This is a genomic window from Streptomyces sp. NPDC104581 (assembly GCF_055583685.1).
In genome coordinates this window covers 1-57671 of the sequence record NZ_JBVJNN010000011.1, presented here as the reverse complement: position 1 = coordinate 57671, position 57671 = coordinate 1, and the positions used below count along the sequence as shown (strand labels likewise).

The window sequence follows — 57671 nt, the reverse complement described above, 5'->3', positions numbered from 1 at the left end:
GACAACGCCGGCAGCGGTCTGCTCGCCTACACCTCGACCGTCGGCTCGCGGGTGTGGGGACCGAACACCTACCGTTACAACGTCTCGGAGAACGACGACTGGGCCAACGCCCAGGGCGGTCTGTTGGACGTGGTGCCCAACGCGCCGAAGAACGCGCTGTCGATCTACGGCAACACCTTCTTCAGCGACAACGACCAGAGCGCGAACAAGAAGGCGGGCGCCAGCGCCTGCTTCATGTTCGGCTACGCGTCCGGGACCTGGGCCGCCGGTTCGCAGATCAAGGACAACATCTGCTACATGGCCAACAAGGACAAGTACGGCAAGACCGGCCAGCTCTACTACAACCCCAACGGGCAGACCGGTATGACGCTGTCGAACAACCTGTACTACGGGACCAACACCGGCGGTTGGCGCTGGGGCGGCACGACCCACGCCGACTTCGCCGCGTGGAAGGCGGCGGGGCTGGAGTCCGGTTCGGTGTGGGGCGACCCCCTGTTCACCTCGCCGGGCGCGGGTGGCGTCTGCTCGTGGTCGCCGACCTCGGGCACCGGGCCGCAGCCGTGCCCGCAGGCCTACACCCTCAAGTCCGGTTCACCCGCGTACCGGACGGGCACGCCCGTGTCCGGCAACGGCGGAGTGGACTACTACGGGACGGCCGTCCCGGGCACCCCGAACATCGGCGCCGACGCAGGATAGCCCCCTGACCGCACCCGGTCCGCCGTCGGTCTCGGCCCGCGACGCCCATCGCGCCGCGGGCCGAGGCGGGCCGGTTCCGGCCGCCCCGGGTACCGCGACGGCTCGGTGCGCGAGACCACGCACAGCGGATTCCCCGCCGCTGTCCAGGAGTTCACCGGGACGGCGGCGCGGACTTCAGATAGTTGTAGACGGTGGCGCGGGAGACCCCCAGGACGTCGGTGAGCGCGCGAACGGCGTTCTTCACGTCGAGAAAGCCCTCGTCCCGCAGGAAGCGGACCATTCTCCGCTTCTCCGCGGGGTCCAGGGCGTGCGGCGCCCGGCCCCGCTCGGCGGCGAACTCTTCGGCCAGCGAACGGAGTTCGACGGTGGTACGGGCCCGCAGCGTCTCCGTGACGGACTGCTCCCGGTCCTCGGTGCGGATCAGGTCGCGCAGGCCCCGGGCGGCGGTGGAGAGCAGCGAGACGTCGAGGTTCAGACAGATCGCGGCGACGTAGTCGCCCGCGCTGTTCCTGATGCCGATGGACGTGCTCTTCGCCGGGCGGCCGTCGGGAAACGTGTTGGCGTAGTTCTGGATCACATTGGGATAGCCGGGGTCCCGGATGCGGGCGACGCCGAGCTCGGTGGCCGGATCACCGATGGAGCGGCCGGACTCGTTGTTCTCGATCGCGCGGATCGAGTGCTCGGGATCGCGCAGGTCGTGCAGGACGACCTCGCACAGGCCGGGGAACATGCGGCCGATCGCCGTCACGATCGTCTCGGCCTCGCGGAGCAGCAGTTCGTCCTCGGTCATGTGACGATCCTCTCCATCGCCGCGGCGGCCTTGAGGCCCGACCCGGTCAGCACGACGACCGCCGTCTCGCCGGGGCGGATCGCTCCTTGGGCGGCGAACGTGTCGATGGCGGCGGCGGCCGACGCGGCGGTCGGTTCGGCGTACAGTCCGATCCCCGCCAGACGGCGGGTCGCCGCGACGATGCCGTCCTCCGGGATCGCGACGGTGTCCCCGCCCGAGCGCCGGATGGCGTCGACGACCTCGGGCAGCCGGATCGGCGATCTGATCGCCGTGCCCTCGGCGACGGTCGGCCCGAAGTCACCCACCACGCCGCCCTGGAAGGCCGCGTGGATGGGGGCGCACCGTTCGGGCTGGGCGACCAGCAGGCGCGGGAGCCTGTCGATGTGGCCGGCGGCGAGCAGTTCGCCGAACCCGAGGTCACAGCCGAGGACGATGCTGCCCGCCCCGGCCACCGTGACGACGACGTCGGGTGCCGTGAAGCCCAGGTCCTCCCAGAGTTCGTAGGCGAGGGTCTTGGTGCCCTGGAGGAAGAAGGGGTGCCAGTTGTGGCTGGCGTAGGCGGTGGTCCGCGCCTCGCGCATCGCCCGCTCGGAGGTCGCGGTGCGGTCGCCCGGCACCAGCGTCACTTCGGCGCCGTACGCCCGCGCTTGCAGGACCTTCGCCGGGGACGTCCCCTCCGGGGCCAGGATCCGGGCACGGATACCGGCGGCGGCGCAGTAGGCAGCGACGGACGAGCCGCCGTTGCCCGAGCTGTCCTCGATCACGGACTCCACCCCGGCGCGGGCGAGCAGCGACACCATCACGCTGGTTCCGCGGTCCTTGAAGCTCCCGCTGGGGTTGAACCATTCGAGCTTGAAGCGCACGTCCAGGTCCCCCCAACGCCCCTCGATGAGCGGGGTGCAGCCCTCACCGAGCGACACCGGCCGGGTGAGGGCGCCGGGCAGTGCGGCGCGGTAGCGCCACAGCGAGCGCGTGGAGGTGTCCACGCTCTCGGGCCCGATGCCCGGCCGTGGTCCGACGGTGAGGGGCGCTCCGTCGTCGCCCTGCCAACGCCGGGCGTCGAGCGGGTAGGTACGGCCGGAGCGCGGGTCGAGACAGACATCCATGGTCACTCCCAGGGGTAGACGTTAAGTCTAGCTCTGGACGGAACGTCCATGGGGAGAGGCGGCCGGCGCCGCCTGTCTGCGACGTTCATCTACCCGTAATCGGAAGCCGCCGCGCGGCGCCGACAATGGACTCGAAGGGGGTGGCGCCCGATGAGGTGGCCGGGACCGGCTGTGTGGGTCCCGCGGCGGACCTCGGGGCGGTCGCACCGCCGTGAACTGCTGCTCTGTCCGAAAGGCAGGGATCCGGAGTCATTTGTTCCGGGTGTGATCCGCCGTGTGTGTCACGGCGTGGTGGGAAAGCGTGATGCTTGTCAATTGCATCGGGAAGGGGCCGGAATGGGTGGAAGTGCCGATGTCGTCGCGGTGTTGTGCCCGAGGGGGTGTGCGGAACGGGAGGCCCGTGCTCCGCAATGAGGCCTTGGATGAGAGCGAGTCCAGTGGTTATGGTAGGCACCGGCCGGTGGTGAGGGAGGCGGAAACTGTGACATGCTGCCCTATTCGGTAATCATTTTATCGTTTTGACCCCAGATTGCCGACAGCGAGGCAATTGAAACCGGCTGCGAACCTTGACGCCGGTTCATTTGACTAAGTGATTGTGGCTGGTGGAGCATGTTTCCTGCGACTGGATTCGCTCTTCCGGCAGCTTCTGACCAGAGTTGGCCCAGCGGGTCCTGATGTTGCAGGTTCAGAAGTGTTCGGGGGAACAGGGGGATAGGCGTGATACTCGCCGAACGAGCACGTGTGCTTTCCGAACTTCAGGAATTGCTACAGGATGCCCGAGCGGGTGACGGAAGCGTCGTATTGATCACCGGGCCCGTGGCAGTGGGGAAGACGGAATTAGCGCACTCACTCGCCCGCGGCGCGGAGAAGGAAAGTCAGCTGCTCGTGCTTCGCGCGCAGGCGTCCGCCTCCGGTAAGAACCGGAATGCGGATCTGCTGGAGCAGCTGACGGAAAGTCTTCAGTCGACGAATTACTGGGCGGACGACGAACTCCCGCTCACCCGCCGTGGAGTGGACCGCACTCCGTCTCGTGTCGCCCACGAGATAGCCCGCTGTTCGAAGACCATCCCGCTGCTCATCGTGCTGGACGATCTTCAGCACAGCGATCCGGAGTCGCTCGACGCGATCCTCCATCTCATCCGGCTGTCGCGCACGTCCCGCATCATGCTCGTGCTGGTGGTGGCCGAGGGGTCCCAGCTCCTCATTCCGCTCATTCACGCGGAGCTCCTGCGGGCGCCGCACTGCTGGCGCAAACGCCTGTCCCCGCTGTCGCCCGCGGGCGTCGCCGAGGTCGTGACCCGGGCCTTCGGTCCGGAGGTGGCCGAGCGGACGGTGGACGACTACTACCGCTACAGCGGCGGAAACCCGCTCGTACTGCGCGCGCTCATCGAGGAGCAGGGCTCGACCTCGATCCTGCGCAGGGTGGACGGGGAGCCGGTGGCGGCCGGGGCCGACCGGGAGCTGGAGGCGGGCCAGGTCTCGGCGTTGGCGGTGTTCACCTCACTGCACCGCGGCGGTGCCGAGACCATGGCGGTCGCCCGTGGCATCGCGCTTCTCGGTGTCGCCGCGTCCGTGGAGCTGCTGGCGCTCGTCCTGAAGACCGATGTCGACCACGTCGCCGGGCGCGTCATGGCGCTCGAAGAGGCGGGATTGCTACACCGGGTTCAGTTCCGTCATCCGGGAGTCGCCGAAGCGCTGCTTTCCGACCCGGAATTCACCGAGCTGCAAGTGCTGAGGTACGAAGCGGCGCGAGTGCTGGAAGCGGAAGGACACAGCCGGCAAGTTGTTGCCAGACAACTTGTTGCCTCCAGGTCCGTGAGTGAGCCCTGGACGGTCGACGTGCTGCGTGAATCCGCGGTGGAGGCCGTCAGCCAGAACGACTGGTCCTTCGCCTCCAAATGTCTGGACCTGGCTCTCCAGGGGCAGATGAGCGAAGCGGACAAGGGCCTGCTCATCACGGACCTGCTCCAGGTGCAGTGGAAGCTCAATCCGGCCCGGCTGATCAAGTACCTGCCGGAGTGCTTCCAGTTGCAGCAGACCGGGCACATTCCGGATCTGCGGGTCGTGGCCGTGCTCAAACTGTTCCTCTGGCACGGTCATGTCGACGAGGCCGCCGAAATAGTGCTCGACATAGCCAGCCGCGGTGAGGGCAGCGAAGTCCAGCAGCAGTTGTACGCCTTCCTGGAGTGGTCGCGCATGGGCCATCCGAGACTGCACAAGCGCGTACGGGAAGCCAATCGCACACTTCTTCCGGCGCTCGCCGAATCGGCCGGATTCGAGCTTCCCCGTCCGGTCACCGCCCTGCGAAAGGCGTTGTCGGACCAGAACCACGCCGAGGCCACGATCATCGCGGAGGAGATCCTCTCGGCCGAGCCGGCGGACAGCGACTCGACGACCTCGGCGCTCCAGGCCCTCCTCTACGCGGACGAACTGGCGCTGGCGGAGAGCTGGATCGAGCGGACGATGCGGGACATGGAGGCGTTCGACTCCATGGGCTCCCGGGCGATCCACTACTCGATCTGGGCGGAGACGGTGCGCAGACGGGGCGACCTCCAGGCCGCCGAGCGGAACGCGTCGACCGCGCTCAGGTACATGGCCCCGCGGGCCTGGGGGGTGGCGCTGGGCCTGCCGCTGGGAACGCTGATCTCGGCCCACGCCGCCCGGGGGAGCCTGGAGAAGGCCCAGGAGTACCTGTCCTGGGTCGTGCCCCGCGGTATGTTCCTCACTGTCTTCGGCCTCAACTACCTTGAGGGGCGCGGACGTTACTACCTGGCGGCCGGTCAGTACGCCTCCGCGCGACAGGACTTCCTGGAGTGCGGCGAGTTGATGAAGAGCTGGGACCTGGACATACCCTCGCTCGTCTCCTGGCGCATGGGCGCGGCCGAGGCGGCCCTGGCGCAGGGCGACCGGCGCGAGGCCCGGCGTCTCATGAGCAAGCAACTGAACCATCCGAGGGCGCAGTCGCCGCGGCTGCGCGGTATGGCGCTGCGGGTGTACGCCCCGCTGGTCGGACGCCACCGCAGAGTGGCGATGCTCCAGGAGGCGGTCGATCTGCTGTCCGACGGCAGCGACCGTTACCAGCACTTCCTCGCCCTCACCGATCTGAGCCGGGCGCAGCTGGGCGCCGGGGACACGGCGGCCGCGCACGTCATGAGCCGGCGGGCCTGGCGGGTCGCCGTACTCTGCGGAGCCGAACGAGTGGGCCGGACACTGCTGCCCGAGAGCGCGCGGACCGCTCCGGTGGAATCGGATGAGCCACCCGCGGACAGCCAGGACGCGGTGCAGCTCAGCGAGGCCGAACTCCGGGTCGCCAAGCTCGCCGCGGCGGGGGAGACGAACCGGGAGATCTCCGTGAAGCTGTTCATCACGGTCAGTACGGTCGAGCAGCACCTCACCCGCGTCTACCGGAAATTGCAGGTCTCCGGCCGCGCGGATCTGCGCGACTGTCTCGCCGACCGTCTGACCTGCGGCTGACACACGGCTGACGGGCCGGTGGCAGGCCGGGGGCTCCGGTGGGCGTCAGCCGGCCCGGTCAGACGTCGTAACCGAGCCCGGCCCAGAGTTCCCGTTCGCCCGGGGTCGCGGGCCGGGCCTCCAGCGTGTCCGGATGCCCCGGGGGTGGCCCGTGGCACACCTGGGGAGCCGGGCTCTCCTCCGCTCCGGTCCCGGTCGGGGCCCGGTCCGGCTCCTCGTCCGCGGTCGGCACGGCCATGCCGCCCCACGCGCCGGGGCAGAAACTGAGCCCGAAGATCGCGAACTGCTGGGCGGCCCAGCGGAGGAAGGGGAGCATGCCCATGTCTGGAGCCCTTTCGTCGGGCCCGCCGGTTCTCCTTCAGGCACTCGATCCGGTGCCATGCTCGGCCGCGGCTCTAAAGCGGGAATTAAGAGGACGCACCGGTTGCCGCCGATAGCCCCAGGTCGGCGGGCATACGCGAACTCAACCGGATTCAGGGGTAGTTCACCGCTTGCCGCCGATGTGACGCACTGGCAGACTCCTCAACAACTGTTGAGCACATGCATCCCTTAACAGGGGTTTTCTTCTTCCCGAGGAGTCCTCAGTGCCGTCCCCCACAACCACCCCCGACACCACCGCGCCGCCGCCCGCGGCGGCCCCCGGTCCGGCCGCGACCCGCCGGATGCTGCTCGGTCCCATGGTCATCGGTCTGTTCCTCGTCCTCGCTTTCGCGGGGCTGATGATCCCGGCGCTCCAGGACCCGAAACCGCACGACGTGCCCATCGGCGTCGTCGGCCCGGCCGGCACCGGCGACAAGATCGACCAGCAGCTCCAGGCGGGCAGCCCGGACGCGTTCGACGTCACCTCCTACGGGTCCGAGGGCGCCGCCCGGGACGCGCTGATGGACCACGAGATCTACGGCGCCCTGGTGTTCACCGCTCCCCAGCAGCCCCCCACACTCCTGGTCGCGGGAGCGGCCGGTGACGCGCCCGTGCGCGTCGTGACCGCCGCCTACGAGGAGCTCACCCGTCAGGCGGGCGCCCCGGGAGAGATAGAGGACGTGGCACCCCTCCCCTCATCCGACTCACGGGGCGTCAGCGGTCTGCTGCTGAGCATCGCGCTGGTGATCGGAGCCCTCCTCTTCCAGGCGGTCCTCAGTCTGATGGCCGCGCGCCTCCCGGCCCGCAAACGCTTCCTCGCCGGACTCGGCTACGCCGTGATCGCCGGAGGCGTCGGCGCGCTGCTCGCCGGGCCCGTCATCGGGGCGTTCGACGGCAGCTTCCCGCAGCTGTTCGGTGTCGCCGTGCTCCTCTCGCTGGCGGTCGTCGGTGTCGTCGCCGCCTGCCAGGGCCTGCTGGGTGTGCTCGGTGTGGCCGTGGGCGCCCTCGTGGTGCTGCCGCTCGGTGTCTCCTCCTCCGGAGGCCCGGTGGACTACCACTTCCTTCCCGACTTCTACTCGACCATCTCCCAGTACATGCCGATGGGCAGTGCCATCACCTCGCTGCGGCGCGTCTTCTACTTCGACGGCAACAACCTGATGACCCCGCTGCTGACGCTCGCCGTGTGGGCGGCCGCCGCCTGGCTGATCGCCCTGGTCGCGGAGCGCGTCCGGCCCTTCCGGCCGGCCGTGCTCGTGGTCCCGGTCTCGGAACTGCCCCCCGGCTATCTGCCGGACCGGCGTGCCGGGCGGGCGAGTTGACGACCGCTTCCCGGGGCAGGGTGCCGGAAGTACCGCCCACGCGCCGGGAGTTGATCCTCCAGGCGGCCGTCGAACTCTTCGGCCGGCGGGGCTTCCGTGGCACGACGGTCCGTGCCATCGCCGAACTGGCGGGTGTGGACCCGGCCTTGGTGATGCACCACTTCGGCAGCAAGGAGAAGATCTTCTCGGTGGTGATCCGGGAGGCGATGCGCGCCGACGCGTTCCTCCCGGAGCCGGGGGACGGCACCGACGCCGCTCCCGGGCGGAAGCTGCTGCGGGCCTTCCTCGTGCGCTGGGAGGCCGCGGCCGACAAGCCGTCACCGCTCATGGTCGTCTTCCGCTCGGCGATGGAACACCCCGAGGCGTCCCGTCTGTTCAGCGAAGTGGCCAGCGGGGAGTTCCTGCTCCCGCTGGCCACTCGGCTGCGCGCCCCCGACCCGCACCTCCAGGCCACGGTTCTCGGGGTGCTGCTGGTCGGGCTGGTGACCGGGCGCTATGTCGTACGCGTCGAACCACTGGCGAGCCTGTCACTGGACGCCGTGGTGGATCTGTTCGGACCCCATGTCGACCGGATGATCGGCGACTGGATCACTCCGGAGGCGGAGACCGCCTGACCGGGGGACGGCGCGCCGGGCCGCGTCAGGACTTGCGGCCCAGCGTGTCGTTCAGAAGCGACTCCACGACCTTCAGACGCTGCAACTTGCCGCTCGGCGTCTTCGGGAGGGAACCGCGGGGCACGATCTCCACCCGGTCGGGACGCATCCCCGTCTCCTCGGAGACGCTCCGCACGACCGCCTCACGCAGGGCGTCGGCCTCGTCGCCGGCGTGGAGCTTGGACTCGACCACGATGGTCAGCGCCTCCGTGCCCAGCGCGGGGTCCGGGCAGCCCACGGCGGCGACCGCGCCCGGGTGGGTGCCCGCGGCGTTGCTCGCGGCGGTCTCGAAGACGTACGGGTGGTAGTTGCGGCCACCGATGATCACGACGTCCTTGACCCGGCCGGTGACGTAGAGCTGGCCGTCGTCGAGGAATCCCTGGTCGCCGGTGTGCAGCCAGCCGTCGCGCAGGACCTTGTCCGTCTCGTCCTTCTGCTGGTAGTAACCCTCCATCAGGGAGGGGCTGCGCAGCAGGATGTCGCCCTGCACCCGGTCGGGCACATCCGTACGGGACTCGTCCACGACCCGGATCTCCGTCCCCAGCATGGGTGTTCCGGACGAGGTCAGCTCCTGGCGGTCGGCGTCGTCCGGACCGGCCTCCACCGCCTTGCCGGTGTCGGCCAGCACGTCCCGGCGCACCGTCGTGGTGATCATGGGCTCGCCCGGCATGCACATGGTCGCCGCCAGCACCGTCTCGGCCATGCCGTAGCACGGCATCATGGACGTCGCCCGGTAGCCGTAGGGGCTCAACCGCTCCGCGAACCGGCGCAGGGTGGCCGCGTTGACGACCTCCGCGCCGTTGCCGGCGACCCGCCACGGGCTGAGGTCCAGGCCCTCCAGCTTCGAGTCGGGGATCTTCGTGGCGCACATCTGGTACGCGAAGTTCGGCGCCGAGGTGAAGGTGCCCCGGTAGCGGTGGAGCGCCCGCAGCCACCGCTCGGGCCGCAGCGCGAACGACAGCGGGGGCATGGAGGCGACGGGCAGGCCGTGGAGCAGCGGCGCGAGGTGGCAGCCGATCAGCCCCATGTCGTGGTGCAACGGCAGCCAGGTGACGATCAGTTCGCCCGAGCGGAAGCACCGTTCGCCGATCGACGCGGCGTTGGACATGATCGCCCGGTGCGTCAGAGCCACGCCACGGCTGTTGCCGGTGGTCCCCGAGGTGAACTGGATCAGGGCCAGGTCGTCCGCGTCCGCCCGTACCGACGTCGGCACGTAACCGCCTTCGAAGGGCGGCTCGATGATCTCGACCCCCGCCTCCTGGCACGGACCCGCCACCGCGTCACGGAAGGACGGCGCGGAGATCACGGCGCGCGGCTCGGCCCTGCTGATCAGCAGACGCAACCGGTCCGACCAGCGCTGGCGCCGCATCGTGGACAGCGGGGGCTCCGACACGAAGGGGACGGCGCCCAGCAGGAAACAGCCGTGCAGGGCGGCGTACGCGTCCGCGCTGGTGTCGAGGCAGATGCCCACCCGGTCACCGGGCCGGACGCCGGCCTCGGCGAGAGTGGTCGCCGCCGCGCCGGCGCGCTCGACGAGTTCGGCGGCGGTCAGCCGCACCGTCAGGTCCTCGGACTCCTCGATGTAGCACATCGGCCGGTCGGGGCTGCGCTCGGCGAGTTCGAGCAGGGCGGCGCCGATGGTGGGGGCGGACGTCAGGGCGACGCGCTCCGCCACCGCGTCGGGCCGGTAGTCCGCCCGGTCCTCGTGCACGTCGTCGATCGCTGCGACAGATGTCATTGACTCATCCCTGTGATTGGGCCCGCTGACGTACTCCGCGCGCCGCAGGGTGACGCGGCCGTCCGGAGACAAGGAAAGAATTACTTCTCTGTGCGGGGCGCGTGAGCTCTATAACTCGCGCAACTCGCCCGCACCTGGGCGCCGCTTATCTCTGGGTGACATGCGGCAAGCCTCAACCTTGCCCAAGGGGAGTGACGCAGTCAAGGAGTTCTACAGCGTAATGCGTCAGCTTTAGGGGTGTTTAAGAAAGACGCTAGGCGCCGGCCGGAAACTATAGCCAATAGTGTCGCCGTGTGCTGGTCGACCAGCTACCTCGAAGGGTACCCATACTGTGCTCGCTCTAGTCTTTCCCGGTCAGGGTTCGCAGCGTCGAGGCATGGGTGCGCAGCTCTTCGAAGCGTTTCCCGAGCTGGTCGTGCAGGCCGACGAAATCCTCGGATATTCCATCGAGACGCTCTGCCGGGAGAATCCGGACGGAAATCTGGAGAAAACCCAGTACACCCAGCCGGCGTTGTATGTCGTCAGTGCGCTGAGTTACTTCGAGCATCTGGATTCCTCCGGCGAGAGCCCTGACTTCCTGGCCGGGCACAGCCTCGGTGAGTACAACGCGCTGCTCGCCGCCGGTGTATTCGACTTTCCCACCGGACTGCGGATCGTCCAGAAGCGCGGAGAGCTGATGTCGCGCGTACGCGACGGCGGAATGGCCGCCGTCGTGGGCCTCGACGCCGACCGCGTCGCCGAGGTGCTCGCCGGCCCCGGTCTGGAATCGCTGTCCGTCGCCAACTACAACAACCCCGCCCAGATCGTGATCGCCGGACCCCGGGACCGGATCGAGTCCGCCCGGTCGGCGTTCGAGGAGGCGGGGGCCGGGCTCTACACCGTCCTGCGGGTCGGCGGAGCCTTCCACTCTCCTCATATGGCCGGTGTCCAGGAGGAGTTCGCCCAGTTCCTGGCCGGGGTCGAACTGGCCGCCCCCACCGTGCCCGTGCTCTCCAACGTGACCGCGCGCCCGCACGGGCCCGACGTCGCCGACCTGATGGTCAGCCAGCTCACCCGGCCCGTCCGGTGGACCGACAGCGTGCGCCACCTGATCGACCTCGGTGTGGAGGACATCCGCCAGATCGGTCCGGGGCGCGCCCTCATCGGACTCGTGCAGGCCACCCAGCGGGACGCGGCCGAGCGCCGCGCACAGGAGCCGGACACCACCGGGGACCGGGCGGACTCCGCACCCGTCCCCGCGCACGGCGACACCACGGAGCGGACCGCCCCCACGCCCGCCACGGCCCCCACGCCCGCCACCGGCGCGACGGCTGCCGCCGAACCCGCCGGGGAGCGGCCCCGTGCCCTGCGGCTGCGCCGTCCCGCCCGCGGCCGCGCCCGGAGCACCGGCCACACCGAGGAACAGCTCACCGCACTGCTCCTCGCCGACCTGCGGACCATCGTCACCCGCGTGCTGGCGGCCGACCCCGGAGCGCTGCGGGCGGAGACCGAACTCAGCGCCCTGGGCTTCGACTCCATCAAGCTGATCGAGTTCGCCGACCAGCTCCGCGAGGAGTTCGGCGTCGACCTGACGCCGTCGGTGTTCTTCGAGTACTTCACCATCGGCGCGTTCACCGCGCACCTGCTCGCCGAGCACCGGGACACGGTCGTGGCCCGCTACCGGGACACCGCCGCCGACGCGGACCGGACACCCGCGGCGCCCGCCGGGAACGCCGGGCGCGCCCGGTCCGGGGCCGTACCCGCGTCCCATGACGGTGCCGGCGCGCCGCCCGCCGCCACCGGCACGGAATCCGGTGCCGACGCCGTCGCGATCGTCGGTGTGAGCGCCGTACTCCCCGGCTCCGCGAACCTCGACGAGTTCTGGCAGCACCTGGTCGACGGCACCGAACTGGTGACGGACACCCCGGCCGACCGGTGGCGGGAGTGGGCCGGACCGCACCGCGCCCCCGGGGCACGGGGCGCGCTCATCCAGGACTTCGACACCTTCGACTGCCGCTTCTTCGGGATCTCGCCCGGCGAGGCCGAACTGATGGACCCCCACCAGCGGATCTTCCTCCAGACCGTGTGGAAGGCGTTCGAGGACGCCGGACGGCGTCCCACCGAACTCGCGGGCACCCGCACCGGTCTCTTCGTGGGCCACGGCTCCATGGACTACGTGGAGGTCCTCGCCCACAGCGCGGCGGGCACCCAGTCCCACACCGCGACCGGTCTCGCGCACTCGATCCTCCCCAACCGGATCTCCCACCAGCTCGACCTGCGCGGACCCAGTGAGTCCGTCGACACCGCCTGCTCCTCCTCACTGGTCGCCCTGCACCGGGCCGTACGGAGCCTGCGCGAGGGCGAGTGCGACCTCGCCGTCGCCGGCGGCGCGAGCATCCTCATGAGCCCCACCCCCTTCGACTCCTTCCAGCAGGCGGGAATGCTCGCGCCGGACGGGCGCTGCAAGACCTTCGACCGTGCCGCGGACGGCTACGTACGCGGCGAGGGCGTCGTCGCCGTCGTACTCAAGCCGCTCGACAAGGCCCTCGCGGACGGCGACCACGTCCACGCCGTCGTGCGCGGCAGCGCCGTCAACCACGGCGGGCGCAGCGCCTCGCTTACCGCGCCCAGCCCGGACGCGCAGGCCGACCTCGTCGCCACCGCCTGGCGCCGGTCCGGGCTCGACCCGGCCACCGCCTCCTACATCGAGACCCACGGCACCGGCACCAGCCTCGGCGACCCCATCGAGATCGAGGGCCTCAAGAAGGCGTTCGCCGCGCTCTACCGGGACTGGGGCCACACCGGTCGGACCGAACCGCACATCGGCCTCGGCTCGGTCAAGACCTCCATCGGCCACCTCGAAGCGGCGGCGGGCCTCGCGGGCGTCGTCAAGATGCTGCTGGCGCTGCGCCACGAACGGCTGCCCGCGCTGCGGCACTTCGGCGAACTCAACCCCTTCATCCGCATGGAAGACAGCCCGTTCCGGATCGTCGACCGCACCGAGGCGTGGCCGCGTCCGACGGACGGTGAAGGGGCGCCGGTCCCACGCCGCTGCGGCGTCAGCTCCTTCGGCTTCGGCGGCACCAACGCACACGTGGTGCTGGAGGAGTTCATCGCCCCACCCGCCCCGGACCGTCCGGCGGACCCGGCGGCCGGACCGTATCTGGTGCCCCTCTCCGCCCGTACGCCCGGCGCCCTGCGCGAGTACGCCGACGCGGTGGTGCGCTGGCTGGACAAGCACGCGCCCGAGGCCGGGGCACCCGCCTTCGACCTCTCCGCGCTCGCCGACACCCTCCAGCTCGGCCGGGACGCCATGGACGAGCGCCTGGCCCTCGTGGTCGCCGACACCGACGACCTCTACGACGGGCTGGTCCGCTATCTGCGCGGCGAGGACGCCGGCACCGCCTGGTACGCGGGCAACGCCGCCGGCGCCGGAGCGCTCTCCGGCGTCCTGCTGAGCGACGAGGAGGGGGCCGCCTATCTCCAGGCCCTCCTGGACCGCGGGGCGACGGACAAACTGGCCCGGCTGTGGGCCGCCGGCGCGGACCTCGACTGGCGGGAGCTGCGCGGCGACCGTCCCGTCCGCCGGACACCCCTGCCGACCTACCCCTTCGAACGGCGCCGCTGCTGGCCGCAGGACCTCGCGCCCCGGCACTCCGTCCCCCCGGCCGGAACCGCCCCCGTCTCCGCCGTGGGCGCGCCCGTTCCGGCGCCCGCCGCGCCCCTCGCCCCGGCCGGGCCGGTCACGGACGAACAGGTCGGCGCCCATCTCGCCGCCGTGTTCGCCGAGACCCTGAAGTGGCGCCCGGAGGAGGTCGACCCGGCCGTCGCCTTCGACGAGCTCGGCCTCAACTCGCTGGTCATCGAGCAGCTCCGCCGCCGCCTGGTGGCCCACTACGGCCCCATCGACAGCACCACGTTCTACGTCTACAAGAACCTCGCCGACCTGACCAGGTACGTCGCGGCCAAGGCGCGCGCCGAGGGTCTGGCACCACCACCCGCCGGAAGGCAGCAGGCAACGGCGCCCGCTCCCGCCCCGGCCGTACCCCCCGCTCCCGTACCCGCCGCTCCCGTACCCGCCGTCGCGATCGCCCCCTCGGCCCGTGTCCCCGTCCCCGCCCCGGCGGGCACCGGCGGCGGTGACATCGCCATCATCGGCATGAGCGGGCGCTACCCGATGGCCCCGTCCCTGGCCGACTACTGGAAGAACCTGCTCGACGGACGCGACTGCGTCGGCGAGATCCCCCTGGACCGGCCCGGCTACCGGCGCTACGCCGAGCTCGCACGCGAGCGCTACGGCGACAAGTGGTACCGCTGGGGCGGATTCCTCGACGACGTCGACGCGTTCGATCCGCAGTTCTTCCAGATATCGCCGCGCGAGGCACGGGCACTCGACCCGCAGGAGCGGCTGTTCCTGGAGACCGCGTGGGAGACGCTGGAGGACGCCGGCTACACCAGGAAGAGCCTGGCCGACCCGACGGCGGGCGACGCGCGGGGATCCGTCGGTGTCTTCGCCGGAGTGACCTTCAACAACTACCAGATGTTCGCGGCGAACGATCTGGAGCACGGGCAGTGGCAGCCCATCAGCTCGCAGACCTTCTCCATCGCCAACCGGGTGTCCTACCTGTTCAACCTGGGCGGCCCCAGCCTGACCGTGGACACCGCCTGCTCGTCGTCGCTGTACGCCGTTCACCTGGCCGTCGCGAGCATCAGACGCGGTGAGTGCGAGACGGCGCTGGCCGGCGGCGTGAACCTCTCGCTCCACCCCAGCAAGTACATGATGCTCGCCGAGGCCGGCTTCCTGGCCGAGGACGGCCGCTGCCGGGCGTTCGGCGACGGCGGCACCGGCTACGTACCCGCCGAGGCCGTGGGCGCGGTGCTGCTCAAACCGCTGGAGCGCGCCCTGGCCGACGGAGACCAGGTGTACGCCGTCATCAAGGGCTCCGCGGTCAACAGCGACGGCCACACCTTCGGCTACAGCGTGCCCAACCCCGTCGCCCAGAGCGAGCTGATCACCGCCGCGCTGGCGGACGCCGGAGTCGCCGCGGAGACCATCAGCTACGTCGAAGCCCACGGCACCGGCACCAACCTCGGCGACCCCATCGAGATCCGCGGCCTCACCGACGCGTTCGCCGCCACCACCGACGCCCGCCAGTTCTGCGCCATCGGGTCCGTCAAGTCCGGCATCGGGCACGCCGAAGCCGCCGCCGGTATCGCCCAGGTGACCAAGGTGGCGCTCCAGATGCGGCACGGCGAACTGGCGCCCTCGCTGCTCCACTCGGCCACGACCAACAGCAACCTGGAGCTGGAGCGGACACCGTTCAGGGTCCAGCGGGAACGGACCCCCTGGGAGCGTCCCCGCACCTTGGGCCCGGCCGGGGGCGAGCTGGTCCACCCCCGCCGCGCGGGTATCAGCTCCTTCGGCGCCGGCGGCGTCAACGTCCACCTGGTGCTGGAGGAGGCACCGGCCGTCGCCACCGCGCCGGCGCCCCCGCGTGACCTCGTCTTCCCCCTGTCCGCACGCGAGCCCGAGACGCTGCGCGATCTGGCCGCGCGCATGGCCGGCCATCTGCGGGCCCTGCCCGCCGGTTCGGTCCGGGTGGCCGACATCGCCCACACACTCCAGAGCGGCCGTGAACCGATGGAGCACCGCGCGGCGTTCGTCGCCGACGACCTCCCCGGGATCCTGAACGGGCTGGACGCGATCGCGGCGGCGACCGGCGGCAGCTCCGTCAGCACCGGTCACTGCGAACCCCGTTCGACCCCGCCGTCCCTGGCCGACGGCGCGTCACCCCGCGAGGCCGCCTCCGCGTGGGTCGCGGGCGCGACCCCGGACTGGGACGCCTACCTGCGGGGACTGTCGCCCCGCCGCGTCTCCCTGCCCACCTACCCCTTCGCCCGCCGCCGGTACTGGATGGCGGAGGCCGGGCCGACCGCCCAGGCGCCCGTGACGGCGGAGCCCGTCACCACGCCCGTCGCCGTCACGGCCGGCGACACGGACCAGACCCTGCTGGAGCGGCTCGCGAGCCTCCCCGAGGGGGAGCGGAACCCGGCGCTGGCCACCTACCTCCAGACCGAACTCGGCCGCCTTCTCGAATTCCCCCCGGACTCCCCGCCGGACCGCCGCCGCGGCTTCTTCGACCTGGGCATGGACTCGGTGATGTCGGTACGCCTCGGCAACACCCTGGAGGAACTCCTCGGCATCGAGCTGTACACCAGCGTCACCTTCGACTACCCCTGCGTGGACGACCTCACCGGCTTCCTGCTGGAACAGCTCGACCTCGACGCGCCCGAGCCCGTCACGGAGAGCGCCCCGCCCACCCGCGCCGAGGCCGTGCCCGTCCAGCGCACCGTCCACTACCGGGTGGACTGGGAGCCGGCCGCCGCACCGCCCGGGAACGCCGCCCGCCTCACGGGTCCGGTACTGGTCTTCGACCCGGACGGACGGCTCTCCGAACTGGCGCGGGAGCACGCCGGTGACGACGCGCGGATCGTCACCGTACGCACCGGCGACACCTTCGACGGCGCGGCGGACTCCTACCGGATCCGGCCGGACCACGACGAGGACTACGCGGCGCTGCTCGCCGCCCTGGGCACCAACCCCACGACCGTCATTCACGCCTGGCCGGGCTCCGAGGCCGGTCTCACCTCGGCGTTCCGGCTCACCCAGGCGCTGATGCGCGGCCGTGTGTCGCGCCCGCTGCGGCTGCTGCGCGTCGAGACGTTCGACGGGGAGCACCCCGACGCGATGGCGGAGGCGTTCGGCGGATTCGCCCGTTCCGTCCGCCACGAGAACCCGAACCTCGTCTACCAGGCGCTGACCGTCGGCGTCACCGGTGACCCGGCCGCGGACATCCTGCGCGCCTGCGTCGGTGAACTCGCCGTCGACGACGCGGTGGAGGCCGAGGTACGGCACGACCGGGCCGGGCGCTGGACCCGCCGCCTGCGTGAACTGGCGCCCGTCACCGGGACGCCCAAGGTCGCCGTACGCGACGGCGGCACCTATGTGATCACCGGCGGCGGTGGCGGCCTCGGCCTCATCTTCGCCGAGCACCTGGCACAGCGGTCCCGGGTACGGCTCCTGCTCCTCGGCCGCTCCGCACTCGACGCCACCCGCCGCGAGGTGCTCGACCGGATCCGTTCACTGGGATCCGAGGTGGTCTACGAGAGCGTGGACGTCAGTGACGCCGCCGAGGTCACCCGAGTCCTGGACGAGACGCGAGGACGCTGGGGCCGGCTGCACGGCGTCATCCACTCCGCCGGAGTCCTGCGCGACGCGCTGATACTGAACAAGAGCGCCGAGGAGATCGGCACCGTCCTGTCCGCGAAGGTCGACGGGGCACGCGCCCTGGACGAGGCGACCCGCCTCGACGAACTCGACTTCTTCATGACGTTCTCCTCCCTGGCCGCACTCGCCGGCAACCCCGGCCAGGTGGACTACGCGTTCGCCAGCCGGTTCCTCAACGCCTTCAGCCGGGGCCGCGAACGGCAGCGCGCCAACGGCGAGCGCTCCGGCGCCAGCATCACCGTCGTGTGGCCCTTCTGGCGGGACGGCGGAATGCGCGTGGACGCCGAGACCGGCGGCTTCGTCCGCAGGCGGCTCGGACTGGAACACCTGCCGACGGACGCGGGTGTCGAAGCATTCGACGTCGCCCTGCGTACCGCCGAACCGGAGATCGGAGTGGTGCTCGCCGACCGCGAGAAGCTCGACCGGGTCCTGCGGATCGAACATCCCGAGGTGAGCCGCGACGACGTGGCGCGGCAGCGCACCACCGCCGTCGAACTGCTCGACACCCTGGAGGAACTCGGGCTCTGAGAGCCCCGCTGGATCGGGCCGTACCGGCGGGCGACCCCCAACGGACGCCCCCGGGAAACGTCCCGGACCCGCCGCCCGGACACGGCCGGCACCGACGAGTACGGCTCCGACCGAGGAGGACACGAGCGATGACCGACGATGTGCTGCTGAGGCGTTCGCTGAACGCCATCCGGGTCCTCCGCGAACAGATGCGGGAACTGACCTCGGCCGCCGAGGAACCGATCGCGCTGGTCGGCATGGGGTGCCGGTTCCCCGGCGGCGCCGACACCCCCGAGCGGTTCTGGGAGCTGCTGCGCGACGGCAGGGACGCCATCACCGACGTACCGCCCGAGCGCTGGTCCGCCGACCGGTTCCACTCCGACGCCCGCGACGAGCCCGGTACCGCCTACACCCGCAAGGGCGGTTTCCTCACCGGGGACGTACACGCCTTCGACGGCCCGTTCTTCGGCATCACGGACGCCGAGGCACGCGAGATGGACCCCCAGCAGCGCCTGCTCCTGGAGACGAGCTGGGAGGCGCTGGAGAGCGGCGGCCTGCTCTCCAACGCCCTCAACGGCGAACGGATCGGCGTCTTCGTCGGTGTCTCCGGCTCCGAGAGCTCCCTGCTGAACCGCCCGCTCGACGACACCGGGCCCTACACCGCGACCGGTGCCGCACCGAGCATCACCGCCGGACGCATCGCCTACGCCCTCGGGCTGCGGGGCCCCGCACTCGCCGTCGACACCGCCTGCTCCTCCTCCCTCGTGGCGATCCATCTCGCGGTCGAGAGCCTGCGCAGGGGCGAGTGCACCGCCGCCGTCGCGGGCGGTGCCAGCGCCATGATGTCGCCCGACGTCTTCGTCGCCCTCTGCCGGATGGAAGCCCTGGCCGCCGACGGCCGCTGCAAGGTGTTCGACGCCGAGGCCGACGGCTACGTCCGCTCCGAGGGCGCCGGCATGGTCGCCCTGATGCGGGCCTCCGACGCCGCCGCGGTGCGCGCCCCCGTCCTCGCCCTGATCGCGGGCTCCGCCGTCAACCACGACGGACACACCGCAGGACTCACCGTTCCCAACGGGCGCGCGCAGCGCGAACTCATCACCGCCGCCCTCACCGCCGCCCGCACCCGCCCCGACGAGGTCGACTACCTGGAGGCGCACGGCACGGGAACCCCGCTCGGCGACCCCATCGAGGTCCGCGCCGCCGCCGAGGTGTTCTGCGCCGACCGCGACCCCGCCACCCCCCTGCGCATCGGCGCCGTGAAATCCAACGTGGGCCATCTGGAGGCCGCCGCCGGAGTCGCCGGTCTCATCAAGACCGTACTGGCCCTCCGGCACGCACAGGTGCCGGGCAATCTGCATCTGAACCAGCTCAATCCGCAACTGCGCGCGGACCGGCTGCCGGTGGACTTCTGCGACTCCGCCCGCCCCTGGCCCGCCTCCGCCGACCGGCCGCGCGTCGCGGGAGTCAGCGCCTTCGGATTCAACGGCACCAATGCCCACCTGGTGGTACGGGAGGCCCCCGCCGCCCGCGCCCCGCAGACCCGCACCGAGGAGCGCCCCGCGCACCTGCTGGCGCTCTCCGCCCGCGACCCGCGCGGACTGCGGGAATCGGCGCTGCGGCTCGCCCACTGGCTCACCGAGCACCCCGAAGCCTCCCTGGCCGACGTCTGCCACACCGTCGGCGCCCGCCGCCCCGCGTTCCCGTACCGGACCGCCCTCGTCGTACGCCCGGCCGACGACCTCGCGGAACGGCTGCGCGCCGTCGCCGGCGAACCGGCGGCCCCGCCCGAGCGCACCACCGGCCCCGTCGCCTTCCTGCTCAACGCCACCGGGGACCGCGCATGGCGGTCGGCCGAGCGCCTGTACGCCTCGCACCCCGCGTTCCGTGACCACTTCGACCGGTGCGACGCGCTCCTGCGGCCCGCCGTCGGCGGTCCGCTCGCCGCCGCCCTCGCCCAGGGTCCCTCCGGCGCACCGCTGTTCAGGGACGCCGTCGCCCTCGCGTACCAGATCGCGCTCGTGCGCACGCTCGACGGCTGGCGGGTGTCGGCAGGCGCCGTCGCCGGCTCCGGCCCCGGTGAACTCGCCGCCGCCTGCCTCGCGGGAGTCTTCGACGCCGGGACGGCGGGGCGCCTGCTCGCCGCGCGGCACCAGGACTCCCCGGTACCGGCGCTCACCGAGGCACGCGGTCCCCGGCTGCGCCTGCTGCACGGGCCGGGCGCCGACGCCGTCACCGCCGAGCGGGCGGCCGATCCCCGGTTCTGGGCCCGCCCGAGCGAGGGGACGACGGCGCCCGCCCTGACGGAGGCGCTCGCCGGCCACGGGTACGGCACGCTGGTCTCCCTCGGCGACACGGCCGACGTGGCCACGCACCACGAGAACACCTCAACAGCTTTGGCCCACTGGGCGGTTCCCGGCGACGACGTGTGGGAGGAACTGCTCACCGGCGCCGCCGGCAGGTATCTGGCTGGAGCCGACGTCGACTGGTCCGATCTCGACCTCGGCCACGACCGGGCCCGGCTCACCCTGCCCACCTACCCCTTCCAGCGGCGCTCGTACGGGCCTCTGGGCACGGCCGCGCCCACCCCGGCGCCCACGCCCGCGAGCGTGCGGCCGATCGGTGAACTCGCCCTGCGTACGGTGCCCTCGCCCCTCGACCAGCACCAGTTCGACACCGTCGTCAGCCGCGCCGCGCTGCCCGAACTCGCCGACACGGCCGGCGTCCTGCACGTCGGCTACTACCAGGAGATGCTCGCCGCAGCGACCGCGGGCGACGGCGCGGGCGACGGCGCGGCCGACGGCTTCTACGTGCGGGACGTCAACTTCCACCAGGCGCTGCGGCTGTCCGGCCGTCAGGAGCGCACCGTGCAGCTCGTCGTGGAGCCCGCCGACGACAAGGGCTGGGCGGACTTCACCTTCTACAGCCGCCCCACCGCGGGCACCGAATGGGACCGCCACGTGCGCGGCAGCGTACGGCCCGGCCCCGCCGACCGCACCGAGGAGGAGTCGGCGCCCCTGACCGGGACCGAACGGGAACGCATACTCGGCCGCTGCACCGAGCGGATCGGCGGCGAGGAGTTCTACAAGCTGATGCGGGACCGGGGCGTGGCCCTCGGCCCCTCCGTCGAATGGGTCGAGGAGGCCTGGGCTGGCGACGGCGAAGTGCTCGCCAGGCTGCGGCCCGCGGGCGAGGCCGCCGTGCCCGCCGGGCGTCCCGGCCGCGCCCTGCCCGCCCACCCGGGAGTGCTCGACGCCTGCGTACAGCTCTACGCCCTGGCCGCCGGCGGCGCCCTCGCCGACGACGACCTGTTCATCACCGCCCGCCTCGGCGAGGCCGACGCCGTCGGCGCGCCGGTCACCGGACCGCTCTGGTGCCACGTACGGCTGAGGTCGGCGGTGGGGCAGCGGCTCGTCGGCGACCATCTGCTCTGCGACGACCGGGGCCGGATCGTCGCCTCGGGCCGGGACACCGAGGTCCAGGTGATCAGCCCGCGGGAGAGTCTCAGCCTGCTGGCCGTGACCGACGGCGAGCGGACCGGCGACCACTCCGGCGAGCTCCTCGCCCGCCACCGGGCCGCCGCCCCCGCCGACCGCCCCGGGGTGCTGATGGGCTTCCTCACCGAGACGGCCTCGGGACTGCTGCGGCAGCCCGCCGACGAGATCCCGGCCGGCCGGCCCCTTGCCGAGCTGGGCCTCGAATCGCTCGCCGCCATGGAGCTGCGCAAGCGGATCCGTACCGGTACGGGCGTCGACCTGCCCGTCGAACTCCTCGTCGACGGACCGTCGCTGGACGAACTCGCCCGGCACATCGCCTCGGAGATCGCGACGGACGACGAGCCGGGCGCCACCCGGTCCGCACCGCGCGACTACGACCTGGACAGCGCCCGCTGGCTCGGCACCGCCGTCCGGGAGACCTCCCGGCTCAGGCTGTTCTGCCTGCCCTACGGCGGTCGCGGCGCTTCCCTGTACCGCGACTGGCCGCGGGAGCTCGACGGCGGCGTCGAGGTCTGCCCCGTGCAGCTTCCGGGCCGTGAGGAGCGCGCGGGCGAACTGGGCATCGTCAACGCGGACGAGGCGGTCGAGAGCATCGCGCAGGTCCTCAAGCCGTATCTGGACCGGCCGTTCGCCTTCTACGGCCACAGCATGGGCGGCCTCCTGGCGTACCGCCTGGCGCACCGCCTCGGCGCCGAGCACGGCCCACTGCTGCGCCACCTGTTCGTCGGTGCGTTCAGCGCGCCCACCGGGGCCGTCAATCCGCTCGACGACCGCATCCTCGCCGTGATGCGGTCCCTCGGGTTCCCGGGCATGCCCGCGCAGCAGGACCTGCTGCGGCTGCGGCGCGAGCGGCCGGGGGAGTACGAGCGGGCCCTGCGCGAGGAGTTCGACGACCGGGTGGCCGCCAAGCTCGACGCGTCGACCAGCGGCTGCGGCTACGGGGACCTGCGGATCGTGCAGAGCTACCGGCACGATCCGGCGGAGGCTCCGCTGACGACCGGGGTGACCGCCTTCCACGGAGCCGGCGACCCGGTGGTGCCGGAGGCCGACATGAGAGCCTGGGAGGGCCTGACCGGCGGCCCCTTCGAGCTGCGGGTGGTACCGGGCGACCACTTCTTCCTGCACGCCGACCAGAGCGGCCCCCGGTTGCTGGAAGCCTTCTCCGAGACACTGCGCTGACGGCGCGTCAACCCACCGACGAGGTAAGGAAAGAACAGTCATGGCAGGAGCCACCGAGGCGACCAGCCCGTGGATCATACGGTTCCACCCGGTCCCGGAACCCCGCGTGAGGGTGGTGTGCTTCCCGCACGCCGGGGGATCGGCGTCGTACTACTTCCCGGTCTCGCGCGCGCTGTCGTCCGTGGCCGACGTACTGGTCCTCCAGTACCCCGGCCGGCAGGACCGCCGCGGCACCCCGTGCATCGACAGCATCACGGAGCTCGCCGACGCGGTCACGGCCGAGCTGCGGGGCACGATGGACATCCCGACCGCCCTCTTCGGGCACAGCATGGGCGCCACGCTGGCCTTCGAGGTCGCGCGGCGCCTGGAGCGGGCCGGTGAGAAGCCACTCGCGCTGTTCGCGTCCGGCCGCCGGGCCCCGGCGGAGGTCAAGGACGAGGGACTGCACAAGTCCACCGACGCCGAACTCATCGAGCACGTCGCCCAGTTGAGCGGAACGGACGTGGAGGTGCTGCGCGACCCGGACATCGTGCGCATGATCCTGCCCGTCATGCGCAGCGACTACCGGGCGGCCGAGACCTACCGCTACCAGCCGGGCGAGAAGCTGACCTGCCCCGTCCACGCGCTCACCGGCGACAACGACCCGCAGGTCAGCACGGTCGAGGCGGACGCCTGGACCCACTACACCGAAGGACCCTTCGAGAAGCGGGTCTTCGAGGGCGGCCACTTCTTCTTCACCACGGGTCCCGAGAAGCCCCTGGCGTACGTCGCCGAGTGCCTCGGGGCACTGACCTCCGGCACCGCCTGACCGCGGTCCACGGCACGAACGGCGGTCCCGCCGGCGCCCACCGGCGCGGACGGGACCGCCGAGTCACGGCGCGTCGACGGAGATCACCTGGGCGGGGCAGCTGCCGATCGCGGCCCGCACCGCGTCGTACTGGTCGTCGTCCGGATCGTCGCGCAGCACCACGACCACCCCGTCCCGCTCGTCCTGGTCGAAGACCTCCGGCGCGCTGAACACACACATGCCGGAGGCCACGCACCGCTCGGCCTCCACCCTCACCCGCAGTGTCATCGGTCCTCCTCCGACGGCAGGACGGCGTCCCACTCCACGGCCAGCGCGGCCGGGCCGACCACCGGTGTACCCGTCTTGAACGGGATGTCGGCGAGGTCCACCGCCAGGCGCAGCGACGGGATCCGCCGGGTCAGGGTCTCCAGCACCACGCTCATCTCCAGACGCGCGGTCTGCTGTCCGACGCACTGGTGCGGCCCGTAGCCGAACCCCAGATGCCCCTGCGCGGACCGGCCGATGTCGAGGCGCTCCGGATGCTCGAAGACCGCCGGGTCACGGTCGGCGGTCTGCACGGCGAGCACGACGTAATCGCCCTTGGCCAGCGGCTGTCCGCCGATCTCCGTGTCCTCGGTGACCTCACGGGTCAGGCCGGCGGCGCCCCCGAAGTAGCGGGCGAACTCCTCGACCGCGGCCGGCAGGAGCGACGGGTCGGCCCGCAGCCGGTCCCACTCCCGGGACGCCCCGGAGTCCCCGGCTTCCCCGGACTTTCCGGAGTCCACCAGCAGGGCCAGCAGGCCATGGGTCAGCGTCGTCGCCGTTGTGTCGAACCCGCTGATCAGCAACCCGGCGCTCATCATGACCAGTTCGGTGTCGGAGAACGGCTCCGCCGACGCGGCGCTGCGTCCGATCATCCGGCTGATCGCGTCGTCACCCGGGTTCCTCCGCCGCTCCTGGACCAGCCCGTGCACATACCGGAAGAGCGGCTCCGTGCTCGCCCTGATGCCCGTCTCGCTCGTCGCCGAGCCGAACATCGCCGCCGCCGCGTCGTGGAACAGCCCCCGGTCGGCGTACGGGACACCGAGCAGGCCGCCGATGGTGGCGGTGGTGACCGGGACCGCCAAGTCGCCGTAGAACTCCGCCGACCGGCCGGCCGCCGCCAGCGCGTCGATCCGCTCGTCGACGATCCGCCGTACGACCGGGCGCAGTTCCAGCAGCCGTCTCGGCATACCGATCTCCGGGCCCAGATGGTGCCGGAAGCGCTGGTACGCGGGCCCGTCCATCCGGGTGAACTCCCCCTCGCCCACCGGGCGGTCGGGGTTCATGTGGGCCAGGACGTGCGCCGCCTGCCCGGGGCGGCTGCTGAACCGCTCCGAGTCCCCGAGCACCTCGCGGACGTCGGCGTACCGGGTGATCAGCCAGGCGGTGATGCCCGTCGGGCACCTGACCCGGATCACCGGGTCGGTCTCGCGCAGCTTCGTCATCTCCGGCGCCGGCCCGAAGGGGCATTCGTCCAGCCGGGGCGTCGGCAGCGCCGGGAGTTCTTCGGTCGGTCGTGACATGGAGACTCTCTTTCTAGAAGCGGTCGCGCAGCTCGCGGCGGAGGATCTTGCCCGCGGCGTTGCGCGGCAGCGAGTCCACGAAGGTGTAGGCCGTGGGGATCTTGTAGGGGGCCAGCAGGTCCCGCAGGAACAGCATCAGTTCACGGGCGGTGAGCCGCTCGCCCGCCCGCACCACGACACAGGCCCGCACGGCCTCGCCGCGTACCTGGTCGGGCGTCGCGACCACCGCGGCCTCGGCGACCGCCGGGTGCTTGCTGAGCGCGTTCTCCACCTCGGCCGGGTAGACGTTCTCGCCCGCGACGAGGATGACGTCCTTGATGCGGTCGTGGAGGTAGACATAGCCGTCCTCGTCGACATGGCCGGCGTCACCGGTGTGCAGCCACCCGTCGTTCAGGGCGAGTTCCGTCTCCTCGGGCCGCTGCCAGTAACCGGTCATGACGGCCGGGGTGTCGATGCGGATCTCCCCGACCCCGCCCGGCGGCAGCGGCTCCCCGGACCGGTCGACGGCCTCCACGGCGACCCCCGGGTAGGGGCGGCCCACCGCCTTGAGCCGCGGATTTCCCGGTACGTGGTCGGCCGGGGGCAGACAGACCGCGGAGGCACAGGTCTCGGTGAGACCGTAGATCTGCGCGAACTCGCAGCCCATCACGGACAGGCACTGTTCGAGCAGCGGCTCGGGGATCGGCGCGCCCCCGTAGACGACCTTCCGCAGACCCGCGAAGTGCTCCGGTCCCACCCCCGGTTCGGAGAGCAGGATGCGCAGCATGGACGGCACCACCAGCGTGGTGGTGATCCCGCCTTCGGCGATCAGCGCGAGGGTGCGCGCGGCGTCGAACCCCTGGGCCACGACATGCGCGGCGCCCGCCCGGAAGCCCTGCATGAACCACCAGGGACCACCGATGTGGTGACCGGGCAGTACCTGGAGGAGGCGGTCCTCCTCCCGCCAGTCGATCCAGTCGAGCCCGTGCCTGGCCAGCAGGTCGTTCACCGCCCAGAAGGTGTGCTGGCCGAGCACCACACCCTTGGGCCTGCCGGTGGTGCCGCTGGTGTACATCTGGGCCAGTGGTCGTCGTGAGCCGGCGGGTGCGCCGGGCGGGGTGTCCGGCCGCTCGGCCTTCCACCGGAGGAACCCGCCGGGCCGTGCCCCGTCGTCGTCGAGCGTCAGCACCGTACGCAGGGCGCCCAGCTCCAGGCCCCCGACCACCGGCAGCTTCTCCTCCTCGGTGACGAGGAGTTCGGTTCCCGAGTCGCGCAGCACGTGCTCGATCTCACCGGGTGTCAGCCGGGGGTCCACCGGGACCAGGACGGTGCCGGCGGCGGCGCACGCGAGCAGCAGGTCGTAGTAGTGCTCGGTGTCCTTGGCCAGGTACGCCACTCGGCTGCCGGGGGCGAGTCCATCGGCCAGCAGCGCGTGCGCCGTCCGGTTGCCGCGGCGGTACAGCTCCAGGAACGTCACCTCCCTGTCCCCGCACCGCACGGCGACCCGGTCGGGGCGCGTCTCGGCGTGGTGGGCCGCGGTGGCCGTGAGGGTGGGAAACCTCCGCACGGCGGGCCGTTCGGCGTCCGGGGCGTTCATCGCGTCTCCTCCGGTGTGGTCAGCCGCTGCTCGATGAACTCGGTGAGCAGGGCCACGGACGGGTGGTCGAAGACGCTCGACGTGGACAGCGGGACGCGGAACTGGAGCTCCAGCCGGTTCTTCAGCTCGACCGCGGCCAGGGAGTCCAGGCCCACCTCGAAGAACCGCGCGTCCGGCGGGACGTCGTCGGCGCCGTCGAAGTGCAGCAGATCCGCGATGGCTCCCCGCAGCACCTCGGACACCGCCTCCAAACGCTCACCGCGCGGCAGTGCCAGCAGCACCTGCGGATCGACATGGACCGTGACGTCCGCGGTACGGCGACCCACCTGGAAGTAGAGGGCGTTCGGCTGCGGCCGGGTCGCGGAGTACCGGTCCCAGTCGACCTCGGCGATGACGACCTGGGCGGCGGGCCGGTCCAGGACACGGAACAGGGCGCGGATGCCGACGGTGGGCCCGAAGAACGAGAAGCCCTGGTCCTCCACGTTCGCGATGTGCCGCGCTTCCATCCCGCTGGCCAGCCCGACGTCGCCCCAGGCACCCCAGTTGACGCTCAGGGCGGGCAGGGCCGCGGCGCGGCGCCGGCACATCAGCGTGTCGAGGAAGCTGTTCCCGGCCGCGTAGTTCGCCTGTCCCCGCGAGCCGACGACCGACGCCACGGACGAGTAGCCGACGAAGAACCGCAACGAAGGGAAGTGCTCGGTCGCCCGGTGCAGCAGCCAACTGCCGTACACCTTCGACCGGAACACCGTGTCGACGCTCTCCCACGTCTGCGCCGCGACCGGGGCGTCGGCGAGTACGCCGGCCGCGTGGACGACTCCGCCGAGGGGACGGGGGAGAGCGCCGAGGGTCTCCGTGATCCGGCGGACGTCGGCCGGGTCGCCGATGTCCCCGGTGAGGGGGGTGACCTCGATGCCGGGCCCGAGGCGCGCCCGGAGCGCGTCCAGTGCCTCGGGCGCCGGAGCGCGCCGCCCCAGGAGCGCCACATGGCGGGCTCCCAGATGGACGAGGCGCTCCGCCACGACTTGGCCGAGCGCGCCGAAGCCACCGGTGATCAGATAGGTCTCGTCGGGCCGGACCGCGGTGTCGGCCGCCGTCGCGGCGGCGGGTTCGCCGAATCCGATGACGACCTTGCCGATGTTGGCGCCCCTGCTGAGCACACTGAAGGCTTCCTCGACCTCGTCGAGGGTGTACGCGGTGGTGGGAAGGGGCGTCAGCTCGCGGCCGTCCACCCGCTTCATCACACCGCCGAGCACCTCACGGGCCAGCCGCTGGGCCTGAGCGGGGTCATAGACACCGAAATCGACCGTGTGGTACGTCACGTCGGGCCGTTCGCGGCTCATCTCCTGCGCGGTCCAGGCACTCATCGTGCCCAGTTCGACGAACCGGCCGCCCTCGGCCAGCGCCCGGACGCTCTCCTCGATGAACTCCTGGGCCAGGCTGTTGAGGACGATGTCGACGCCCGCCCCGCCGGTCGCCGCGAGGATCTCGTCGGCGAAGTCCGGGGTGCGCGAGCTCGCCAGCCGGGTCACACCCTGGGAGCGCAGCAGCGGCCACTTGTGCGGGCTCGCCGTGGCGAAGATCTCCGCTCCCGCCAGCTTCGCGAGCTGGACCGCGGCCTGGCCGACACCGCCCGCGGCGGCGTGGATCAGGACCCGGTCACCCGGTTTGATCCCGGCCAGGTGGTGCAGCCCGTGGTGGGCGGTGAGGAACGCGGTGGGCAGGGCCGCCGCCTCGGCGAACGACAGATGCGCCGGTTTCCGGGCCGCCATCGCTGACGCGCACGTCACCCGCTGCCTGAAGCAACCCGGATGGGCGAGGACGACCTCGTCACCCACGGAGAACTCCGCGTCCGGACCGACCGCCGTCACCACACCGGCGCACTCCAGACCGAGCGGCAGCGCCGTGTCGTCCAGTCCGGACGCCCTCGCGTGCTCCCGGTGCAGACCGAGCACGTTGAGGACGTCCTTGAAGTTGAGACCCGCCGCGTGGACCCGTACCTGGATCTCGTCCCCCTCGGGGGCGGGCGAATCCTGGAGCGGCACCGGGACGACGCCGTCGAGCCGCCCGTACTCCCTGATGACCAGCTCGACGTCCGTACGCGGACCGCCCGTCCCGGTGTACACCCGTCGCACATGGCGCAGCCCGGAGCGGTAGGCGATCTGGTACTCGGCCGAGTCGGGCGCCGACCACTCCGCGGGCAGCCGGCTCAGATCGTGCCCACCGCCGGGCAGGTCCACCAGCGTCACCCGGTACGCCGGGTACTCCGTCCACATGACCTGGCCGAAGCCCCAGAGCGTCGCCGCCGCCGGGGGCACCCCGGTGTCCCAGGCGCTGTCGCCCGGCACCCACTGGCCGCCCTCGGTGATCAGCCAGAGCCGCTGACCACCGCCGAAGCCCGCCGCGTCCAGACCGTCCCGCAGGGCCAGCAGGTCGCGGTAGTTGCGTTCGCACTCGGCCCGCAGCCCGGCCGCGTCCCCGTCCCCGCCGTCCGGCACGGAGCCGGTACCGCGCCAGAACCAGCACACGTCGGTGGGCCGCTCCGCCAGCAGCGGCAGGGCCTGCGCCGCGTCGGCCGCGACCGTCAGCTCGGCGTTCTGCCCGGCGGCGGCCTCGGCGAGTCCGGCGAGGCCCTCCGGTCCGGCACCGACGAGCAGCACACGGCGCGGCTCGCGGTTCTCCGAACGCAGGGACCGCTTCACCCAGCGCACCTCGGAGTACATCCGCTCCCGGTCGGGAGCCGCGTTCGCCACCCGGCGCAGCGCCAGGCCCTCCAGTACGAAGACGGCGCGGTCCCCGTCCAGGATCAGCAGATCCGCGCGGGGCAGGTCGTCCGGGTCCGTGACCGGGGCGCGGCGCAGCACGCTGCGCAGTGCGGCGCCGCGCGGCTTCCGCAGCAGCCGGCAGCGGCGGAAGCCGACCGGCATGGCGACCGCGTCCCCCTCCCGCGACAGCGCGGCGAGGGTCTGGAACGCGCAGTCCAGCACGGCCGGTGGCAGCAGCTCGGCGGGGGCGGCGGAGACGCCGCGCACCGTGCCCACCACGAGCTCGTGGCCGTGGAGACCGACATGTTCCAGGCCCCGGAACCCCGGACCGTAGTCGACGCCCAACTCGGCGAATTCCGCGTACAGGTCGTCCGACCGGTACTCGGTCCGCGGTGGGCCCGCGGCGTCGGACGCGCCGCGCAGTTCACGCTCGGTGGCCGCCAGCGGCTCCCCGCCCCCGGCGTCCCCGTCCACGGCGATGGTGGCGGTGACGTGGAGCCTCTCCAGCGCGGACCGGTCCCCGTCCTCCGGCTCGGCGAGACTGACGATGTCGACCCCGGCCGTGCCGTCCTCCCGCGTGTACAGCCGGGTACGGACCTCGGTGGCCGCGGTCTCGTCGAGGAACAGCGCCTCATGGATCGTCACACCGGTCATCGGCAGGCCGCTCTCGCCGTGGACGGCGTCCTGGAGGGCCAGCAGCATCTCCAGATAGCCGGCCCCCGGGAAGACGACCTTGCCCATCACCTTGTGGTCGGCCAGGTACGCGGGCTGTCCGGCGCCCAGCCGGGACGCGAACTCCCGTGTACCGGCCGCGCGTTGTTCGTCGGTACTGATCTCCCGCCCCAGCAGGGGGTGAGTGTCGCCGCCCGTGCGCAACGGCGCGGCGGCGGCCTCCGGGAGCCAGTGCCGCTTGCGGTCGAACGCGTAGGTGGGCAGGGTCATCACTCGCCGCGGGCGACCGTGGTGCGCCGCCCAGTCGACCGGCGCCCCGCTCACGTACAGCTGCGCGAGGGACTGCCGTACGACGGTGGCGTCGGTGTCCTCGGAGTGCAGGCTGCTCAGCCAGAGGTGTTCGTCGGCGGGCAGACACTGCTTGCCCATGCCGATCAGCTCGGTGGCCGGGCCGATCTCGACGAAGGCGTGCCGCCCCCGGGCCGCGACGGCGCGCAGACCGTCCGCGAACATCACCGGTTCGAGGAGGTGACGGGCCCAGAAGTCGGCGGAGGCGAGTTCGCCGGGCGCCGCGACCGCTCCCGTCAGATTGGACACCAGGGTGAACCGCGGCTCGTGGAAGGTGAGTCCGGCGACGACCTCGCGGAGCCGCTCGGCGGCCCCGGCCATCAGCGGGGAGTGCGAGGCGCAGGAGACCGCGAGGCGCTTGGTCCTGATCCCGCGCTCCCCGAGGACCTCGACGACCCGCGCGAGGGACTCCTCGCCCCCGGAGATCACGATCTGGTTCGTGCCGTTGACGGCGGCGAGCGAGAGGTCGGGGCGCTCGGCGAGCAGCGGGGCGACCTCGTCGGTGGTGGCCTCGACGGCGGCCATGGCTCCCGGCGGTGACTCGTGCATCAGCTCACCGCGCGCCGCCATCAGGGTGACGGCGTCCTCCAGCGAGAAGACCCCGGCGACGGTGGCGGCCACGATCTCGCCGATGCTGTGGCCCGCCACGACGGACGGGGTGATGCCCCAGGACATCCACAGCTCCGCGACCGCGTACTCCAGCGAGAACAGCGCCGGCTGCATGTAGCGGATCTCGTGGATGAGTTCAGCGTCGCCGGCGTCACCGAGGACCATGTCCCGCAAGGACCGGCCCAGATGGGGGGAGAACAGCCGGTCGCAGGTGTCGAGCCGGTCCCGGAACACCTCGAACCGCTCGTACAGCGGGCGCCCCATGCCCACGTACTGCGAACCGCCGCCGGAGAAGAGGAAGGCGACCTTCGCGGTGTCGGGGTTCCTGCCGGTCCGGGTGGCGCGGGTACGGCTCCGGTCGAGCAGCCGGGCCACGTCGTCCTGGTCACGCACCACTCCAGCGACGCGCAGCGGGAAATGCGCCCGGCCGACACCGGCGGCGGCGCACAGCTCGCCGACGTCCAGCTCCGGGTGGTCGGCGAGCAGTTCCTGATAGCGCTGGATCTGGCCCCGGAGCGCCGGAGCGGTCTTCGCGGACAGCGCGAGGACATGCGGCCCCTCGGGCGCCGCGCGTCCGGTGTCCTCCTCGTCCTCCTCCGCGGGCGGCTCGGCCGGTGCCTCCTCCAGGACGACCGAGGAGATGGTGCCCGCGAAGCCGAAGGAGTTGACCACGCCGCGACGGGTCGGCGCCTTCCAGGGCCGCAGCGTCGTCGGCACGGTCACCGGGGCCGTGTCCCAAGGGATCTGCCGGGAGGGGGTGGTGAAGTTCAGATGCGGGAAGATGGTGGCTTCCCGGAGTTGGAGCGCGGTCTTGACGAGCCCGCCGATGCCCGCGGCGGCCTCCATGTGCCCCAGGTTGGTCTTGAGGGAGGCGACGGTCACGGGGGCGCCGGGGGAGTGCGACCGGCCGAACACGGAGCTGATGGCGCCCATTTCGATGGGGTCGCCGAGCGAGGTGCCCGTTCCGTGGGCCTCGACGTAGGAGATGTCGGAGGGGGTGAGCCCCGCGCTGTCGATCGCCCGGCGCATGACGCTCTCCTGGGCGGCCCCGTTGGGCACCATCAGCGCGCTGCTCTCACCGTCCTGGCCGACGGCGGAGCCCCGGACCACGGCGTAGACACGGTCGCCGTCCCGCCGGGCGTCGGAGAGCCGTTTCAGGGCGATCATCGCCCCGCCCTCACTGCGGCAGTAGCCGTCGGCGGAGTCGTCGAACGTCTTGCAGATCCCGTCGGGGGCGAGCATCTTCGACTGCGAGGCGATGATGTGCCCGCGCGGGCTGTGGATCGTGTTGACGCCACCGGCCAGTGCGATGCCGCACTCGCCCGAGCGAAGCGCCCGCGCCGCGAGGTGGACGGCGACCAGGGACGCGGAACAGGCGGTGTCCACGGTGATGCTGGGGCCGCGCCACCCGAGGAAGTAGGAGATGCGGCCGGAGACCGCGCTGTGCGCCATGCCGGTGCCGATGTAGCCGTTCAGTTCCGCCACGGGCAGCGCCATCATCTCGGCGGCGTAGTCCATGTTGCTGACGGCGACATAGACGGCGCCGTCACCGTGGCGCAGCCCGGTGGGGTCGATGCCCGCGTCCTCCAGGGCCTCCCAGGCGACCTCCAGGGCGAGCCGCTGCTGGGGGTCGATGTAGTCGGCCTCCTTCGGCGAGACGTTGTAGAACTTCGCGTCGAAGTGGTCCGGTCTGTCGAGGAATCCGCCCTGTGCGCACCGCATGGTGCCCTTGGCCTCGGGGTCGTCGGACGTCAGGCCCTCGGGGTCCCAGCGGTCGGTGGGTATCGGCCCCAGACCGGACCGTCCGGCACGCAGGAATTCGGTGAGTCCGTCCGGTGTGTCGTTGGCGCCGGGCAGCCGCAGCCCGATACCGACAATGGCGACAGGCTCGTCGTAGGTGGTGGGCAAGGCTCCTACCTCCGGTCGGCCGGACGGCCGGAGGGGCCGGGCGGCTGAGTGGGCTGCTGACGGGAGTACGGGGTCACGCGGGGGCCGCGACGGCCGGGCGCGGGTTCTTCAGGGCGAGGCGTACGGTGCCGTGGGAGGCCGTCTTCTCGTCCTCGCCGTACCGGCAGGTGGTGTGCAGGATCAGCAACCGGCCGTTCCCGCCGTCGCGTTGGACGACATCCACGATGTCGAGCTCACCCCAGAAGTGCCGGCCGCGCATGGCGCGGCGGAACGTGCTGCGGAAATCGACGATGAACATGTCGGGGAGCTGCCGCGTCCAGTAGTCCTCCATGGTCCAGTCGGCGAAGGCGCGGACCAGCCGCTCCTTGACCGCCTTGGCCATGATGAAATAGATCATCTGGTTGAAGCAGAGGTTGAACTCGACCGCGTTGAAGTGGCCGGTGTCGTCGATGTAGCAGGACTCCGGGATATGGAATCGGCCGCGCACGCCGACCTGTCCGCCTTGGTCCGCGGGGTCGCCCTTGGCCGTCACGACCGTCGAGGTCAGATACCGGCAGTGGGGTTTGTACACCCGCAGCGTTCGCTCCAGCAGGTCCTCGTCATGGCCGAACTGCACGTCGCCCCCTCAGCCGATGCCGGGATAGAAGTCGTACTCGTCGTGCACGGTCACCCGGAAGGAGACGGTCGGCTCCGGGTTCACCGTGTGCAGGGCCCGGTGGACCAGACTCCGGTTGTCCCACAGGAGCAGGTCGCCCTTCTCGAAGGTCTGGAGGTGGATGTTGTCGTGCGTGAACGTGGTGTCGGCCTGGCCGCACGCCGCGAACAGCTCGTCCAGCAGGCCCTGCCTGAGTTCGTCGCCGGCGGCGTCCTCCAGCCGGTAGGTGACGGCCTCGCTGATGTAGAGCACCTGCTCACCGGTGACCGGGTGGGTGAAGACGGTGGGGTGCGCGGCGGCCGGTGTGACCGACTCGATCTCGGCGAGGACCTCGGAGATCGGGCGGTAGACATCGGTGGGCCGGATCTTGAAGTAGCGGCGCACGCTGTTCAGACCGCGGCTGCCGCGGATCTCCGCCTTCAGTTCGGCGGGCAGGTTCTCGTAGGCCCGCGCCATGTCGATGAAATACGTGCCGCGGTGCCGCTGTGGCACGACTTGCGGGTATATCAGCGTCAGTCCGAAAGGGCGCGGCATGAACGAGTAGTCGTGGTGCCAGAATTTCCCGGTCTGCGGCACCCCGACCTGGGCCCCGTCCTCCTTCACGTTCGAGGAGACGAAGATTTCCTTGTGCTCGGGGTGGTGGTACATCGGCTGGTAATAGGTCTCCACCTCGCCGAGCCGCCTACCGAATTCCACGAACTGGGCAGGCGACAGACGCTGGTTGCGGAGGACCACGATCCGGTCGGTGTAGACGAGTTGTTTGAGTGCGGTCAGATCTTCCGCCGCAGCGGTCATGGCATCGAATTCGTCCACATGGACACCGATGCGTGCGTCTTCCTGCGGGATGGTGATCATGGGTAACCTGCTTGCCGGGTTCGGGATGTGAAATATGCCGGAAATCTAAGAGGCGCCTGTGCGGGACGACAGCCTCGGGCGCTCGGTTAGGGGGGTCCGCCGTCGGTATAGGGGGCGGAGAGGGGGGCGAGCCGGTGCACGAAGGCGGGAGCCGGTGCGATCCGGTGGTGAACCGGCCCGGCCGCGGTCGCCCGTTCCGGGCGGTGCCGGCCCGGGTGCCCGGGCGATGTGGTGCTTCCCCCGGACGCTGCTCGGGCCGGACCCCCGGTGTCCGGGTGATCCGGCCCGCGCCGAGCCGATCTCTACGGGCCCGCGGGCCCGTACGGTGCCGTCGAGCGACGCCGCGGTCCCCGCGGCGTCCTCTCAAGGGCCGTGTCGGTCACGCCGCGGTGGCGATTTCGAGCCGCTCGTCGTTGACGAGGATCGCCCGCTGCATCTCGCGCAGGGCCCGGCAGGGCTCCAGGCCCAGTTCCTCGTTGAGGATGTTCCGTGCGTGCTGGTAGACGCGCAGCGCGTCGGCCTGCCGCTCGGAGCGGCTGAGGGCGAGCATGAGCTGACGGTAGAACGCTTCCCGCAGGGGGTGTTCGGCCGTCAGCGAGTAGAGACGGCCCACCAGTTCGAGGTGGCGGCCGAGACTGAGCTGGGCCTCCACGAGCAGCTCGGTGCACTCCAGCCGGGTCTCGTGGGTCCAGGCGGTGAATCCCTCCAGGGCCGGTCCGCCGTGGAGCTCACCCAGCACGGGGCCCCGCCACAGGGCGAGCGCGCTCTCGAAGGAGGCCGAGGCGTCGGTGTACTGACTGGCCTTCATGGATTCGCGGCCCTGGTGCATCAGCGCCTGGAACTGGTGGACGTCGATCTCGTCGTCGCCGAGGTTCAGGATGTAGCCGGGAGGCTGGGTCAGGATGGGGCTCTCCGCCCGGTCGGGCCGGGTCAGGAACTTCCGCAGCTGCGAGATGTACACATGGATGCCGGCGGTGGCCCGGCGTGGTGGATTGGTGCCCCAGATCTCCGTGATCGCCTCGTCTATCGAAACGACCTGCTTCGCCCTGATGAGCAGCAGGGTGAGCAGGACCTGCATTTTCCTGGCGTTGATGAAGTAACTGCCGTTTTCGTCAGTCACTCGCAGTGGCCCAAGTATCTCGTACTTCATACGAGCCTCTTCCTGATTGATCGCTTCCTGAGATGACGGCGTCGGCCGAGTGCCGTGGGCGTCATCGCCCACGGCACTCGACCAACTCCCCCGTGTGTCTTCGCCCCAGGACAGTCGAGGCGGCGCACACCCCGGCTCCGTTTCGCACGGTGAGGGGGTGTGGCGAGAAGGACACTAGGAGACGGGAAGGCGCGCTCATAACCCCTACCCCCGCCCCTAGTCGGGCCCAAGGCCCCCTTAAGGATCGTGACTGTCCGTCAGCCTTGTTACGCGTATGTTTCAGGGTCCTGAACCCGTGCCGTGCCGGGGGCCGGGGGGTGCCCGGCACGGCACGGGGGACGGGTGCGGGGAAGGAGCGTGGGGCGGGGCCCGGAGCTCCGCCGGCCCGCCTCTCCCGGTGTCGGCTGCCCGGGGCGGGGTAACTCCGTTGATACGACTGGTAGTTGCCAGCACTCACACATTTCACAAATTCGCTGATGTTTGATATATGTTGAGAGTGATGAACTCCATTCATGTGTCGAACCTGGTGAAGACGTTTGGTCCGGTGCGAGCACTCGACGGGCTGGACCTGACAGTTGCCAGAGGGGAGGTGCACGGCCTCCTCGGCCCGAACGGCGCGGGCAAGTCCACGACGATCCGCATCCTGCTGGGTCTGCTGCGGGCCGACTCCGGCACCACCGAACTGCTTGAGGGCGACCCCTGGGCCGACGCGGTCGGACTGCACCGCAGACTCGCCTATGTGCCCGGAGACGTGAACCTCTGGCCGAACCTGTCGGGCGGTGAATCCATCGATCTGCTCGGCAAGTTGCGCGGCGGGATCGACAAGGGCCGCCGTGACGAGCTGCTGGAGCGGTTCAAGCTCGATCCGACGAAGAAGTTCCGCACCTACTCCAAGGGGAACCGCCAGAAGGTGGCCCTCGTCGCCGCGCTGGCCTCGGACGTCGAGCTGTTCATCTTCGACGAGCCCACCTCGGGCCTCGACCCGCTCATGGAGTCCGTCTTCCAGGAGAGCGTCCTGGAGATCAAGAACGCCGGGAAGACCGTCCTCCTCTCCAGTCACATCCTGGCCGAGGCCGAGGTGCTGTGCGACCGGGTGAGCATCATCCGCGACGGCCGCACCGTGGAGTCGGGCACCATGAGCGAGCTGCGCCACCTCACCCGGATGACCATCTCCGTACAGACCGAGCGTGAACTCGACGGCCTGGAGGGGCTGGCGGGCGTGCACGACCTCAAGAGCGACCACGACGGTGTGCACTTCGACGTCGACACCAGCCACCTCGACGCGGTGCTGCGCCACGTCACCCAGTACGGGGTCCGCTCCCTCACCAGTACGCCGCCCACCCTGGAAGAGCTCTTCCTGCGGCACTACGGCGACGAGCTGCCCGGTCAGAGGTCAGAGGTCGGAGCCAAGCTGTGAGCTTCACCGGAACGGGAAACCTGCTACGGCTCGCGCTGCGCCGCGACCGCATCCAACTGCCGGTGTGGATCGTCGCCCTGACGCTCGTCACGTCGTCGACGGTCTCCGGTGTCATCAGCCTGTACGCGAACGAACAGGAACGCGTCAGCGCCCAGCAGGCCGCGGCCGAGAACGCCGTCGCCCTGGTCTTCAACGGCCTGGTCTCCGGTACCAGCGAAGGCGCCACCGCGATGACGCAGGCGCTGCTGCTCGTCCTGGTCGCCGCCGCACTGATGAGCTCACTGGCCGTCGTACGGCACACCCGGCAGAACGAGGAGACCGGCCGGGCCGAGCTGATCGGCTCCTCCGTCGTCGGCCGGCACGCCGCCCTTACCGCCGCGCTCATCCTCGCCGTACTGGCCAACGTGGTGCTGGCGCTCGTCACCACCGTGACGCTGATCGGCAGCGGACTGTCGGCGGGCGGCTCCCTCGCCGCCGGCGCCGCCATCGGCGCGGTCGGCATCGCCTTCGCCGGTGTCGCCGCCGTGACCGCGCAGATCTGGGAGAGCTCACGCGCCGCGAACGGCGCCGCCGCCGCCTTCCTCGGACTCGCGTTCCTGCTGCGCGCGGTCGGCGACGCCGCCGGCACGCTCAGCGAGAACAGCACCCGCGTGTCGAGCTCCTGGCCGTCCTGGCTGTCGCCGATCGGCTGGGGCCAGCAGATCCGCCCCTACGACGACAACGCGTGGTGGGTGCTGATCCTGCCGCTCGCCGCCTTCGCCGGCCTGGTCGGCGCTGCCTTCGCGCTGACCAAGGTGCGGGACGTGGGCATGGGCCTGCGGGCCGTCAAGCTCGGTCCGCCGAGCGCCGCACCGTCCCTGCTCAGCCCGTTCGGCCTGGCCTGGCGGCTCCAGCGCGGTGCCCTGATCGGCTGGGCCGCGGGCGTCGTGATCATGGGCTTCTCCTTCGGAGCCGTCGGAGACGAGATCAACGACCTCGTCGGTGACAGCGACCGCACGGCCGAGATCGTCGAACAGTTGGGCGGCGCCGGCTCGCTGGTGGACTCCTATCTCTCGGCGACCGTCGGACTCCTGGGCCTGGCCATCGGTGCCTACGCGGTGCAGCTGCTCAACCGGATGCGCTCCGAGGAGACCACGGGCGGCCTCGAATCCCTGCTCTCCACCGCAGTCAGCCGGTACCAGTGGCTGATCAGCCAGATCGCCTGCGCCGTCATCGGCATAGTGCTCCTCACCCTGCTCAGCGGGCTGAGCGCCGGGCTCGGCTACGGCATCGCCGCCGGCGACATCGGTGGCGGGATCGGCGATCTCACCGCCGCCGCGCTGGTACGGCTGCCCGCCGTACTGGTCCTGGCCGGTGTCACCGTCGCCGTCTTCGGGATGCTGCCGCGGCTGTCGGTGGTACTGCCGTGGGCCGTCTTCGCGATCTGTCTGCTGATCGGTCAGGTGGGCGCCGCGCTGGACCTTCCGGAAGCGGTGCTGGACATCTCGCCGTACAGCCATGTCCCGCAGATGCCCTCCGCGGAGTTCGCCGCCGGGCCCGTACTGGTCCTGCTGGTCATCGCGGCCCTGCTCATGGCCGGTGGCGCCGCGCTCTTCCGGCGGCGCAACCTGAGCATCTGACCGCCCGGGTCGCACCGGAGGGCCGGACCGTCCACGGCGGTCCGGCCCTCCGGCGCGGGACGGCGGAGAGGGGTACCCCCCTCAAGGCATGGCGAACCGCGGCAGGGGGTACCCCTGTTCGGCAGTCACAGCGGGGGGAGGGGGAGGCGGCGGGCCGGGAACAACACGGCCGGGTTGAAAGGGAGTCGGCCTCGCGACTCCGGCGATACGCGCTCCCACCCCGGCGCACTCCGGAGTGGGAGAGGAGGACGCTACTTCTCCGTCACCCCGTGCCGGCCACTGGACTCCTGCCAGCGGCGCAGCATGTCAGCGACCTCGGTCCTGACGAACTCCATGAACCTGCGCGTCTCGTCCAGCCGCTGCGCACCCGAGGAGTCCGGGCCCAGCGCGTCGGAACCGGCCGCGAGCAGGTCTTCCATCTGAAGGAACGCCTCGTCCCTGCGGGCGAACATCTCGTACCAGCCCTCGTCGTGCAGGCGGTAGTTGTCGCGCCGCTGACCGGGCTCGCGGTCCTTGGAGATGAGCCCCACCTGCTGGAGGTACTGCACCGACTGCGAGACGGCGGCCAGGCTCACCTGAAGGGTGTCGGCGAGCTCACGGGAGGTCAGACGGCCCTTCTCGGAGATGAGCACCGCCACGAACACACGGGCGGCCATACGCGGGAACGCGAACGCGGACAGGCTCAACGCGAAACGCTCGACGAATTGGGCGACCGCCGCGTCCTGGGTCGCCTCGGTATCGGGCAAGGCCGGCATATTTCGTCCTCTCTTGTCGGTACCTCGTACCATAATCCACTATCTGCTAGAACTTCATGAATCCTTGAAAAGTATAGGTGATCCACTTTCGTTTAGGATCACTACCTTCGTCGGCCAAAGGTCTTGGTAAGAGAGCCTTTAGCCGAGGTACCGAGCATCTAGCGGACAGCCGGGCAGTCTCAGTCCTCGCCTGCCTGGGCCACGTGGATGGTCGATGGGAGTGCCGACGATGTCGGTTGCCGGGCAGGAATCCCACCAGGACGCGGACCGGGACGGCAGCGCCTTCGCGGATCCCGCGGCGAACCGACGGCCCATCGCCGTCGTCGGCATGGCCTGCCGGCTGCCCGGGGCGGGCGGACCGGACGACTTCTGGGACCTGCTGCGAGACGGCCGGGACGCCGTCGGCCCCGCCCCCGAAGGCCGCTGGCCCGAAGGATCGCTCACCCCCCAGGCACTCGTGGACGCCGGCCTGATCGGCACCGCACGCGCCGGATACCTGCCCCGCGTCGACGAGTTCGACCCCGCCTTCTTCGGTATCCCCCCGAAGGAAGCCGCCGCCGTCGACCCGCACCAGCGGCTCGTACTCGAACTCACCTGGGAAGCCCTCGAAGAGGCCGGTATCGTCCCCGCCACCCTCGACGGAGCCCCCGTCGGCGTCTTCGTCGGCGCCATGGAGGACGGCTACGCGGCCGTCACCCGCGAGCACGGCCCCGACGGCATCGGCAGGCACACCGCCACCGGCCTCAACCGCGGAGTCATCGCCAACCGCGTCTCCTACACCCTGGGACTGCGCGGCCCCAGCCTGACCGTCGACACCGCCCAGTCCTCCTCACTGGTCGCCGTCCACCTCGCCTGCGAGAGCCTGCTGCGCGGCGAATCCGACGTCGCCCTGGCCGGCGGCGTGAACCTCGCCCTGGCCGGCGAGGGCTTCCTCACCGCCGCCCGCTTCGGCGCCCTCTCGCCGACCGGCGCCTGCCGCACCTTCGACGCCGCGGCCGACGGCTACGTCAGGGGCGAGGGCGGCGTCGTCCTCGTACTCAAGCCGCTCGACCGCGCGCTCGCCGACGGCGACACCGTGCACTGCCTCATCAGCTCCAGCGCCATGAACAACGACGGCAGCACCCGGGCGCTCACCCAGCCCAGCCCCGACGCCCAGCAGCAGGTACTCGACGCCGCCTACCGGCGGGCGGGCCTCACGGCGGCGGACGTCCAGTACGTCGAACTGCACGGCACCGGAACCCGGCTCGGCGACCCCGTCGAGGCCGCGGCCCTCGGCGCCTTCGCCGGACCCCGGCGCGACTCCGGGGACCCGCTGCTCGTCGGCTCCGTCAAGACCAACGTCGGCCACCTCGAAGGCGCGGCCGGCATCACCGGCCTCCTCAAGACCATCCTCGCCGTACGTCACCGGCAACTCCCCGCCAGCCTCCACTTCACCGAGGCCAACCCGCGGATCCCCCTCGGCGAACTGCGCCTGGAGCTCGTACGGGAGACACGCCACTGGCCCCACCCGGACCGGCAACTGACCGCCGGTGTCAGCTCCTTCGGCATGGGCGGCACCAACTGCCACGTGGTGCTGCGCGAGTACGCCGCCGACACCACGGCCGCCGCCTCCGAGAACACCGCGCCGGACGCACGGACCCCCGCCCCCCTGCCCTACGTCCTGTCGGCCCGCAGCGAGCCCGCCCTGCGGGACCAGGCCACCCGACTGGCCGACTTCCTCACCGAACAGCCCTCGCACCGCCTCACCGACGTCGCGCACTCCCTCGCCGTACACCGCTCCGCCTTCGAACAGCGCGCCGTCCTCTTCGCCCCCGACCGCGCGACACTCATCACCCACCTCACCGAACTCGCCGGGGGAAACACCCCCGCCGGAGCCGCACGCGGCACCTCCCTCCGGGGCGGCACCGCCTTCCTCTTCGCCGGACAGGGCAGCCAGCGACCCGGCATGGGGCTCCAACTGGCCGACGCACACCCCGCGTTCCGCGCCGCCTTCGACTCCGTCTGCGATGAGTTCGACCAGCACCTCGAAGTCCCCCTGCGCCGCGTCATCGCCGCGCCCGAGGGCACCCCGGAAGCCGCGCTGCTCCACCGGACCGCCTACACCCAGCCGGCCCTCTTCGCCTACGAGACCGCCGCCTTCCGGCTCCTGGAGAGCTGGGGAGTACGGCCCGACTACCTCCTCGGCCACTCGATCGGTGAAATCGCCGCCGCCCACACCGCCGGTGTGCTGTCCCTCACCGACGCCTGCACGCTCGTCGCCGCCCGCGCACGGCTGATGCAGGAACTCCCCGCCGGCGGAGCCATGGTGGCGATCGAGGCCACCGAAGCGGAACTGGCCGCCGAACCCGAACTGGCCACCGGACCCGGACTGGCCGCCGGACCGGGACCGGAGGCCGCGGGGGAGACCGGTCGCGTCGGCATCGCGGCCGTCAACGGCCCCAGCGCCACCGTCATCGCCGGGGACGAGGAGCCCGTACTCGCCGTCGCGGCACGCTGGCACGCCAAGGGCCGCCGAACAAAACAGCTCCGGGTCAGCCACGCCTTCCACTCCGCCCGCATGGACGGCATGCTCGACGCGTTCCGCGAGGTCGCCGAAGCGCTCACCTACCACGCCCCGCGCATCCCCGTCGTCTCCAACCTCACCGGACAGCTCGCCGAGCCCGACGAACTCCGCAGCGCCGACTACTGGGTACGGCACGCGCGCCACGCGGTGCGCTTCGCCGACGGCGTCGAGCACCTGCGGGCGGCCGACGTCACCACCTTCGTCGAACTCGGCCCCGACAACACCCTCACCACGATGGCGCGTGGCTGTGTCGACGAACCGGAACTGGCCTTCGTCCCCCTGAGCCGCCGGGGCGGCGGTTCCGAGGCGGACGAGATACTGGCCGCCGTCGCCACGGCGTACACGCACGGCGTCCCGGTCGACTGGAGCGACGCGCTCCTGCCCACAGGAGCGGGCCGGGTGCCGCTGCCCACCTACCCCTTCCAGCGACGCAGTCACTGGCTGGCACCCCGGCCGTCCGCCGGCTCGGTCGTGCGGGAGCTCTCCGACATCCGTGAACCCGGCGACGCCCGGGAACTCACCGACCCGCGTGAACTCGGCGGCGGAGCAGCGGCGTTCACGGACGAGACCGGCGCGTCATCACCGGACGGCCCGGCCCGGCCCCTGGCGGAATCATGGCGGGACCGGCTCAGCGGCCGGGACGCCCACGACGGCCGGCGCCTCGTCCTCGACCTGATCCGCACCGAGGCCGCCGCGCTGCTGGGCCACGACTCCCCGGACGCCGTCGAGGAACGCCTGCCCTTCCGTGACCTCGGCTTCGACTCGCAGGGCTCCGTCGAACTGCGCCACCGGCTGACGCTGACCACCGGCCTCACCCTGCCCTCGTCCCTGTTGTTCGACCACCCCACCCCCCTACGCCTGGCCGCCGCCCTCCGCGACCAACTCGTCGGCGAAACAGCCCACTCGGCGCCGATCGCGTCGACCGGATCCACCGACGAACCGCTCGCGATCGTGGGCATGGCCTGCCGCTACCCGGGCGGCGGCGACTCACCGGAGGCGCTGTGGCGACTGGTGGCCGAGGGCCGCGACGTCATCGGCCCGTTCCCCGGCGACCGGGGCTGGGACCTCGACGCCCTCTACCAGCCCGACTCCGAGAGCGCGCGGAACGGCACGTCGTACGTCCGCGACGGAGGCTTCCTCCACGAGGCAGCCGAATTCGACGCCGCGCTCTTCGGTATCTCGCCGCGCGAGGCGCTGGCCATGGACCCCCAGCAGCGCCTGGTGCTGGAGACGGCGTGGGAAGCCTTCGAACGGGCCGGTGTCGACCCGCAGTCGCTGCGCGGCAGCACGACAGGTGTGTTCGTGGGAGGCACCTTCCAGGAGTACGGGCCACGGCTGAGCGAGCAGGGCGACGGGGTGGCGGGGCACCTGCTGACAGGCAGTGCCCCGAGTGTCGCTTCGGGTCGGGTGTCGTACGCGTTCGGGCTTGAGGGTCCTGCGGTGACGGTGGACACGGCGTGTTCGTCGTCGCTGGTGGCGCTGCATCTGGCGTGCCAGTCGCTGCGGAGCGGTGAGTCGTCGCTCGCGCTGGCCGGTGGTGTGACGGTGATGGCGAGTCCGAGCATGTTCGTGGAGTTCAGCCGGCAGCGTGGGCTGGCGCCGGACGGCCGGTGCAAGCCGTTCGCGGCGGGCGCGGACGGTACGGGCTGGTCGGAGGGTGTGGGGCTGCTGCTGGTGGAGCGGTTGTCGGATGCGGTACGCAACGGGCACGAGGTGCTCGCGGTGGTGCGGGGTTCGGCGGTCAATCAGGACGGTGCGTCGAACGGGCTCACGGCTCCGAACGGTCCGTCGCAGCAGCGGGTGATCCGCCAGGCGCTCGCCAACGCGGGGCTCTCGGCGGCGGACGTCCAGGCCGTGGAGGCGCACGGCACCGGCACCGCACTCGGCGACCCGATCGAAGCGCAGGCCATCCTCACTACTTACGGTCAGGGGCGGCCGGAGGGCGCTCCGTTGTGGTTGGGGTCGTTGAAGTCGAACCTTGGGCACACGCAGGCGGCTGCCGGTGTGGGTGGTGTGATCAAGATGGTGATGGCGATGCGGGCGGGTGTACTCCCGCGGAGCCTTCATGTGGATGAGCCGACGCCGCATGTGGACTGGTCGGCGGGAGCGGTTGAGCTTCTGACGGAGAACACTCCGTGGGTGGTCGGGGAGGACCGGCTGAGGCGGGCCGGTGTGTCCTCGTTCGGGATCAGTGGCACGAACGCGCATGTGGTGCTGGAGCAGGCCCCGGCCGTTGATCCGGTCGAGCCGGTCGAGTCTGCGGCAGGGTCGGAGGGGACTGCGGGTGTGGTGGTGTGGCCGGTGTCCGGTCATACGGCCGAGGCGTTGGCCGGGCAGGCTTCGCGGCTGCATTCCTGGCTGGAGGACCACCCCGACACCGACCTCCCCGCCGTCGCGAACGCCCTCACCGCCACCCGCGCGACGCTTGATCACCGGGCCGTCGTGTTCGGCACCCGGCGCGGGGAGCTGACCGACGCGCTGGCCGCCGTCGCGGCCGGGACCCCGACCGCGCAGGGTGTGACCGGCAGGTACCAGGCGGGCAAGCTCGCCGTCCTGTTCACCGGCCAAGGGTCCCAGTACCCGGGCATGGGACACGACCTCTACACCACCCACCCCGTCTTCCGCGACGCGCTCGACGAGGTCTGCGCAGCTCTGGACCCGCACCTTCCGGCACCACTCCAGACGGTGATGTTCGCCGAGCCGGGGTCGCCGGAAGCGGACCTCCTGCATGACACCACCTACACCCAACCGGCCCTGTTCGCGCTGGAGACGGCTCTCTACCGGCTGGTGGAGTCCTACGGGGTGCGGCCCGACGCGCTGGCGGGGCATTCGATCGGTGAACTCACCGCCGCCCACATCGCCGGCGTGTTCACCCTCACCGACGCCGCCACCCTCGTCACAACACGCGCCCGCCTCATGGGAGAACTCCCCCCCGGGCAGGGCACCATGCTCACCCTCCACACCACCCCCGACCAGATCACCCCCCTCCTCGAAGGCACCGGGCTGGAGATCGCCGCCCACAACTCACCCACCAACACCGTCATCTCCGGAACCGTGGCCGAGATCGAGGCACTCAACACCCGCGCCAGTGAAGCCGGAATCCGCACCCGCGCCCTGAACGTCAGCCACGCCTTCCACTCCGCCCACATGGACCCCGCCCTCGACACCTTCCACGCCACATTCACCACCCTCACCCCCCAGCCCCCGACCCTGCCGGTCATCTCCAACCGCACCGCACTCCCCCTCACCCCCGAACAAGCCACCTCACCCGACTACTGGACCGAACAACTCCGCCACGCCGTCAACTACCACGGCATCACCGAACACCTGCACGCCACCGGCACCACCACGTATCTCGAACTCGGCCCCGACACCACCCTCACCACCCTCACCACCCAGACCCTCCCCGACACCACCGCCATCGGGACCCTGCACCCCAAACACCCCCACCAGCACACCCTCCACACCGCCCTCGCCACACTCCACACCCACCACACCCCCCTCACCTGGCCCACCACCCCCACCACCTCCCGTCACCACCCCACCCTCCCCACCTACGCCTTCCAACACCACCACTACTGGCTCAACGCCCCCAAGAACAGCAGCGCTTCGGGGCAGGTCACTGACGCCGAGGAGGCGCAGTTCTGGCAGGCGATCGAGCAAGGTGATCTCGATGCCCTGGCCACCACACTCCGGCTCCCGGCCGCCACGGGCACCGACTCGGACTCGGACTCGGCAAAGGCGGCGCTGACGGCGCTCTCGCCCGTGCTCCCGATGCTGTCTTCGTGGCGCAAGCAGCACACGGAGCGTTCCGCGGTGAGCAACTCCCGCTACCAACTGGGCTGGACGCCGGTCAACACCCCGTCCTCCGCCGCGCTCTCCGGTCGATGGCTCGTCGTCTCCGCCGACGAGTCCGGGTCCGGAGAAGCCGGGAAGCACGGAGAACAGGGACCGTCCGCGGACTGGGTCGCCTGGTGCACCGCGGCCCTGCGCCGCGCCGGTGCGGAGGTCGTGGAGCTGAGGACGGACGGCCCCGCCACCGATCGCGCCGACTTCGTCAAGGCGCTCGGGAATCTGCCCGGCGACGACGAACACCCGCCGGCCGGTGTGCTGTCCCTGCTCGCACTCACCGACACGGACGGGACCGGATACGCGTCGTTGTCAGCCTCGACCGCGCTGATCCAGGCGCTCGGCGACGCGGGGTGGCAGGCACCGATGTGGAGTCTCACCAGCGGCGCCGTCTCCACCGGGCTCTCAGCACCCGTCACACACCCCGCCCAGGCCCATGTCTGGGGTCTGGGGAGGGTGGCCGCTGCCGAACACCCCGAGCGCTGGGGTGGGTTGGTGGATGTCGTCGGTGAGCTGGACGAGCGAAGTGGTGGGCTGCTGGCCGCCACGCTGGCCGGCAACGGCGGGGAGGACCAGGTCGCGATCCGGCCGGGCGGCGTCTTCGGGTGCCGGCTACGGCCCGCGTCGGGCGGCCGACCGCCGCGCCGTGACTGGCGCCCGGCCGGCACCGTACTGGTCACGGGCGGAACCGGTGCGCTGGGAGCCCATGTCGCCCGCTGGCTCGCCGACAAGGGAGCGGCGCATCTGCTCCTCACCAGCCGCCGGGGCGAGTCCGCACCCGGGGCCGCGCAACTGCGCGCGGAGCTGGCGGAGTTGGGCGCCACGGTCACCATGGCGCGCTGTGACGTGGCCGACCGGGACCAGCTGGCTGCCGTACTGGCGGCCGTGCCGGCGGAGCAGCCGCTGACCGCTGTCGTACACACGGCCGGGGTGCTGGACGACGGCGTGCTCGACGCGCTCACTCCGGAGAGGCTGGGTCGCGTACTGCGGCCCAAGACGGACGCCGTGCTGAATCTGCACGAACTGACCAAGGACCTCGACCTGTCCGCCTTCGTACTCTTCTCCTCGATCGCCGGGGTACTGGGCAGCATGGGGCAGGCCAACTACGCCGCCGCCAATGCCCACTTGGATGCGTTCAGCGAGTACCGACGCGCCGCCGGGCTGCCCACCACCTCGATCGCCTGGGGCCCTTGGAGCGGCGACGGCATGGCGGCCGACGAGGCGGTCGACCGCAACATACGCACCACCGGCGTACGGCCGCTGGCCCCGGATGTCGCGCTCGCGGCGTTGCAGGAGGCTCTCGACCGGGACGAGACGCGGCTGGTAGTCGCCGACATCGAATGGCAGCTCGTCGCGGCCTCCGCCGCCGACGCCGCCCGCCGGGACCAACTGCTCGGCGAGTTTCCGGAAGTACGAGCGGTGTGGCAGTCGGCCGATCAGGTCGCAGCCGACGGCCTGCTGGCCGCCACCGCTCTCCGGGAGAAGCTCCAGGGCGCGGGGTCGAAGGCCGAACGCGAGCAGGTGGTACTGGAGTTGGTGCAGACCCGGCTCGCGACGGTGCTCGGTCATGGCTCGGCCGATCTCGTCGAGGGCGACAAGGCGTTCCGCGAAGTGGGCCTCGACTCGCTGGGCAGCATCAAGCTCCGCAACGCCGTCAACGCGGCCACCGGGCTGAATGTGTCGGCCACCCTGCTCTACGACTACCCCACTCCTCTCGCTCTCTCGCAGTACCTCCTGACCGAGATCACCGAGGAGGACGCCGTCACCGAGGCGACGCTGCTGGCGGAGCTGGAGCGGCTCGACGGCGCCCTGCGGTCCCTCTCTCTGGCGGACAGCGGTCGGCGGAGGGTCGCCGGCCGGCTGCAAGTCCTGCTCTCCAAGTGGGGGGACGGCCCAGACCAGACCGATGAAGACAGTTCACACCAGGATCTCGACGCGGTGACCGCGGAAGAGCTCTTCGACCTGATCAGCGACGAGTTCGGGAAGTCGTGATGGCGACCAGAAGCGGACCGGACGCACGCATGACCTTCCCCGACGACTCAAGGAGCTTGCGCTAATGGAGAACGAGAAGAAGCTTCTCGACCACCTCAAGTGGGTCACCGCCGAGTTGCGGCAGGCCCGCCAGCGGGTGCGCCAGCTCGAAACGGACGGTGACGAACCCATCGCCATCGTGGGTATGTCATGCCGTCTCCCGGGTGATGTGTCGTCGCCGGAGGATCTGTGGGAGCTGGTCTCCAACGGGACCGACGCCATCTCGGAGTTCCCCACCGACCGCGGCTGGGACACCGACTCGCTCTACCACCCCGACCCCGACAATCCGGGTACCAGCTACTCGCGGCACGGCGGATTCCTGCACGACGCGGCCCAGTTCGACCCCGAGTTCTTCGGCATCTCGCCGCGCGAGGCGACGGCGATGGACCCGCAGCAGCGGTTGCTGCTGGAGACGTCCTGGGAGGCGTTCGAGCGGGCCGGTATCGATCCGACGGCGGAGCGCGGCCACCAGGTCGGGGTATTCGCAGGCGTCGAGGACCAGGACTACATCAGCCGTCTGCACTCCGTGCCGGAGGAGTACGAGGGGTACATCGGGACGGGCGCCTCGATGAGCGTCGCTTCCGGTCGTGTCTCCTACACCTTCGGATTCGAGGGTCCGGCGGTGACGGTGGACACGGCGTGTTCGTCGTCGCTGGTGGCGCTGCACCTGGCATGCGAGTCGCTGCGCAAGGGCGAGTCGTCGCTCGCCCTGGCCGGCGGTGTGACCGTGATGGCCACGCCTGCCTGTTTCGTGATCTTCAGCAGGCAGCGGGCCATGTCCGCGGACGGCCGGTGCAAGCCGTTCGCGGCCGGTGCGGACGGCACCGGCTGGAGCGAAGGCGCGAGCATGCTCCTCCTGGAGCGGCTGTCGGACGCCAAGCGCAACGGGCACCAGGTGCTCGCGGTGGTGCGGGGTTCGGCGGTCAACCAGGACGGTGCGTCGAACGGGCTCACGGCTCCGAACGGGCCCGCCCAGCGCAAGGCGATCGAGCAGGCCGTCGTCAACGCCCGCCTTTCGGTCTCGGACGTGGACGCGGTGGAGGCGCACGGGACGGGTACGACGCTCGGCGACCCGATCGAGGCGCAGGCGTTGCTGGACACCTACGGCAAGAACCGCACCGCCGAGCAGCCGTTGAGGCTCGGATCGCTGAAGTCCAACATCGGGCACACGCGCGCCGCGTCCGGGGTCGCAGGTGTGATCAAGATGGTCATGGCGATGCGGGAGGGCGTGCTTCCTCGCACCCTGCACGTGGATGAGCCGACACCGCATGTGGACTGGTCGGCGGGGGCCGTTGAGCTGCTCAGGGAGAACACTCCGTGGGCGGTGGGGGAGGACCGGCCGAGGCGGGCCGGTGTGTCCTCGTTCGGTATGAGCGGGACGAACGCGCACGTCATCCTGGAACAGGCGCCTGTTACCGAACCGGCCGAGACCGTGGTGACGGATGACCCGCCGGGTGTGGTGGTGTGGCCGGTCTCCGGTCACACCGCTGACGCGCTGGCCGCGCAGGCTTCCCGCTTGCACGCACACCTGACCGCGCATCCGGAGATCACGGCCGGGCAGGTGGCGCATGCACTGACCACAACCCGCGCGGCCCTCAGCCACCGGGGCGCGGTCGTCGCGACCGAGTACGCGGACCTGATGGAGGGCCTCGCCGCACTTGGTACGGACACCCCCAGCGCACATGTCGTCAGCGGGGTGACACGGCCGCAGGGCAAGACCGTGTTCGTCTTCCCCGGACAGGGCGCCCAATGGCCCCTCATGACCGCCGACCTCCTCTCGACGGAACCCGTCTACGCCCAGTCCATCGACGACTGCGCCCAGGCGCTCGCACCGCACATCGACTGGTCACTGCACGAAGTCCTGAACGACCCCACCGGTGAACTCCTGGAACGCGTGGACGTCGTCCAGCCCGCCCTCTTCGCCGTCATGGTGTCGCTGGCCCGGCTGTGGGAACACCACGGCACCCGTGCGGACGCGGTCATCGGTCACTCACAGGGCGAGATCGCCGCCGCGCACATCGCCGGCGCCCTGACCCTGGACGACGCCGCGAAGATCGTCGCCCTGCGGAGCAAAGCCCTCACCTCGCTCACCGGGCGGGGCACTATGGCCTCGGTCACCCTGCCCCACGAAGTCGTCGCCGAACAGATCGCCGGGTACGGGAGTCTGTCGGTCGCGGTCATCAACTCTCCGACGCACACGGTGATCTCGGGCACGACCGAGGACATCCACACCTACCTCGGCCACTGCCAGGAAAACGGCGTGCAGACCAGGCTGCTTCCGGTCGACTACGCCTCCCACAGCCCCCACGTCGAAGCACTCAAATCAGAACTGCTGACCGTCCTGGCGGACATCACCCCCCAGGCCGCGAGCGTCCCGTTCCACTCCACCACCCACCCCACCGACCAGCCCACCGACACCACCACCCTGACCCACACCTACTGGTACGACAACCTCCGCCAACCCGTCCACTTCCACACCACCCTCACCCACCTCAACAACACCGGCCACACCACCTACATCGAAACAAGCCCCCACCCCACCCTCACCACCCCCATCAATCAAACCAACGAAGACACCACCGACACCAACACCACCCCCCTCACCGTCACCGGAACCCTCCGACGCCACCAGCACGGACCCACCCAATTCCGCCTCGCCCAAGCCACCCTCCACACCCACAACACCCCCACCACCTGGCCCACCCCCACCACCCAACCCACCACCCTCCCCACCTACGCCTTCCAACACCACCACTACTGGCTCAACGACACACCCACTCAAGCAAACCTCACCACCGCCGGACTCACCCCCGCCAACCACCCACTCCTCGGCGCAGCGATACAACTCGCCGACAGCACCACCCACACGACTGTCTTCACCGGCACACTCAACCAGCACACCCACCCTTGGCTCAGCGATCACGCCGTCGCCGGCACCGTCCTCCTGCCCGGCACCGCCTACATCGACCTCGCACTCCACGCCGGACACCACACCAACCACCCCCACCTCACCGAACTCACCCTCCAAACCCCCCTCACCATCCCGGAGCAAGCGACCGTCCAACTCCAGGTGACGGTGGGGCCCATCGACGAGGGGGGCCTCCGTACGCTGTTCGTCCACTCGCGGCGTACCGACGACGAGCCCTGGACCACGCACGCCGAGGGGACGCTCTCGGCTCACTCGCCGGTGCCCTCGGCCGTCGATGCCCTCACCTCCTGGCCGCCCGCCAACACCACGGCGCTCAGTACCGACAGCCTCTACGACGACCTCGCCGCCCACGGCTACGGCTACGGCCCCGCCTTCCAAGGACTCACCGCCGCCTGGCGCGACGGCGACAACCTCTACGCCGAGATCGAACTCGACCCCGACACCGACGTCACCGGCTACGGCATCCACCCCGCACTCCTCGACGCCGCACTCCACACCCTCGCGCTGGAGGGCGCCGAGACCGGAGAGGTGCTGCTTCCCTTCTCCTGGACGTCCGTTGAGCTGCACGCCACCGGTGCGACAGCACTTCGGGTGCGAGTCGCCCGCAGTACTCCGTCGACGGTCGAGCTGACGCTCGCCGACCCCACCGGCGAGATCGTCGCCAGGGTCGGCGGACTCACGCTGCGGGCGATCGACCCGGCGCAGCTCAAGGCTTCCGGTACGGCGGCTCGCCCGCACGGTTCGCTGTTCTCGGTCGAGTGGACACCGGTCCCGGCCGTCGACGCCGCCGCGGCCCAGGATTCTGCCCGGGACTGGAGTGTCGTACCGGTCGGGGTCCCCCTGGAGTCGCTTGGCGACCTGCCCGTCCATGCGGCTCTCGATCCGGTGGACCGTGAGCTGTCGCTTCCCGAGCAGGTCCAGGCCGCGGGTGAACAGGCCCTCGACCTTCTTCAGCGCTGGCTCGCCGACCCCGCCAATGCCCGTCGCCATCTGGTCGTCCTCACCCACGGCGCCGTCACGGCCCAACCCGGCGAACGTCTGACCGACCTCGTTCACGCGCCGGTCTGGGGCCTGGTCCGCAGCGCCCAGAGCGAGAACCCCGACCGCATCACCCTCATCGACACCGACAACTACCCCGACAGCACCCGGCAGCTCGTCGCGGCCGTCCACACCGCCACCACCACCGACGAACCCCAACTCGCCCTCCGCAACGGCAACATCCTCACTCCCCGCCTCTCCCCCTTCCCCACGGCGGAACGGTTCCCGGAACCGCACGACGGTCTGCGCAGGCGGCTCGGCGTGACGGGGAAGGGGACGCTGGACGACCTGGGACTGGTCGAGTTCCCGGCGGCGGACGCGCCGCTCGGCTCGGGGCAGATCCGTATACGGCTGCACGCGGCCGGGCTCAACTTCCGGGACGTGGCGGTCGCGCTGGGCGTCGTGGACGACGCACGCGCGCTCGGTGGTGAGGGTGCGGGCGTGGTCCTCGAAGTGGGGCCGGACGTCAGCCACCTCGCGGTGGGCGACCGGGTGGTGGGTCTGATCGACGGTACGGGGCCCGTCACCGTGGCCGACGCACGGATGGTCACGACCGTACCGAGCGGTTGGAGCTTCGCCGAGGCGGCGACTCTGCCGATCGTCTTCCTCACCGCGTATCTGGGGCTCGTCGATCTGGCAAAGATCCGGCCCGGGGAGAAGCTGCTGGTGCACGCGGGTGCGGGCGGCGTCGGCATGGCCACGCTCCAGCTCGCCCGCCACTGGGGTGTCGAGGTGTTCGCCACGGCCGGCCCCGGCAAGCAGCACGTGCTGCGCGCCCATGGTCTGGACGACGCCCACATCGCCTCGTCGCGCACGCTGGACTTCGAGGAGCACTTCCGCACGGCGCTCGGTGATGCCGGAGCGGATGTCGTCCTGAACTCGCTCGCCGGGGACTTCGTGGACGCGTCTCTGCGGCTGCTCGGGGACGGCGGCCGTTTCATGGAGATGGGGAAGACCGACATCCGCGACGCGGCGTCGGTCCGCGGGGACCATCCGGACGTCGCGTACCGTGCCTTCGACCTCGGTGAGGCGACGCCCGAGCGCGTGCGGGAGATTCTCGCCGAGCTGCGCGAGCTGTGTGAAGCGGGGACTCTGCGACCGCTCCCGGTGACGGCGTGGGACTTCCACGACGCGCGGACGGCGATGAGGTACTTCAGCCAGGCCCGGCACATCGGCAAGGTGGTTCTCACCCTGCCGACCGGGTTCTCCCCGGACGGCACGGTGCTGATCACCGGCGGCACCGGCGTACTCGGCGGACATGTCGCCAGGCATCTGGTCACGGACCACGGAGTGCGCGACCTGCTGCTCATCAGCCGGTCGGGGCCGGATGCGCCCGGAGCGGCGGAGCTTCACGAGGAACTGGCCGGGCTCGGAGCACGGGTACGTATCGCCGCGTGCGACGCGGCCGACCGCCAGCAGCTCGCCGAACTGCTGGAGACCGTGCCCGCCGAGCACCCGCTCAGCGCCGTCATCCACGCGGCCGGCGCACTGGACGACACCACGGTCACGAACCTCACCCCCGAGCGACTGCGGAGCGTACTGCGTCCGAAGGTGGACGCGGCCTGGAACCTGCACGAGCTGACGGCGGGTTCCGACCTGGACGCCTTCGTCCTCTTCTCGTCGGCCGCCGGCGTACTCGGCGCGCCAGGACAGGCCAACTACGCGTCCGCCAACGCCTTCCTCGACGCGCTCGCCGCCCACCGGCGGCACCAGGGTCTGCCCACCGTCTCCCTCGCCTGGGGCTTCTGGGCCGAGGCCACCGGTCTGACCCAGCACATCGACGCCGACGGACTCGCCCGCATGGAACGCGGCGGAGTGATCCCGCTCAGCACGGAACTCGGCATACGGCTGTTCGACGAAGGTCTGCTCAGCGGTCAGCCGATGCTGGTCTCCGCCGCCGTGCAGACGGCCAGGCTCACCGAGCCCGTGCCCGCGCTGCTCCGCGGTCTGATACGTGCCGGCACACGGCGCGCCGCCGCGAGCGGCAGCGCGGACAGCGGCTCCGGACTGGCGGGACAGCTGGCACGTCTCGGCGGAAGTGACCGCCGTCAACGGCTGCTGGACGTGGTGACCGCTCACGCGGCAGCCGTACTGGGACACAACAGCGGTACGGCGGTCGATGCCGCGCGCCCCTTCAAGGAGCTGGGTTTCGACTCGCTGACCGCCGTCGAACTGCGCAACCGCGTCGGCGGGGCGACAGGTCTGGCTCTCCCGGCCACCCTGATCTTCGACTATCCGACGCCCGGGCTGCTGGCGGATTTCCTGCTCACCCAGCTCATGGGTACCGAGTCGGCGGACGCGGCACGTCCCGTGTCGCCGAGCGGCACCGTGGTGGAGGACGAGCCGATCGCGATCGTCGGCATGGCGTGCCGCTTCCCGGGCGGGGTGACCTCGCCGGAGGACCTCTGGCGTCTGCTCGAAGAGGGGCGCGACGGGATCGGCGAGTTCCCGACCGACCGCGGCTGGGACACCGAGGGGCTTTACGACCCGGACCCGACCCGTCCCGGAACCTCGTACGTACGGCAGGGCGGATTCCTCTACGACGCCGCCGAGTTCGACCATGACTTCTTCCGGATCAGTCCGCGTGAGGCGACGGCGACGGATCCGCAGCAGCGGCTGCTGCTGGAGACGGCGTGGGAGACCTTCGAGGGCGCCGGCATCGATCCGACGACGCTCCACGGAAGCGCGACCGGTGTCTTCACCGGGCTGGTCAACCAGGACTATCTGACCCGTCTCTCCTCCGTGCCCGAGGAGTACGAGGGCTTCATGGGTACGGGCACGCTCGGCAGCATCGCGTCGGGGCGCATCGCCTACACGCTGGGCCTGGAGGGTCCGGCGGTGACCGTGGACACGGCGTGTTCGTCGTCGCTGGTGGCGCTGCACATGGCGGCCCAGTCGCTGCGGAACGGCGAGTGCGACCTCGCGCTGGCCGGCGGCGTGACCGTGATGCCGACACCGCACGCGTTCGTCGTCTTCAGCCGGCAGCGTGGACTGGCGCCGGACGGCCGGTGCAAGCCGTTCGCGGCCGGTGCGGACGGTACGGGCTGGTCCGAGGGTGTCGGGCTGGTGTTGGTGGAGCGGTTGTCGGACGCCAAGCGCAACGGGCACCAGGTGCTCGCGGTGGTCAAGGGTTCGGCGATCAACCAGGACGGTGCGTCCAACGGGCTCACGGCACCGAACGGGCCGTCGCAGCAGCGGGTGATCCGCCAGGCGCTCGCGAACGCGGGTCTGTCGGCGGCGGACGTCCAGGCCGTGGAGGCACATGGCACGGGTACGACGCTGGGTGACCCGATCGAGGCACAGGCTCTGCTCGCGACGTACGGTCAGGACCGGCCGGAGGGCGCCCCGCTGTGGCTGGGATCGCTGAAGTCGAACCTTGGACACACGCAGGCGGCTGCCGGTGTGGGCGGTGTGATCAAGATGGTGTTGGCGATGCGGGAAGGGGTACTTCCTCGCACCCTGCACGTGGACGAGCCGTCATCACACATCGACTGGTCGGCGGGGGCAGTTGAGCTTCTGACGGAGAACACTCCGTGGGCGGTCGGGGAGGATCGGCCGAGGCGGGCCGGTGTGTCCTCGTTCGGCATGAGCGGGACGAACGCGCACGTCATCCTGGAACAGGCGCCTGTTGCCGAACCGGCCGAGACCGTGGTGACGGATGACCCGCCGGGTGTGGTGGTGTGGCCGGTCTCCGGTCACACCGCTGACGCGCTGGCCGCGCAGGCTTCCCGCTTGCACGCACACCTGACCGCGCATCCGGAGATCACGGCCGGGCAGGTGGCGCATGCACTGACCACAACCCGCGCGGCCCTCAGTCACCGGGGCGCGGTCGTCGCGACCGAGTACGCGGACCTGATGGAGGGCCTCGCCGCACTTGGCACCGACACCCCCAGTGCGCATGTCGTCAGCGGGGTGACACGGCCGCAGGGCAAGACGGTGTTCGTCTTCCCCGGACAGGGCGCCCAATGGCCCCTCATGACCGCCGACCTCCTCTCGACGGAACCCGTCTACGCCCAGTCCATCGACGACTGTGCGAGGGCCCTGGACCCGTATGTGGACTGGTCCTTGCGCGAGGTCCTGAACGACCCGACCGGTGAACTCCTGGAACGCGTGGACGTCGTCCAGCCCGCCCTCTTCGCCGTCATGGTCTCCCTCGCACGCCTCTGGGAACACCACGGCACCCGACCCGACGCGGTCATCGGTCACTCACAGGGCGAGATCGCCGCCGCCCACATCGCCGGCGCCCTGACCCTGGACGACGCCGCGAAGATCGTCGCCCTGCGCAGCAAGGCCCTCACCTCGCTCACCGGGCGGGGCACCATGGCCTCGGTCACCCTGCCCCACGAACAAGTCGCCGAACAGATCGCCGGATACGGCAGCCTGTCCGTCGCGGTCATCAACTCCCCTACCCACACGGTGATCTCCGGCACCACCGAGGACATCCACACCTACCTCGACCACTGCACCGCCGCCGACGTCCAGACCCGGCTGCTGCCCGTCGACTACGCCTCCCACAGCCCCCACGTCGAAGCACTCAAAGAACAACTCCTGACCGTCCTCGCGGACATCACCCCCCAGACCGCCCAGATCCCGTTCCACTCCACCACCCACCCCACCCACGAGCCCACCGACACCACCACCCTGACCAGCACCTACTGGTACGACAACCTCCGCCAACCCGTCCACTTCCACACCACCCTCACCCACCTCAACAACACCGGCCACACCACCTACATCGAAACAAGCCCCCACCCCACCCTCACCACCCCCATCAACCAAACCAACGAAAACACCACCGACACCAACACCACCCCCCTCACCGTCACCGGAACCCTCCGACGCCACCAACACGGACCCACCCAATTCCGCCTCGCCCAAGCCACCCTCCACACCCACAACACCCCCACCACCTGGCCCACCCCCACCACCCAACCCACCACCCTCCCCACCTACGCCTTCCAACACCACCACTACTGGCTCAACGACACACCCACAGGCACCAGTGGAGACCCCGCAACCCTCGGACTCCAGCACACCGACCACCCTCTGCTACCCGCCACCATCGAACACCCCGACAGCCACACCACCACCTTCACCGGCACACTCTCACTCCGCACCCACCCCTGGCTCACCGACCACGCCGTCACCGGCACCGTCCTCCTCCCCGGCACCGCCTACATCGACCTCGCACTCCACGCCGGACACCACACCAACCACCCCCACCTCACCGAACTCACCCTCCAAACCCCCCTCACCATCCCCGAACACGAAACCGTCCAACTCCACATCTCCACCGGCCCCCAAGACCCGGACCCCGACACCACCCAGCACCACATCCCCCTCACCATCCACTCCCGCCAAGCCGACGACGAACCCTGGACCCTCCACGCCACAGGGCAGTTGGGCATGGCCGTCACCGAGCAGACCAGCTCGGCCGATCTCACCGTGTGGCCTCCCCGGGGCGCCGTGGAGATGAAGGTCGACGCGCTGTACGAGGCGTTCGCCACGCGCGGCAACGAGTACGGTCCGACCTTCCAGGGGCTCACGGCCGCCTGGCGCGACGGCGACAACCTCTACGCCGAGATCGAACTCGCCCCCGACACCGACGTCACCGGCTACGGCATCCACCCCGCACTCCTCGACGCCGCACTCCACACCCTCGGCATCACCGAGGACATTGACGGCGCCGTTCATCTTCCCTTCGCCTGGACTGACGTAGCTCTTTATGCAACGGGGGCCTCAGCGGCCCGCGTTCAGGTCACTCGTGTGAACGACACGACGGTCAACGTCGCGCTGGCCGACCTCACAGGACGGCCGATCGCCGACGTCGGCGGACTCGTCCTCCGTCCTGTGGATTCGGCGGAGTTGGCTGCGGCCGGTACCAGCACACACAACCGGCTGTTCACGGTCGAGTGGACACCCCTGACCAGTGGTTCCGTCGCCACCGATGCCGGCGACCACCAGACATGGACGATCCTCACCGCCGGAGCACCCACCACC

General features: G+C 71.0%; 23 protein-coding genes (1 of these 23 running past the window's edge). 11 read left to right on the top strand and 12 right to left on the bottom strand.

Annotated features, from left to right (window positions below):
- Nucleotides 1-696, top strand: the 3' portion of a protein-coding gene (locus ACZ61E_RS11855; RefSeq protein ID WP_469699438.1) for a right-handed parallel beta-helix repeat-containing protein. The gene continues 987 nt to the left of window position 1, outside the view; only the last 696 of its 1683 coding nucleotides appear in the window; the start codon falls outside the window, past its left edge; its stop codon occupies nt 694-696.
- Between the two features lie 151 nt (nt 697-847).
- Here the strand turns inward: ACZ61E_RS11855 and ACZ61E_RS11850 are convergent, their stop codons facing one another.
- Nucleotides 848-1486, bottom strand: coding sequence for a helix-turn-helix transcriptional regulator (locus ACZ61E_RS11850; protein WP_469699437.1), 639 nt, complete (start codon nt 1484-1486; stop codon nt 848-850).
- The gene (locus ACZ61E_RS11845) at nt 1483-2592 is read right to left on the bottom strand and encodes a threonine synthase (protein WP_469699436.1); all 1110 of its coding nucleotides are present in this window, start codon (nt 2590-2592) and stop codon (nt 1483-1485) included. The genes ACZ61E_RS11850 and ACZ61E_RS11845 overlap by 4 nt, the downstream gene beginning before the upstream one ends.
- Nucleotides 2593-3309: 717 nt before the next feature.
- Here ACZ61E_RS11845 and ACZ61E_RS11840 point away from each other — a divergent pair.
- Nucleotides 3310-6066 (top strand): AAA family ATPase, encoded by a 2757-nt coding sequence (locus ACZ61E_RS11840; RefSeq protein WP_469699435.1) that lies wholly within the window; start codon nt 3310-3312, stop codon nt 6064-6066.
- 58 nt (nt 6067-6124) lie between these two features.
- On the opposite strand, the gene ACZ61E_RS11835 is transcribed toward ACZ61E_RS11840, so the two are convergent.
- A complete protein-coding gene (locus ACZ61E_RS11835; RefSeq protein ID WP_469699434.1) occupies nt 6125-6388 on the bottom strand; it encodes a hypothetical protein in 264 nt (87 codons plus the stop codon).
- A gap of 262 nt (nt 6389-6650) precedes the next feature.
- Here ACZ61E_RS11835 and ACZ61E_RS11830 point away from each other — a divergent pair, with 262 nt between their 5' ends.
- Both ACZ61E_RS11830 and ACZ61E_RS11825 read left to right on the top strand, forming a co-directional pair.
- Nucleotides 6651-7745 carry a hypothetical protein gene (locus ACZ61E_RS11830; RefSeq protein ID WP_469699433.1) on the top strand — a complete coding sequence of 365 codons (1095 nt, stop codon included), beginning with the start codon at nt 6651-6653 and terminating at the stop codon, nt 7743-7745.
- A 20-nt stretch (nt 7746-7765) separates the two neighbouring features.
- On the top strand, nt 7766-8359 hold the full coding sequence (locus ACZ61E_RS11825) for a TetR/AcrR family transcriptional regulator (RefSeq protein WP_469699432.1): 594 nt from the start codon (nt 7766-7768) through the stop codon (nt 8357-8359).
- A 25-nt stretch (nt 8360-8384) separates the two neighbouring features.
- Here ACZ61E_RS11825 and ACZ61E_RS11820 read toward each other — a convergent pair whose 3' ends face one another.
- Complete coding sequence (locus ACZ61E_RS11820; protein WP_469699431.1) at nt 8385-10136, bottom strand: fatty acyl-AMP ligase; 1752 nt, start codon at nt 10134-10136, stop codon at nt 8385-8387.
- A 283-nt stretch (nt 10137-10419) separates the two neighbouring features.
- Between ACZ61E_RS11820 and fabD the strand changes: the two genes are divergently transcribed.
- The 3 genes from fabD to ACZ61E_RS11805 all read left to right on the top strand — a co-directional run bounded on the left by fabD (nt 10420) and on the right by ACZ61E_RS11805 (nt 23391).
- Nucleotides 10420-17931, top strand: coding sequence for an ACP S-malonyltransferase (gene fabD / locus ACZ61E_RS11815; RefSeq protein WP_469699430.1), 7512 nt, complete (start codon nt 10420-10422; stop codon nt 17929-17931).
- A 128-nt stretch (nt 17932-18059) separates the two neighbouring features.
- Nucleotides 18060-22583: a beta-ketoacyl synthase N-terminal-like domain-containing protein gene (locus tag ACZ61E_RS11810; RefSeq protein WP_469699429.1), complete on the top strand. Its 4524-nt coding sequence runs from the start codon at nt 18060-18062 to the stop codon at nt 22581-22583.
- Between the two features lie 40 nt (nt 22584-22623).
- Nucleotides 22624-23391 carry a thioesterase II family protein gene (locus ACZ61E_RS11805; RefSeq protein WP_469699428.1) on the top strand — a complete coding sequence of 256 codons (768 nt, stop codon included), beginning with the start codon at nt 22624-22626 and terminating at the stop codon, nt 23389-23391.
- Nucleotides 23392-23454: 63 nt separating this feature from the next.
- On the opposite strand, the gene ACZ61E_RS11800 is transcribed toward ACZ61E_RS11805, so the two are convergent.
- From ACZ61E_RS11800 to ACZ61E_RS11770, 7 genes are all read right to left on the bottom strand, one after another.
- Nucleotides 23455-23658 (bottom strand): ferredoxin, encoded by a 204-nt coding sequence (locus ACZ61E_RS11800; protein ID WP_469699427.1) that lies wholly within the window; start codon nt 23656-23658, stop codon nt 23455-23457.
- On the bottom strand, nt 23655-24935 hold the full coding sequence (locus ACZ61E_RS11795; protein ID WP_469699426.1) for a cytochrome P450: 1281 nt from the start codon (nt 24933-24935) through the stop codon (nt 23655-23657). Before ACZ61E_RS11795 ends, ACZ61E_RS11800 begins: the two co-directional genes overlap by 4 nt.
- A gap of 13 nt (nt 24936-24948) precedes the next feature.
- The gene (locus ACZ61E_RS11790) at nt 24949-26511 is read right to left on the bottom strand and encodes a long-chain-fatty-acid--CoA ligase (protein WP_469699425.1); all 1563 of its coding nucleotides are present in this window, start codon (nt 26509-26511) and stop codon (nt 24949-24951) included.
- The gene (locus ACZ61E_RS11785) at nt 26508-32810 is read right to left on the bottom strand and encodes a type I polyketide synthase (RefSeq protein WP_469699424.1); all 6303 of its coding nucleotides are present in this window, start codon (nt 32808-32810) and stop codon (nt 26508-26510) included. Before ACZ61E_RS11785 ends, ACZ61E_RS11790 begins: the two co-directional genes overlap by 4 nt.
- A gap of 73 nt (nt 32811-32883) precedes the next feature.
- Nucleotides 32884-33426: an FcoT family thioesterase gene (locus tag ACZ61E_RS11780; RefSeq protein WP_469699423.1), complete on the bottom strand. Its 543-nt coding sequence runs from the start codon at nt 33424-33426 to the stop codon at nt 32884-32886.
- A 9-nt stretch (nt 33427-33435) separates the two neighbouring features.
- Entirely contained in the window at nt 33436-34320 is an 885-nt protein-coding gene (gene scoE / locus ACZ61E_RS11775) for a (3R)-3-[(carboxymethyl)amino]fatty acid oxygenase/decarboxylase (protein WP_469699422.1), read from the bottom strand.
- A gap of 379 nt (nt 34321-34699) precedes the next feature.
- Nucleotides 34700-35470, bottom strand: a complete 771-nt coding sequence (locus ACZ61E_RS11770; protein WP_469699421.1) for an AfsR/SARP family transcriptional regulator — start codon at nt 35468-35470, stop codon at nt 34700-34702.
- A gap of 499 nt (nt 35471-35969) precedes the next feature.
- On the opposite strand from ACZ61E_RS11770, the gene ACZ61E_RS11765 reads away from it, so the two are divergent.
- The gene (locus ACZ61E_RS11765) at nt 35970-36887 is read left to right on the top strand and encodes an ABC transporter ATP-binding protein (RefSeq protein WP_187280319.1); all 918 of its coding nucleotides are present in this window, start codon (nt 35970-35972) and stop codon (nt 36885-36887) included.
- On the top strand, nt 36884-38506 hold the full coding sequence (locus ACZ61E_RS11760) for an ABC transporter permease (RefSeq protein WP_469699420.1): 1623 nt from the start codon (nt 36884-36886) through the stop codon (nt 38504-38506). The genes ACZ61E_RS11765 and ACZ61E_RS11760 overlap by 4 nt, the downstream gene beginning before the upstream one ends.
- A 251-nt stretch (nt 38507-38757) precedes the next feature.
- Here ACZ61E_RS11760 and ACZ61E_RS11755 read toward each other — a convergent pair whose 3' ends face one another.
- Nucleotides 38758-39252, bottom strand: a complete 495-nt coding sequence (locus tag ACZ61E_RS11755) for a GbsR/MarR family transcriptional regulator (protein WP_469699419.1) — start codon at nt 39250-39252, stop codon at nt 38758-38760.
- A gap of 238 nt (nt 39253-39490) precedes the next feature.
- On the opposite strand from ACZ61E_RS11755, the gene ACZ61E_RS11750 reads away from it, so the two are divergent.
- Both ACZ61E_RS11750 and ACZ61E_RS11745 read left to right on the top strand, forming a co-directional pair.
- The gene (locus ACZ61E_RS11750; RefSeq protein ID WP_469699418.1) at nt 39491-47665 is read left to right on the top strand and encodes a type I polyketide synthase; all 8175 of its coding nucleotides are present in this window, start codon (nt 39491-39493) and stop codon (nt 47663-47665) included.
- A gap of 64 nt (nt 47666-47729) precedes the next feature.
- Nucleotides 47730-57671, top strand: a 9942-nt coding sequence (locus ACZ61E_RS11745) for an SDR family NAD(P)-dependent oxidoreductase (protein WP_469699417.1), incomplete at its 3' end; no start/stop codon positions are given.

Bases quoted from the DNA above. Each gene is read 5' to 3' on its own strand.
- ACZ61E_RS11770 (WP_469699421.1), bottom strand. From the start codon at position 35,470: ATGAAGTACGAGATACTTGGGCCACTGCGAGTGACTGACGAAAACGGC.
- ACZ61E_RS11810 (WP_469699429.1), top strand. From the start codon at position 18,060: ATGACCGACGATGTGCTGCTGAGGCGTTCGCTGAACGCCATCCGGGTC.
- ACZ61E_RS11790 (WP_469699425.1), bottom strand. From the start codon at position 26,511: ATGAACGCCCCGGACGCCGAACGGCCCGCCGTGCGGAGGTTTCCCACC.
- scoE (WP_469699422.1), bottom strand. From the start codon at position 34,320: ATGATCACCATCCCGCAGGAAGACGCACGCATCGGTGTCCATGTGGAC.
- ACZ61E_RS11795 (WP_469699426.1), bottom strand. From the start codon at position 24,935: ATGTCACGACCGACCGAAGAACTCCCGGCGCTGCCGACGCCCCGGCTG.
- ACZ61E_RS11845 (WP_469699436.1), bottom strand. From the start codon at position 2,592: ATGGATGTCTGTCTCGACCCGCGCTCCGGCCGTACCTACCCGCTCGAC.
- ACZ61E_RS11835 (WP_469699434.1), bottom strand. From the start codon at position 6,388: ATGGGCATGCTCCCCTTCCTCCGCTGGGCCGCCCAGCAGTTCGCGATC.
- ACZ61E_RS11765 (WP_187280319.1), top strand. From the start codon at position 35,970: ATGAACTCCATTCATGTGTCGAACCTGGTGAAGACGTTTGGTCCGGTG.
- ACZ61E_RS11805 (WP_469699428.1), top strand. From the start codon at position 22,624: ATGGCAGGAGCCACCGAGGCGACCAGCCCGTGGATCATACGGTTCCAC.
- ACZ61E_RS11820 (WP_469699431.1), bottom strand. From the start codon at position 10,136: ATGACATCTGTCGCAGCGATCGACGACGTGCACGAGGACCGGGCGGAC.
- ACZ61E_RS11800 (WP_469699427.1), bottom strand. From the start codon at position 23,658: ATGACACTGCGGGTGAGGGTGGAGGCCGAGCGGTGCGTGGCCTCCGGC.
- ACZ61E_RS11750 (WP_469699418.1), top strand. From the start codon at position 39,491: ATGTCGGTTGCCGGGCAGGAATCCCACCAGGACGCGGACCGGGACGGC.
- ACZ61E_RS11850 (WP_469699437.1), bottom strand. From the start codon at position 1,486: ATGACCGAGGACGAACTGCTGCTCCGCGAGGCCGAGACGATCGTGACG.